At 63.1% G+C, this 56,529-nt stretch carries 50 protein-coding genes, 7 tRNA genes and 1 pseudogene (1 of these 58 only partly in view); 21 read left to right on the top strand and 37 right to left on the bottom strand.

All coding sequences use genetic code 11. The features are described 5' to 3' along the window. From panD to pcnB, 6 genes are all read right to left on the bottom strand, one after another. On the bottom strand, nt 1-3 hold the beginning of the coding sequence (gene panD, locus ABNW52_RS02270) for an aspartate 1-decarboxylase (protein WP_349583420.1). The gene continues 378 nt to the left of window position 1, outside the view; 3 of the gene's 381 nt are visible here — the first part of the coding sequence; its start codon is at nt 1-3; its stop codon lies off the left edge, out of view. A gap of 23 nt (nt 4-26) precedes the next feature. After that, nucleotides 27-860 carry a pantoate--beta-alanine ligase gene (panC, locus tag ABNW52_RS02265; RefSeq protein ID WP_349583417.1) on the bottom strand — a complete coding sequence of 278 codons (834 nt, stop codon included), beginning with the start codon at nt 858-860 and terminating at the stop codon, nt 27-29. Between the two features lie 7 nt (nt 861-867). After that, on the bottom strand, nt 868-1,659 hold the full coding sequence (gene panB / locus ABNW52_RS02260; protein WP_349583414.1) for a 3-methyl-2-oxobutanoate hydroxymethyltransferase: 792 nt from the start codon (nt 1,657-1,659) through the stop codon (nt 868-870). 66 nt (nt 1,660-1,725) lie between these two features. Next, on the bottom strand, nt 1,726-2,364 hold the full coding sequence (locus ABNW52_RS02255) for a deoxynucleoside kinase (protein WP_349583411.1): 639 nt from the start codon (nt 2,362-2,364) through the stop codon (nt 1,726-1,728). Between the two features lie 23 nt (nt 2,365-2,387). Beyond that, entirely contained in the window at nt 2,388-2,867 is a 480-nt protein-coding gene (folK, locus tag ABNW52_RS02250; RefSeq protein ID WP_349583408.1) for a 2-amino-4-hydroxy-6-hydroxymethyldihydropteridine diphosphokinase, read from the bottom strand. Next, nucleotides 2,864-4,231: a polynucleotide adenylyltransferase PcnB gene (gene pcnB, locus ABNW52_RS02245; RefSeq protein ID WP_349583405.1), complete on the bottom strand. Its 1,368-nt coding sequence runs from the start codon at nt 4,229-4,231 to the stop codon at nt 2,864-2,866. The genes folK and pcnB overlap by 4 nt, the downstream gene beginning before the upstream one ends. Before the next feature lie 375 nt (nt 4,232-4,606). Here pcnB and ABNW52_RS02240 point away from each other — a divergent pair, with 375 nt between their 5' ends. The 3 genes from ABNW52_RS02240 to murB all read left to right on the top strand — a co-directional run bounded on the left by ABNW52_RS02240 (nt 4,607) and on the right by murB (nt 7,409). Further along, nucleotides 4,607-4,900, top strand: coding sequence for a hypothetical protein (locus tag ABNW52_RS02240; RefSeq protein ID WP_349583402.1), 294 nt, complete (start codon nt 4,607-4,609; stop codon nt 4,898-4,900). 92 nt (nt 4,901-4,992) lie between these two features. Further along, a complete protein-coding gene (locus tag ABNW52_RS02235) occupies nt 4,993-6,372 on the top strand; it encodes an MATE family efflux transporter (protein WP_349583399.1) in 1,380 nt (459 codons plus the stop codon). An 8-nt stretch (nt 6,373-6,380) separates the two neighbouring features. Then, complete coding sequence (murB, locus tag ABNW52_RS02230) at nt 6,381-7,409, top strand: UDP-N-acetylmuramate dehydrogenase (protein WP_349583396.1); 1,029 nt, start codon at nt 6,381-6,383, stop codon at nt 7,407-7,409. A gap of 63 nt (nt 7,410-7,472) precedes the next feature. Here the strand turns inward: murB and ABNW52_RS02225 are convergent, their stop codons facing one another. Further along, nucleotides 7,473-7,853, bottom strand: coding sequence for an MAPEG family protein (locus ABNW52_RS02225; protein ID WP_349583393.1), 381 nt, complete (start codon nt 7,851-7,853; stop codon nt 7,473-7,475). 25 nt (nt 7,854-7,878) lie between these two features. Then, nucleotides 7,879-8,541, bottom strand: coding sequence for an energy-coupling factor ABC transporter permease (locus tag ABNW52_RS02220; RefSeq protein ID WP_349583390.1), 663 nt, complete (start codon nt 8,539-8,541; stop codon nt 7,879-7,881). Between the two features lie 135 nt (nt 8,542-8,676). Between ABNW52_RS02220 and nadC the strand changes: the two genes are divergently transcribed. Then, nucleotides 8,677-9,519, top strand: coding sequence for a carboxylating nicotinate-nucleotide diphosphorylase (gene nadC, locus ABNW52_RS02215; RefSeq protein WP_349583388.1), 843 nt, complete (start codon nt 8,677-8,679; stop codon nt 9,517-9,519). Nucleotides 9,520-9,632: 113 nt separating this feature from the next. On the opposite strand, the gene ABNW52_RS02210 is transcribed toward nadC, so the two are convergent. Beyond that, nucleotides 9,633-10,400 carry a DeoR/GlpR family DNA-binding transcription regulator gene (locus ABNW52_RS02210; protein WP_349583385.1) on the bottom strand — a complete coding sequence of 256 codons (768 nt, stop codon included), beginning with the start codon at nt 10,398-10,400 and terminating at the stop codon, nt 9,633-9,635. A gap of 294 nt (nt 10,401-10,694) precedes the next feature. Here ABNW52_RS02210 and ABNW52_RS02205 point away from each other — a divergent pair, with 294 nt between their 5' ends. Beyond that, nucleotides 10,695-11,975: an HAD family hydrolase gene (locus tag ABNW52_RS02205; protein ID WP_349583382.1), complete on the top strand. Its 1,281-nt coding sequence runs from the start codon at nt 10,695-10,697 to the stop codon at nt 11,973-11,975. Between the two features lie 85 nt (nt 11,976-12,060). Here ABNW52_RS02205 and ABNW52_RS02200 read toward each other — a convergent pair whose 3' ends face one another. From ABNW52_RS02200 to trxA, 4 genes are all read right to left on the bottom strand, one after another. Beyond that, complete coding sequence (locus ABNW52_RS02200) at nt 12,061-12,654, bottom strand: CoA pyrophosphatase (protein WP_349583380.1); 594 nt, start codon at nt 12,652-12,654, stop codon at nt 12,061-12,063. Between the two features lie 12 nt (nt 12,655-12,666). Next, a complete protein-coding gene (locus ABNW52_RS02195; RefSeq protein WP_349583377.1) occupies nt 12,667-13,311 on the bottom strand; it encodes a trimeric intracellular cation channel family protein in 645 nt (214 codons plus the stop codon). 67 nt (nt 13,312-13,378) lie between these two features. Then, nucleotides 13,379-14,635, bottom strand: a complete 1,257-nt coding sequence (gene rho, locus ABNW52_RS02190) for a transcription termination factor Rho (protein WP_349583375.1) — start codon at nt 14,633-14,635, stop codon at nt 13,379-13,381. Between the two features lie 206 nt (nt 14,636-14,841). Next, complete coding sequence (trxA, locus tag ABNW52_RS02185) at nt 14,842-15,171, bottom strand: thioredoxin TrxA (protein ID WP_349583372.1); 330 nt, start codon at nt 15,169-15,171, stop codon at nt 14,842-14,844. 176 nt (nt 15,172-15,347) lie between these two features. On the opposite strand from trxA, the gene fabI reads away from it, so the two are divergent. From fabI to ABNW52_RS02170, 3 genes are all read left to right on the top strand, one after another. Beyond that, nucleotides 15,348-16,136, top strand: a complete 789-nt coding sequence (gene fabI / locus ABNW52_RS02180; protein WP_349583369.1) for an enoyl-ACP reductase FabI — start codon at nt 15,348-15,350, stop codon at nt 16,134-16,136. Between the two features lie 1,081 nt (nt 16,137-17,217). Then, nucleotides 17,218-19,761 carry a DEAD/DEAH box helicase gene (locus ABNW52_RS02175; RefSeq protein ID WP_349583366.1) on the top strand — a complete coding sequence of 848 codons (2,544 nt, stop codon included), beginning with the start codon at nt 17,218-17,220 and terminating at the stop codon, nt 19,759-19,761. A 70-nt stretch (nt 19,762-19,831) separates the two neighbouring features. Then, a complete protein-coding gene (locus ABNW52_RS02170; protein WP_349583363.1) occupies nt 19,832-21,100 on the top strand; it encodes a hypothetical protein in 1,269 nt (422 codons plus the stop codon). Nucleotides 21,101-21,501: 401 nt separating this feature from the next. On the opposite strand, the gene ABNW52_RS02165 is transcribed toward ABNW52_RS02170, so the two are convergent. After that, entirely contained in the window at nt 21,502-22,176 is a 675-nt protein-coding gene (locus tag ABNW52_RS02165) for a thermonuclease family protein (RefSeq protein WP_349583360.1), read from the bottom strand. Further along, the gene (locus tag ABNW52_RS02160; RefSeq protein WP_349583358.1) at nt 22,173-22,997 is read right to left on the bottom strand and encodes an AraC family transcriptional regulator; all 825 of its coding nucleotides are present in this window, start codon (nt 22,995-22,997) and stop codon (nt 22,173-22,175) included. The genes ABNW52_RS02165 and ABNW52_RS02160 overlap by 4 nt, the downstream gene beginning before the upstream one ends. Nucleotides 22,998-23,105: 108 nt before the next feature. Between ABNW52_RS02160 and ABNW52_RS02155 the strand changes: the two genes are divergently transcribed. Beyond that, nucleotides 23,106-23,990, top strand: coding sequence for a DMT family transporter (locus tag ABNW52_RS02155; protein WP_349583355.1), 885 nt, complete (start codon nt 23,106-23,108; stop codon nt 23,988-23,990). A 387-nt stretch (nt 23,991-24,377) separates the two neighbouring features. Here ABNW52_RS02155 and ABNW52_RS02150 read toward each other — a convergent pair whose 3' ends face one another. The 6 genes and pseudogenes from ABNW52_RS02150 to ABNW52_RS02130 all read right to left on the bottom strand — a co-directional run. After that, nucleotides 24,378-25,313 (bottom strand): alpha/beta hydrolase, encoded by a 936-nt coding sequence (locus ABNW52_RS02150; RefSeq protein WP_349583352.1) that lies wholly within the window; start codon nt 25,311-25,313, stop codon nt 24,378-24,380. Continuing rightward, nucleotides 25,306-26,547 carry an MFS transporter gene (locus ABNW52_RS02145; protein ID WP_349583349.1) on the bottom strand — a complete coding sequence of 414 codons (1,242 nt, stop codon included), beginning with the start codon at nt 26,545-26,547 and terminating at the stop codon, nt 25,306-25,308. The genes ABNW52_RS02150 and ABNW52_RS02145 overlap by 8 nt, the downstream gene beginning before the upstream one ends. Nucleotides 26,548-26,867: 320 nt before the next feature. Beyond that, the gene (locus ABNW52_RS02140) at nt 26,868-27,656 is read right to left on the bottom strand and encodes a MetQ/NlpA family ABC transporter substrate-binding protein (protein ID WP_349583347.1); all 789 of its coding nucleotides are present in this window, start codon (nt 27,654-27,656) and stop codon (nt 26,868-26,870) included. Between the two features lie 95 nt (nt 27,657-27,751). After that, nucleotides 27,752-28,429, bottom strand: a complete 678-nt coding sequence (locus ABNW52_RS02135; RefSeq protein ID WP_349583344.1) for a methionine ABC transporter permease — start codon at nt 28,427-28,429, stop codon at nt 27,752-27,754. After that, nucleotides 28,429-28,686: an NIL domain-containing protein gene (locus ABNW52_RS18590; RefSeq protein ID WP_465270720.1), complete on the bottom strand. Its 258-nt coding sequence runs from the start codon at nt 28,684-28,686 to the stop codon at nt 28,429-28,431. Before ABNW52_RS18590 ends, ABNW52_RS02135 begins: the two co-directional genes overlap by 1 nt. A gap of 21 nt (nt 28,687-28,707) precedes the next feature. Continuing rightward, nucleotides 28,708-29,439 (bottom strand): annotated as a pseudogene (locus ABNW52_RS02130) (methionine ABC transporter ATP-binding protein); the annotation flags it as partial. Between the two features lie 237 nt (nt 29,440-29,676). Between ABNW52_RS02130 and ABNW52_RS02125 the strand changes: the two are divergent. Continuing rightward, nucleotides 29,677-30,729, top strand: a complete 1,053-nt coding sequence (locus tag ABNW52_RS02125; RefSeq protein WP_349583339.1) for an NADP(H)-dependent aldo-keto reductase — start codon at nt 29,677-29,679, stop codon at nt 30,727-30,729. Nucleotides 30,730-30,776: 47 nt separating this feature from the next. On the opposite strand, the gene ABNW52_RS02120 is transcribed toward ABNW52_RS02125, so the two are convergent. The 4 genes from ABNW52_RS02120 to ABNW52_RS02105 form a co-directional block, all read right to left on the bottom strand. Beyond that, a complete protein-coding gene (locus tag ABNW52_RS02120; RefSeq protein ID WP_349583336.1) occupies nt 30,777-31,877 on the bottom strand; it encodes an HD-GYP domain-containing protein in 1,101 nt (366 codons plus the stop codon). Next, nucleotides 31,874-34,879, bottom strand: a complete 3,006-nt coding sequence (locus ABNW52_RS02115; RefSeq protein WP_349583333.1) for a response regulator — start codon at nt 34,877-34,879, stop codon at nt 31,874-31,876. The genes ABNW52_RS02120 and ABNW52_RS02115 overlap by 4 nt, the downstream gene beginning before the upstream one ends. A 453-nt stretch (nt 34,880-35,332) precedes the next feature. Next, entirely contained in the window at nt 35,333-35,968 is a 636-nt protein-coding gene (locus ABNW52_RS02110) for a peroxiredoxin (protein WP_349583331.1), read from the bottom strand. Nucleotides 35,969-36,093: 125 nt separating this feature from the next. Beyond that, entirely contained in the window at nt 36,094-36,930 is an 837-nt protein-coding gene (locus ABNW52_RS02105) for an EAL domain-containing protein (RefSeq protein WP_349583329.1), read from the bottom strand. A gap of 344 nt (nt 36,931-37,274) precedes the next feature. Here ABNW52_RS02105 and tauA point away from each other — a divergent pair, with 344 nt between their 5' ends. The 4 genes from tauA to tauD are packed head-to-tail and all read left to right on the top strand — an operon-like array spanning nt 37,275 to nt 40,765. Next, nucleotides 37,275-38,258, top strand: coding sequence for a taurine ABC transporter substrate-binding protein (gene tauA / locus ABNW52_RS02100; protein ID WP_349583326.1), 984 nt, complete (start codon nt 37,275-37,277; stop codon nt 38,256-38,258). A 12-nt stretch (nt 38,259-38,270) separates the two neighbouring features. Next, a complete protein-coding gene (gene tauB / locus ABNW52_RS02095; protein WP_349583323.1) occupies nt 38,271-39,053 on the top strand; it encodes a taurine ABC transporter ATP-binding subunit in 783 nt (260 codons plus the stop codon). After that, complete coding sequence (gene tauC, locus ABNW52_RS02090; protein WP_349583320.1) at nt 39,050-39,889, top strand: taurine ABC transporter permease TauC; 840 nt, start codon at nt 39,050-39,052, stop codon at nt 39,887-39,889. The genes tauB and tauC overlap by 4 nt, the downstream gene beginning before the upstream one ends. Nucleotides 39,890-39,931: 42 nt before the next feature. Beyond that, entirely contained in the window at nt 39,932-40,765 is an 834-nt protein-coding gene (tauD, locus tag ABNW52_RS02085) for a taurine dioxygenase (protein ID WP_349583318.1), read from the top strand. Between the two features lie 143 nt (nt 40,766-40,908). On the opposite strand, the gene ABNW52_RS02080 is transcribed toward tauD, so the two are convergent. Beyond that, nucleotides 40,909-41,514: a TetR/AcrR family transcriptional regulator gene (locus tag ABNW52_RS02080; protein ID WP_349583315.1), complete on the bottom strand. Its 606-nt coding sequence runs from the start codon at nt 41,512-41,514 to the stop codon at nt 40,909-40,911. 111 nt (nt 41,515-41,625) lie between these two features. Here ABNW52_RS02080 and ABNW52_RS02075 point away from each other — a divergent pair, with 111 nt between their 5' ends. The 5 genes from ABNW52_RS02075 (at nt 41,626) to map (ending at nt 46,998) form a co-directional block, all read left to right on the top strand. Then, entirely contained in the window at nt 41,626-43,059 is a 1,434-nt protein-coding gene (locus tag ABNW52_RS02075) for an efflux transporter outer membrane subunit (protein WP_349583313.1), read from the top strand. Between the two features lie 73 nt (nt 43,060-43,132). Continuing rightward, nucleotides 43,133-44,275, top strand: a complete 1,143-nt coding sequence (locus ABNW52_RS02070; protein WP_349583310.1) for an HlyD family secretion protein — start codon at nt 43,133-43,135, stop codon at nt 44,273-44,275. Between the two features lie 10 nt (nt 44,276-44,285). After that, a complete protein-coding gene (locus tag ABNW52_RS02065; RefSeq protein WP_349583307.1) occupies nt 44,286-45,821 on the top strand; it encodes a DHA2 family efflux MFS transporter permease subunit in 1,536 nt (511 codons plus the stop codon). 152 nt (nt 45,822-45,973) lie between these two features. Further along, nucleotides 45,974-46,204, top strand: a complete 231-nt coding sequence (locus ABNW52_RS02060) for a ParD-like family protein (protein ID WP_349583304.1) — start codon at nt 45,974-45,976, stop codon at nt 46,202-46,204. Then, complete coding sequence (map, locus tag ABNW52_RS02055) at nt 46,201-46,998, top strand: type I methionyl aminopeptidase (RefSeq protein WP_349583301.1); 798 nt, start codon at nt 46,201-46,203, stop codon at nt 46,996-46,998. Before ABNW52_RS02060 ends, map begins: the two co-directional genes overlap by 4 nt. Nucleotides 46,999-47,223: 225 nt before the next feature. On the opposite strand, the gene ABNW52_RS02050 is transcribed toward map, so the two are convergent. The 11 genes from ABNW52_RS02050 to ABNW52_RS02000 all read right to left on the bottom strand — a co-directional run bounded on the left by ABNW52_RS02050 (nt 47,224) and on the right by ABNW52_RS02000 (nt 52,518). Next, nucleotides 47,224-47,308: transfer RNA gene (locus tag ABNW52_RS02050), tRNA-Leu, on the bottom strand. A 79-nt stretch (nt 47,309-47,387) separates the two neighbouring features. After that, nucleotides 47,388-48,671 carry an acetyl-CoA C-acetyltransferase gene (locus ABNW52_RS02045; RefSeq protein WP_349583298.1) on the bottom strand — a complete coding sequence of 428 codons (1,284 nt, stop codon included), beginning with the start codon at nt 48,669-48,671 and terminating at the stop codon, nt 47,388-47,390. A 352-nt stretch (nt 48,672-49,023) separates the two neighbouring features. Beyond that, a tRNA-Cys gene (locus ABNW52_RS02040) sits at nt 49,024-49,097 on the bottom strand. A 51-nt stretch (nt 49,098-49,148) separates the two neighbouring features. Beyond that, nucleotides 49,149-49,224, bottom strand: a tRNA-Gly gene (locus ABNW52_RS02035). Between the two features lie 25 nt (nt 49,225-49,249). Then, nucleotides 49,250-49,325: transfer RNA gene (locus ABNW52_RS02030), tRNA-Gly, on the bottom strand. Between the two features lie 25 nt (nt 49,326-49,350). After that, nucleotides 49,351-49,426: transfer RNA gene (locus tag ABNW52_RS02025), tRNA-Gly, on the bottom strand. 23 nt (nt 49,427-49,449) lie between these two features. Beyond that, nucleotides 49,450-49,525 (bottom strand) — tRNA-Gly (locus ABNW52_RS02020). A 24-nt stretch (nt 49,526-49,549) separates the two neighbouring features. Next, a tRNA-Gly gene (locus tag ABNW52_RS02015) sits at nt 49,550-49,625 on the bottom strand. Between the two features lie 94 nt (nt 49,626-49,719). Then, nucleotides 49,720-50,301 (bottom strand): CDP-diacylglycerol--glycerol-3-phosphate 3-phosphatidyltransferase, encoded by a 582-nt coding sequence (gene pgsA, locus ABNW52_RS02010; protein WP_349583295.1) that lies wholly within the window; start codon nt 50,299-50,301, stop codon nt 49,720-49,722. Nucleotides 50,302-50,317: 16 nt separating this feature from the next. Then, nucleotides 50,318-52,117 (bottom strand): excinuclease ABC subunit UvrC, encoded by a 1,800-nt coding sequence (gene uvrC, locus ABNW52_RS02005; RefSeq protein ID WP_349583292.1) that lies wholly within the window; start codon nt 52,115-52,117, stop codon nt 50,318-50,320. Next, nucleotides 52,117-52,518, bottom strand: coding sequence for a DUF4124 domain-containing protein (locus ABNW52_RS02000; protein ID WP_349583290.1), 402 nt, complete (start codon nt 52,516-52,518; stop codon nt 52,117-52,119). Before ABNW52_RS02000 ends, uvrC begins: the two co-directional genes overlap by 1 nt. A 136-nt stretch (nt 52,519-52,654) precedes the next feature. Between ABNW52_RS02000 and guaB the strand changes: the two genes are divergently transcribed. Next, complete coding sequence (gene guaB / locus ABNW52_RS01995) at nt 52,655-54,118, top strand: IMP dehydrogenase (RefSeq protein ID WP_349583287.1); 1,464 nt, start codon at nt 52,655-52,657, stop codon at nt 54,116-54,118. A gap of 255 nt (nt 54,119-54,373) precedes the next feature. Then, nucleotides 54,374-56,529, top strand: a 2,156-nt coding sequence (locus ABNW52_RS01990; RefSeq protein WP_349583284.1) for a cadherin domain-containing protein, incomplete at its 3' end; no start/stop codon positions are given.

Genomic DNA, 56,529 nt, shown 5'->3' with positions numbered 1-56,529 from the left:
CATAGTGCTATTCCTCTGGCGCTGCTTCAGCGCGTTACTTCGATATTGTCGATCAGCCGGGTCTTGCCCAGGCGGGCGGCGGCCAACACTACCAGGCGCGGTTCGCCGACATGGGCGATTTCCAGGCTATCGGCCTGGCGGATCTCCACATAGTCCACGCGCCAGCCATGCGCCGCCAGGTCATCGCAGGCAGTCTTTTCCAGCGCAGCATAGTTGCTGTCGCCGGCCTGCAGCGCCGTACGGATCGCCGCCAGGTTGCGGTACAGCCGCGGCGCTTCCGCGCGCTCGTCGGCAGTCAGGTAACCATTGCGCGACGACAGCGCCAGGCCATCATCGGCACGGCCGGTATCCACCGGCACGATGTCGATCGGCATGTTCAGGTCGGCAACCATGGCACGGATCACGTGCAGCTGCTGGTAATCCTTCTTGCCGAAGCAGGCCAGATCCGGCTGCACGATGTTGAACAACTTGGACACCACGGTGGCGACGCCACGGAAGTGGCCGGGGCGGAAGGCGCCGCACAGCTCATTCTGGATATGCGGCGGCTCGACGTTGAAGTCCTGCTTGATGCGCGGGTACAGCTCGCGCTCGTCCGGGAAGAACAGCACGTCCACCCCGGCAGCGTCCAGCTTGGCACAGTCGGCATCGAAGGTGCGCGGATAGGCATCGAAATCCTCGCCCTGGCCGAATTGCAGGCGGTTGACGAAGATGCTGACCACCACCTTGTCGGCACGCGCACGCGCCTCGGCTACCAGCGCCAGATGGCCGGCATGCAGGTTGCCCATGGTCGGCACAAAGGCGACACGGCCGGCGCTACGGCGCCAGGTGCGGAGTTCGGCAATGCTACGGATAACTTGCATGCAAACCTCAGAAACAGTGTTCGGGGGCCGGGAAGGTCTTGCCCTTCACCGCGGCAACATAGGCGTTAACGGCACCCTGGATGCTGTGCGCTTCAGCCATGAAATTCTTCACGAAGCGGGCTTTCTTGCCCGGGTACACGCCCAGCACGTCATACAGCACCAGCACCTGGCCAGAAACATCCAGCCCGCCGCCAATGCCGATGGTCGGCACCGCCACCGCCTCGGTAACCGCCTTGGCCAGTACCGCCGGCACACACTCCATCAGCACCAGGCTGGCACCGGCATCGGTCAGCGCGCGGGCGTCAGCCAGAATACGCTCGGCGTCGGATTCGCTGCGCCCCTGCACCTTGTAACCACCAAAAGCATTGACGAACTGCGGGGTCAGCCCGATGTGCGCGCACACTGGCACGCCACGCTCTACCAGGAAGCGCACGGTCTCGGCCATGAAGGCGCCGCCTTCGATCTTCACCATGTGGGCACCGGCCTGCATCAGGCGGGCGGCGTTGGCAAACGCCTGCGCCGGGTTTTCCTGGTAGCTGCCGAACGGCATGTCGGCCAGCACCAGCGCCCGTTTGGCGCCGCGTGCCACACAGCGGGTGTGGTATTCCATTTCCGGCATCGACACCGGCAGAGTCGACTCTTCCCCCTGCATCACCATGCCCAGCGAATCGCCGATCAGCAGGATGTCTACACCGGCTTCATCCAGCAGGCTGGCAAAGCTGGCGTCGTAACAGGTCAGCATGGCGATTTTCTGACCTTCCGCTGCCATCTGCTGCAGCGTATTGACGGTGACTTTCATTTTTTTGTGTGTCCTCGTTGCTTCCAGTGGCGAAACGCCGCTTGTGGCTGCGGTCGCGCACCGGGTTCAGAGCCCCTTGTTGAAGTAACTGCGCTGACCACGCATCTCGGTGATGCAGCGCAACAATAGCTCGAAATCTTCTGTGCCTTCAACCAGATCGAGGTTGTCGGTATTCACGATCAGCAGCGGTGCCGCCTCATAGCCATGGAAAAAGGCGCTGTACGCTTCGTGCATACGCTGCACATAGCCTTCCGGCATCGGCGGCAGTGCCGAGTTGGCGGCGCGTGCGGCCAACCTGTCGGCCACGGTGCTGGCCGAGGCCTGTAGGTAGATCACCAGATCCGGCACCGGGTACTCGGGCAGAAAACGCTGCACCACACGACGGTAGATGGCCAGCTCGTCGGCATCCAGCGTCTTGCAGGCAAACAGCTCGTCCTTGTCGAACAGGAAATCCGACACCAGCGGCGTGGCCAGCAAGTCACCATGCAGCATGCCGTGTGCGGCGTCGGCGCGCTGCATCAGAAACGACAGCTGCGTGGCCAGCGCATGGTAGGGCGGCTGACGGTAGAAGCGCTCCAGGAACGGATTCTGCTCCGGCGCCTCGGCCAGCAGGCGTACCGACCAGTGGTCGGCCAGGCGGCGGGCCAGTTGCGATTTACCGGCGCCGATCGGCCCTTCCACCACCACGTAACGCAAGTGCGACATCAGATGTTCTCCTGCAAGAAAGCTCAATCCAGCCGGGTGACACCGCTGGCGTCAAGGTTGGCCGCAATGTCGGCCGCCGTGCCGTGCGTGCCGATCTGCCACTCGGGCGCCATCTGCGCCAGCGGCACCATCACGAAGGCGCGCTCGTGCATGCGCGGGTGCGGCAGGGTCAGGAAATCGTCCTGCTGGCTGACACCCTCCACCAGCAACAGGTCAAGGTCCAGCACCCGCGGTGCATTGCGGAAGGTGCGCACGCGGCCAAAATCCTGTTCCAGTCGCAGCAAGGCGGCCAACAGTTCGGCGGGAGCCAGCTCACTTGCCACCTCGCACACCGCGTTGATGAAGTCCGGCTGCTCGGCAAAACCCACCGGCGCGGTGCGGTAGCAAGCCGAGCGGCGCAGCAAATGCACCCCCGGTAAAGCAGAAATGGCGGCCAGCGCCGCCTCGATCTGTGCTGCCGGGTTTTCCAGATTGCTGCCCAGCGCGATCACTGCCCGCTTCACGCGTCGCCCCCCTCGCCCGGGCGGGCCGGCTTGCGACGACGACGGCGCTTCTTGCGCTGCGCATCGCTGCCCTCGCCCGGCTCCTTGGCGGCCGCGGCGGCTTCGGCGATCAGCGCCTGGCGCTCGGCATGGTCGGCATCCTGGAATTCTGCCCACCACAGCACCATGTCCTTGGGCACTTCGCCCACTTCGGCGCGCAGGCTGTAGAAATCGAAAGCGGCACGGAAACGCGGCTGTTCCAGGAAGCGGAACGGGCGTGCGCCGCCGCGGCTTTCAAAGCGCGGCTGCAGCGACCAGATCTCGCGCATGGTGGCGGAGAAACGACGCGGGATGGCGAAATCATTGTCCTGCAGCGTTTCCACCTCGGCCATCGCCAGCATCAGCGCCGGCAGCGATTTTTCACCGCGGGCAATATGGGCCTGCCAGCGGTTATTGACCTGTGCCCACAGCAATGCGGCCAACATGAAGCCCACCGATACCGGCTTGTCGGCGCGCACGCGCTCGTCGGTATTGGCCAGCGCCAGCTTGAGGAAGGCCTCGCCGCCGTCTTCGTCCAGTACCGCGTCCAACAGCGGGAAGATGCCGCGCGACAGACCCTCGTCCCGCAGCTTCTGCAAACAGGCATAGGCATGGCCGGAGTGCAGCAGCTTGAGTAGTTCGTCAAACAGCCGCGCCGGCGGCTCGTTTTTCAGCAGCATGGCGTGCGCGGCAATCGGCTTGCGCGTGTGCTCGTCGATGTCGAAACCCAGCTTGGCCGCCAAGCGCACCGCGCGCAGCATGCGCACCGGGTCTTCCTGGTAGCGGCGCGCCGGCTGGCCGATCATCACCAGCTTGCGGGCGTGCAGGTCCTTCACGCCGTGGTGGTAATCGATGATGGTTTCATCGGTCGGGTTGTAGAACAGCGCGTTGACGGTAAAGTCGCGGCGCTGCGCATCCTCGGACTGGCTGCCGTAGGTGTTGTCCGCCATGATGCGACCACTGTCACTGGTCTTGCCCACTTCGCCGCCACGGAAGGTGGTGACCTCGATGGTCTCCGGCCCCATCATCACGTGCACGATGCGAAAGCGACGGCCAATGATGCGCGAGCGGCGGAACAGGTGGTGCACCTCTTCCGGCGTGGCGCTGGTGGCGATGTCGAAATCCTTGGGCGTGACGCCCAGCAGCAGGTCGCGCACCGCGCCACCCACCACATAGGCCGCGTGCCCGCCTTCCTGCAGGCGCGACACCACGCGCAGGGCGGCGCTACTCAGGCCGTCGCGGCGCACGCCGTGTTGTGCCAGCGACAGTACTCGTGGTTTGGTTTTGTTGGCGGCGGCACGGTTGCCCGACAAGTCGAAAACGCGACTGAACAGTTTGCGGATCATGGGAATGGTATCTGGAGGTGGTAGCTGCGCGGCGCATGCCGTGATGGACTTGAGCGCCGGATTATAGCCCGATACCGGCCTCAGTCTCCAGCATCGTGCCATAGTCATGCTTGACAGCGTGGGCGGTCTGCTCTAATTTTCTGGCTTGCGCCGATTTTTGCTGCTTGCGGGCGCCTGATAAATACCAGCTAAGAGCGCACCGCCTAACCCGCTGTTGCCCTTTACTGGTCACAGCGGGTTTTTGCATTGCAGCAGCCAGAAGCGGGCAAATAGGTTCATGCGCCGAGTTAATCGACAACTTGCAGGGCGCCATCGAAATTCTGCTAAAGCGTCGCTCGGCATTTACCGGGCGCGCACCACGCTACGGAGACTGCCATGTACGACTGCCAAGAAGACCGCTACACCGACTTCAACACCGCCCCGCAAATCGCCACCCCGGCGCTACGCGGCAAGCTCACCGCCCGGGCGCTGGGCAGCGCACACAAACCCCGCCTGACCGAACTGGCCGCCTACGCCACCGAGCGCCAGCTGGATATTTCCCTGCAGCAGGGCACGCTGAACATCGACGACCTGACGCTGACCGAAGCGCTGAACATCAACGCCCGCTTTGGCAACGAACTGATCATCAGCTGCCATCTGCGCTGCGACCCGCCCGCCCATTTCGCCTGAAGCGACACAGCATTACACGCTGCGGCCAAGCGGGGCATGCCAGTGGCAAAGCGCGCTTATAATGGCGCTCTTTTTGCCTGCCGGTATTTCCCATGCTGTTTGAATTGAACCGTAGCCCGTGGCGCAGCCTGCGCCACGAGACCCTGCTGCTGATCCAGCTGGCGCTGCCGATGATGGTGGCGCAGATCGCACAGGTGGCCACCGGCTTTGTCGATACCGTGATGGCCGGCCGTGTCAGCACCGACGATCTGGCGGCGGTGTCGCTGGGCGCCAGCGTATTCGTTACCGTGTATGTCACGCTGATCGGCGTGGCCGCGGCGCTGAATCCGATTCTGGCGCAGCAGCATGGCCAGAGCGAAACCACCGCACTAGGTGACACCGCACGCCAGGGCCTGTGGTTCGGTCTACTGCTAGGCATTTTTGGCGCACTGCTGATGCTGGCGGTGCAACCGGTGCTGCGGCTGTGGCTGGAGCTGCCCGCCAGCGTAGAAGACAAGGCCATGCTGTTCATCGATGGTGCCGCCATGGGCATGCCGGCCGCCATCCTGCACCGCGCGCTGGGCGCGTTTGCCTCCAGCCTGGGACACACCCGCCCGCTGATGATGGTGAGCGTGGCCGGACTGCTGCTGAACATTCCGCTCAACTACGCGCTGATCCACGGCCTATTCGGCCTGCCGGCGCTGGGCGGCGCCGGCTGCGGCTGGGCCACCGGCATGGTGTTCATCTTCAACGCCAGCGCGCTGTTCCTGTACATCAAGCACCATCAGGCGTTCCGCCCCTACGGCTTGTGTGGCCGCTTCGTCGCGCCGCAGTGGCGGCGCTTCCCCGCCTTCCTGAAACTGGGGCTGCCCATCGGCCTGTCGTTCTTTGTGGAGGTCAGCCTGTTTTCCTTTATCGCCTTGCTGATCGCCAAGCTGGGTACCACCGTGGTGGCCACCCATCAGACGGTGATCAACTTCTCCAGCGTGATCTACATGATCCCACAAAGCATCGGCACCGCCGCCACCATCCGCGTCGGCCAAAGCGTGGGCGCCGGCGATTACCGTCAGGCGCGACTGGTGTGCGGCGTCAGCCTGGCACTGGGGCTGGCGCTGGCCTGCCTCACCATGCTGTGGGTGCTGCTGGATCGCCACAGCATCATGCAGCTGTACACTGCCGACCCGGCGGTGATCGCACTGGGGGGCACGCTGATGCTGTTCGCCGCCTTCTACCAGCTGACCGATGCGATGCAGACTATCGCCTCCAGCGCGCTGCGCGGCTACAAGATCACCACCACCCCGATGCTGATCCACATCGTGTCGTTCTGGGGCTTTGGCCTGCTGCTGGGCGCCTGGCTGGGGCTGGGTTCGCCGCAGATGGGGGTGCATGGCTTCTGGGCGGCGCTGGTGATCAGCCTGAGCGCCGCCGGCCTGCTGCTGGTAAGCTATCTGTCGCGCGTCAGCCAGCAACGGCTGCATCGTCAAACTGCGTGAAAGACCGAATGAATCCCGTAATGCATCACAACTACCCGCTGCGTGAACTCAACACCTTTGGCATGCCCGTCAATGCGGCCAACTTCTGCGAGCTGGAAGACCTCGCCCAGCTGCCGGCGCTACTGGCCAGCGATATTTTCCAGCGCGGCCCGGTGTTGTGGCTGGGCGGCGGCAGCAACCTGCTGTTCACCCGCGACTACCCCGGCCTGGTGATCAAGGTGGCGCTGAAGGGCATCCGCCTGCTGGCCGACGACGGCGACAGCGTACTGGTGGAAGCCGCTGCCGGCGAGAACTGGCACGCGTTCGTGCAATACACCCTGGCCCAGGGCTGGAGCGGGCTGGAAAACCTCAGCCTGATTCCGGGCACCGTCGGTGCCAGCCCGATCCAGAACATCGGCGCCTATGGCGTGGAAGTAAAGGACCATCTGCTGCAGGTGGTGTGTGCCGACCTGAGCCAAAACGGCGCCGAAGTGGTAGTGGACAACGCCGACTGCCGCTTTGCCTACCGCGACAGCGTATTCAAGCAGCAACTGGCCGGGCGCATGCTGGTGACGGCGGTGCGCTTCCGCCTGCAACGCCGCTTCAGCCCACGCATCGGCTACGGCGACATCCAGCAGCAGTTGCAGGCCATGGGCGCCGGCGAGGCCCCGACCGCACAGCAGGTCAGCGCGGCGGTGATCGCCATTCGCCAGAGCAAGTTGCCGGACCCGGTCACGCTTGGCAATGCCGGCAGTTTCTTCAAGAACCCCATCGTCAGCCGCACCGAAGCCGATGCCCTGCTGGCACGCTTCCCGGCCCTGCCGCATTACCCGCAGGCGGATGGCGGCGTCAAACTGGCTGCCGGCTGGCTGATCGATCAGGCCGGGCTGAAAGGCTACCGTGACGGCGATGCCGGCGTGCACGCGCGCCAGGCGCTGGTGCTGGTCAACCACGGCAATGCCAGCGGCAGCCAGATGTGGGCGCTGGCCAGCAAGGTGCGGGACACGGTGCGCGAGCGCTACGGCGTGACGCTGGAGCCGGAACCGATCGTACTCTGATCTGCCCCGGAAACAGCAACGGCCAACCTACTACAGGTTGGCCGCATCATTTTGGGCGCCGGTTTACAGCCAGGACGCCGCCAGCAGAAACAGATACACCACGGTGCCAAAACCCAGCAGCCACATCAGCGAGCGCAGCGCGGCTTTGTCCGCCACATAGCAAAAGCCGTGCGCCACCCGCGCCAGCAGGAACACCAGCGCGGCGGCATCGATACGCTCCGGCGGCACCCGTTGCAGGGTGGCGATGATTACCGCGGCGGCAAACGGCGTCAGCGCCTCCCAGGCATTCTGCTGCGCCCACTGCGCACGCTGGCGCCAGCCGGTCAGCTTGTCCAGATACTGTCTTGGCGCATGATTGTTGTAACCACCGCCGGATTTCGCCACCCCGGCCCACAGCAGCGGCAGTACCGCCGCGGCCAATACCGCCCAGAACGCAAACTGCATGTCAGTCCCCTCTTCTTGTCTGCCGCTACTGGTTGTCCAGATAGCGGGCATCATCAAACGTGGCTACCCAGTGCGGTCGGTACACGATCAGGATCGCCAGCACCAGCCCGCTGGTGAATGCCTCGGACCAGGCCAATAAAACATAGTATGGCAAGGCGTTTTCCAGCAAATGCTCCAGCGGATAGGCACCAGCCAGCAGCAGCGCCGCCAGCCCGCAGACCGCCGCCAGCAACATGCCGGCCGCCCCGGTGAGGAACGCATTCACAAACACATACACGAACACGTTGGCCGCAAAGCGGCGCTGCGCCACCCACAGCATCAGCACGGTCAAGCCCACCGCCGGCAGCAGGCTCAGCACATAGTTGAGCCCCAGCGCCGACCATTCCAGCTGCCCGCCAGCCGCCAGCCCCAGCAGCACCACCGCCAGCGCCAGCAGAGCCAGCCACGGCCCCATCAACAGCGTGAACACTGTCGCCCCCAGCAGGTGGAAACTCAGTCCCGGCTGCAACCCGGCACGCCCCAGCCAGAAGCCCAGCAGCACCACGCAGGCGCCCAGCCAAGCATTGACGGCGCGGCGCTCCAGCACCCGCCACTGCACGCGCGTTACCGCCACGCCCAGCAGCAGCAGTGCCAGCACATTGCCAAGCCACAACGCCCATAACGGAAACTGACTGGCCACGAAATTCATGGTTCCCTCTCGCCTCAAATACACGGCCATCTGCCGCCCGCGGCATGATAACAGCGCCACCGGCCAGCCCACAGGCGCGGCGGCGCGGCAATCGCGGTAAAATGCGGCCAACCTTACGTTCAGGATGATCGATTCATGCTCACGCTTCCCGCTTTTCACCATATCTCCCGCCTGGTCAGCGCTGCGCTGGCCGAGGACATCGGCCAGCAGGACTGGACCGCGCTGCTGATCGGCGCCGACAGCCAGGGCAGCGCCCGCGTGATCGCGCGCGAAGACGCGGTGATCTGCGGTATCGCCTGGTTCGACGAAGCCTTCCGCCAGGTGGACAGCCACTGCGAAGTGCGCTGGCTGGTGGCCGAGGGGCAGCAGGTTGCGGCGAACCAGTGCCTGTGCGAGATCAGCGGCCCGGCGCGGGCGCTGCTTACCGCCGAGCGCACCGCGCTGAACATGCTGCAGACGCTGTCGGCGGTGGCAACGGAAACCCGCCGCTACGTGGATGCCATCGCCGGCACCCGCGCCCGCATTCTCGACACCCGCAAGACGCTGCCGGGCATGCGTTTGGCACAGAAGTACGCGGTAACCGTGGGCGGCGGCATGAACCAGCGCATCGGCCTGTACGACGGCGTGCTGATCAAGGAAAACCACATCATGGCCGCCGGTAGCATCAGCCAGGCCCTGGCCAATGCCCGCGCACTGGTGCCGGCCGGCGTCAGCCTGCAGGTGGAAGTGGAAAACCTGGCCGAACTGCAGGAGGCGCTGGCCGCCGGCTGCACGCTGCTGCTGCTGGACAATATGTCGCTGGATGACATGCGCGAAGCGGTACGCCTGTCCGCCGGCCGCGCCGAGCTGGAAGCCTCCGGCGGCGTGGAACTGGCCAGCGTGCGCGCCATCGCCGAAACCGGCGTCGACCGCATCTCCATCGGCAAACTCACCAAGGACGTGCGCGCGGTGGACCTGTCGATGCGCTTCGCCGGCTGACGGCACGCCCCAGCCCCAAGCAGCAGCGCTATATGACAAACACCCCGCCTGGCGGGGTGTTGTCGTTTGCGCATGACGCGACCGCCACGCGCTATCTCATCCAGCCCGATCGGCTACACCAGTATGACCTTGCCCAGCCGGGCTTCCAGCTCGGCCAGTGCCGGCAGCTCCCGGGCCTTGTGATTGGTAATCAGCACATCGATCCGCTCCGGCGGGCAAAAGCTCACCCGGCTTTCGATGCCGATCTTGCTGTAGTCGGCCAGGATGACCACCTGTCCGGCGTGTTCCACCATCGCGCGCGCCACTTCGGTTTCGCGGTGGTCGTAGTTGCACGCCCCGCGGCGCGCATCGATGCCGGTGGGTGAAATCAGCGCCAGATCGGCGCGATAGCGGCCGATTTCCGCCACCGTCCCCGGCCCGACCGTGCCCGGCGCCCGCTCCCCCATGCAGCCGCCCAGCACGATGATCTCGTTGCCCGCCCCGCCGTCGCCCGCGCCACGCAGCGTCAGCGCCACGTCGAAGGAGTTGGTGATCACGGTCAGACCGCCAAGCCGGGCCAGCTCTTCGGCCAGGATGGCGGTGGTGGTGCCGGCATCGACAAACAGCGTTTGCCCGCGCTCGAGCAGACCGGTCGCCGCGCAGGCCAGGTCGCGCTTGTACTTGACGTTGCTGTGCGCCCGTTCGGCGATGGGCGCCTCGTCCTCCACGCGGATGGCACCGCCGTGGATACGCTTCAATGCCCCCAGTTCTTCCAGCGCCGCCAGATCGCGACGCACGGTTTCGCGCGAGACATCAAGCTCCACCATCAGGCGGTCGGTGCTGACCCGCTGCAAGGTGGATAACAGTGCGCGGATACGCTGGTAACGCTCTTGCTGCCACATGCTGCTTCCTGCGATTGATTGAGTACCGATCCTGCATTGTGAAATGACCGCAGCCACTGTCAAGCGTGGCCGGCTGTTGTGGCTTTGCCAACGCCCGCCTTGTGTTTTTTTGTGTAAATTTGCAATTTTGTGTATTTCTACCTAGCATCAGCACACCACCACCCCTGCCCGGTGCTTGCCGCGCAACGTGCGCCAGCAGCTGGCGGAGGATGCAGCAACTTGCAATTGCCGGCGCCGCCGGCGATGCCAGACCGCCGTCCACCGGACGGCTATTTCATCTCAGAGAGGAATGCCATGCAGCGTCGCCAGTTTCTGAATGCCCTTGCCGCCGTCTCCGTCACCAGCCCCCTGCTGTTTGCCAGCGGCCGTGCCAATGCCCAGACCGCCACCATGCGGCCCACCACGCTTGACCCGGGCCGCTGGTCGCCGCTCAACGCCCGCCGCATCCAGGCGCTGCTCGACGACTACGGCAGCCAGAGCAAGGGCTACCGTGCCGACAAACGCCCGTACGCCGTGTTCGACTGGGACAACACCTGCATCATGAACGACTGCGAAGAAGCGCTGCTGATGTACCAGATCAACCATCTGCAGTACAAACTGACGCCGGATGAATTCGTGGAAGTGATGTGGAAGGACGTGCCCAAGGGGCCGTTTGTGAAGGACTACACCACGGTGGACGGCAAACCGGTGACCATGGAGGATCTGGCGGCCGATGTGGAAGCCGACTACCGCTGGCTGCACGCCAACTACCGGGGACTGGCCGGCAGCAAGAGCCTGGAGGAGATTCAGGCCAGCGACCAGTTCAAGGATTTCCGCGCCAAACTGTACTTCATGTATGACGCCATCTGTGACACCCACCCGCTGGAAATCGGCTACAAGTGGATCATCTATTTCTACAAGAACATGACCACCGCCGAACTGCAGGCCATGGCCGAGGCGTCGAACAACTACGACATCGGCGACGCGCTGCGCAAGGTGAAGTACGAGAGCCCGAAAACCCTGCCGGGCAAGGCCGGCGTGGTGGCGGACAGCCATTTCCACGGCATCCGCATCCACGAGGAAATCCGCGCGCTGATGCATGCCTTGCGCGCCAACGGCATCGATGTCTACGTCAGCACCGCCTCGATCGACGACGTGGTGCGCGTGTTCGCCGGCCACCCCAGCTATGGCTATGGCGTGCCGCCGGAGAACGTGATCGGGCTACGACTGGAGATGCAGGACGGCAAATACACCGCCAACTACAAGTCCGGCTGGCATTTCAACTGGGGGCCGGGCAAAACCACCGGCATACAGAACGTGCTGGTGGCGCAAAAGGGCTATGGCCCGGTACTGGTGGCCGGTGACAGTGATGGCGATGCCTGGATGCTGCGCGACTTCCGCGATACCTCGGTTGGCCTGATCGTCAACCGCCTGAAAAAAGGCGAGATCGGTGCCGACAGCCAGCAAGCGGCCGCCCAACTGGGCTCGGCCAAGGCCCGCTTCATCCTGCAGGGTCGCGACGAGCAGACCGGACTGATGCTGCCGGACGAGAAATCGCTGAAATATGGCAAGAGCGAGCGCAAGCTGCTGGCGTAAGTAGTGAGCGACAGATGGCGGCTCAGCGCCATCTGTCCATTGCCGGCGCACGGGTCGCTACAGCCCCCAGCGCCTGGCAACGCAGTCAAAGGTTGGCCGCATGATGCCGCGCCAGCCGCCGCAGCATGGCGGCCGTGGCACCCCAGATAAAGTAATCGCCGTAGCGCAGCGCGTAATAGTGCCCGGCGATGCCATCGCGCACATACGGGTGGCGTTCGTAGGCGGCCTCGTTGAGCGCCAGCGCCAGCGGCAGCGAGAACACCTCGGCCACCTCCTGCGGTGACGGCCGCGGCTGGAACGGTGCGGTCAGCAACGCCAGCACCGGCGTCACGCGGTAGCCGGTAACGGTGTCGTAATGCGGCAGCACGGTCACCACCCGCACCAGTGCCGGCGACAGCCCGACTTCTTCCTCCGCTTCGCGCAGCGCGGCAATTTCCGCGCTGCCGTCCTCCGGCTCGATGCGGCCACCGGGAAAGCTGATCTGCCCGGCATGGCTGCGCAGGTGCGGCGTGCGGCGCGTCAGTAGGATGTGCCAGGCATCGGCCTGCCAATGCACCGCCACCAGCACCGCCGCGCTCTTGCCCGGCGGCTGGCGCAGGCCCAGCCCTTCCTCATCGGCCACCTGCAGCCCGGCAAAGCCGGCCAACCAGTGCACCATACTGTCTGCATCTCGCGCCATATCCATGCCTGTTCAACCCTTCTTGCGGCCGGCGATCTTGGGCAGGGTCAGCTCGCTCCAGTGCGCCAACAAGCGCAGCGCCACGCCTCCGGCAAATACCAGCTGTACGGCGACCAGGTGGTCCCAGCCCAGTTCGGCCAACACATACAGCACCGACGCCACCAGGATGGACACCGTGCCGTAGAAATCCTTGTGCAGGATGAACGGCACATCGTTCACCATCATGTCGCGCACGATGCCGCCACCCACGGCAGTGACAAAGCCCAGCAGAATCACGCCGAAGGCATTGATGTGGTACTCCACTCCCAGTTTGGCACCGGCCAGGCTGAACGCCACCAGGCCGATGGAATCGGCGATGATGAACAGCCGCGTCAGCACCTCGTATTCGCGCTTGTGCAGCCGCGCAGCCAGCGCAAACAGCATGGCACCGGCAATGATCACCAGGCTGGTATTGCCCAGAAACACCTGCGGCATGCGGCCAACCAGTACATCGCGAATGATGCCACCACCGATCGCCGTCAGCAGCGTGACAATGATGATGCCCAGCAGGTCCAGATGCTTGCGCACCCCCGACAGGTAGCCGGAAATGGCGAACGCCACCGTGCCGATGGCGGCGTAGCCATCAAAATCCAGCAAGAAACGCCATACGGGATCCATGCCCGCCCTCCTGAAAAACAAACGCCAGACCGGATGGCCTGGCGTCTGGAACGGTAACCGTAAAGCCTCAGCGGCGCATCGAATCGAAGAACGCCAGATTGGACTTGGTTGCCCGCAGCTTGTCGAGCATGAACTCCATCGCTTCCAGGTCGTCCATCGGGTACAGCAGCTTGCGCAGCACCCAGATGCGCTGCAGCTGTTCCTGCGGAATCAGCAGCTCTTCGCGGCGAGTACTGGAGCGGTTGATGTTGATGGCCGGGAATATCCGCTTTTCCGCCATACGGCGGTCCAGGTGGATTTCCATGTTACCGGTACCCTTGAATTCTTCGTAGATCACATCGTCCATGCGCGAGCCGGTATCCACCAGCGCGGTAGCGATAATGGTCAGCGAGCCGCCTTCTTCGATGTTACGGGCGGCGCCAAAGAAGCGCTTCGGGCGCTGCAGCGCGTTGGCGTCCACACCACCGGTCAGCACTTTGCCGGAGGCCGGGATCACGGTGTTGTAGGCACGGGCCAGACGGGTAATGGAATCCAGCAGGATCACCACGTCCTTCTTGTGCTCCACCAGGCGCTTGGCCTTCTCGATCACCATTTCGGCAACCTGCACATGGCGGGTGGCCGGTTCGTCGAAGGTGGAAGACACCACTTCGCCCTTTACCGAACGCTGCATATCGGTCACTTCTTCCGGGCGTTCGTCGATCAGCAGCACAATCATCTCCACTTCGGGATGATTGGTGGTGATGGCGTGGGCGATATGCTTGAGCATCACGGTTTTGCCGGACTTGGGCGGCGCCACCAGCAGGCCGCGCTGGCCTTTGCCGATCGGTGCGATCAGGTCGATCAGGCGGCTGGTGATGTTTTCCTCGCCGCGGATGTCGCGCTCCAGGTGCAGGCGCTCGGTCGGGAACAGCGGGGTAAGGTTCTCGAACAGGATCTTGTTCTTGGCCTGCTCCGGCGGGCCACCGTTGACCTTGTCCACCTTCACCAGTGCAAAGTAGCGCTCGCCCTCCTTCGGAGTACGGATCTCGCCTTCGATGGTATCGCCGGTGTGCAGGTTGAAGCGGCGGATCTGCGACGGGCTGACATAGATGTCATCCGGGCCGGCCAGATACGACGAATCCGGACTGCGCAGGAAGCCAAAGCCGTCCGGCAGCACTTCCAGCGTGCCTTCGCCGTAGATGCTTTCGCCTTTTTTGGCCTGGTTTTTCAGAAGCGCAAAGATCAAGTCCTGCTTGCGCAAGCGGCTGGCGGCATCAATCTCGTTGGCAATGGCCATCTCGACGAGTTCGCTGACATGCGTACGCTTAAGATCAGAGAGATGCATAGTGTGTGCGGTGTCGGACGTTTGTGTCACAGTGTGCGGCGCGGGCGCCGTTCGGGAAAATACGTGAAGGGATACTGCATATGAATCGAGCGGCTTTGAGCCGCTCGTAAGGACTATCGTGAAGATAGTGGAACAGTTGGCACCTGTCAATGCCAGGTGCCTGATTGTGGCCCGACAGCGCTGCTGCCGGGCCACTACGCCACAGCTTACAGCTGGGCGTTCAGGAATTCGATCAGCTGGGTCTTGGACAGTGCCCCCACCTTGGTGGCGGCCACTTCACCGTTCTTGAACAGCATCAGGGTCGGGATACCACGGATGCCGAACTTCGGCGGGGTGGCTTCGTTCTGGTCGATGTTCAGCTTGGCAATGGTCAGGCGGCCTTGGTATTCCTTGGCCACGTCGTCCAGGATCGGGGCGATCATCTTGCACGGACCGCACCACTCAGCCCAGTAATCCACCAGTACCGGACCTTCTGCTTTCAGAACGTCTTGCTCAAAGGAATCGTCGGTTACGTGCAGAATCAGCTCGCTGCTCATGGAGTAGTCCTCTCGATGGGATGTCGATTATTTGTGATTGGCCGATGTTAACAACTCACCCCATGAGCGGCAACCCTCATCCGGGTGCGTCTATTGCCTGCCAACACAGAGAAACAAGACTGTCCGACAATTGCTGGTTATAATGCCGCGCTAAATCGGATTGAAGAGGATTCAATATGGGTTTCCTGCAAGGCAAAAAGATTCTGATCACCGGGATGATTTCCAATCGTTCCATTGCCTACGGCATTGCACAAGCCTGTCACCGCGAAGGCGCCGAACTGGCGTTCACCTATGTGGTGGACAAGCTGGAAGAGCGCGTGCGCGAAATGGCCGCCGACTTCGGCAGCAGCCAGGTGTTCCGCTGCGACGTGCAGAACGACGAAGAAATCAACCAGCTGTTCGTTGACCTGGGCAAGTCTTGGGACGGCCTGGACGGCTTGGTGCACGCTATTGCCTTCGCCCCGCGCGAATCGCTGGAAGGCGACTTCCTCGACGCCCTGTCCCGCGAAGCGTTCCAGACTGCTCACGATGTGTCGGCCTACAGCTTCCCGGCGCTGGCCAAGGCCGCGCGTCCGATGATGCAGGGTCGCAACGGCGCCCTGCTCACCCTGTCCTACCTGGGTGCCGTGCGTGCCATCCCGAACTACAACGTGATGGGCCTGGCCAAGGCCAGCCTGGAAGCCTCGGTACGCTTCATGGCTGCCAGCCTGGGCAAGGACGGCATCCGCGTGAACGGCATTTCCGCCGGCCCGATCAAGACCCTGGCTGCCGCCGGCATTTCCGGCTTTGGCAAACTGCTGAGCATTGCTGCCGGCCAGTCCTGCCTGCGCCGCAACGTAACCACCGAGGAAGTAGGCAACACCGCCGCCTTCCTGCTGTCGGACCTGTCTTCCGGCATCACCGGTGAAATCACCTACGTTGACGCCGGTTTCAGCATCAACTCGATGAACGTGCCGGACGCGTAAGCAGCCGGGCACCTGTAGGGAAGTTGCTTAGGTAAAAATTCCAAGCACATTTTCCGAAAAAACCACGTCACGCACCCAAATGGGGCGATCCTTCCAGCAAGGATCGCCCCATTTTTTATTCCTCGAGCAACAGCTCTTATCTCTCGCCGCGCTATAAAAGCGCCATACACTCTTGCCATAAATAATCTGTTCAGATTATATTCCGCACAAGCATCGCGTAACTCATTGAAAACAATAAATAAAGTATTTTTTTCTATCCAAAATCGCAGAAAAAAATACTTAAAATTTTTACTTTTGCTTTTTTTGCAACAAGAAAGGCTACGCCAAGGGGTTGCAAGCAGAAATTCGTTGGCAACAGGCCAGAACAACGTATAGCACTGGTTGCAGCAACTAAAATTTGAGGTGAAGAGTACTAGGTACTTGAGCCGTTACTTACGCCATCTGCCGTTTGAGGCGATTGGCATAATCAGCTAGGAGGAATTACAAAAGGAAAAACGGGACAAACTTCGATCGCTCTCAGCTTGCCCCGCGGTTGGCAACTTACGATGCCAGACTTGTCATCTCAAGTATCGTGAACCGTCCGCGCCAGGTCAAGCTCCCACATTAGTTTTCTGAAAATTCTCGGGCATCGAGAGGCATTCGCTCGCCTTGAAAACGCCCGAGACAGGAGCTTCACGATGAAAACCATAGGCATAAGCACGCCTTGGAAGGCCCTCACTCGTTCGTACGAAACAGGGTGCCCTTCTCGCATTTCAGTCACGATCCATGGCTGCACTTATCGCGGCTACGTCTCGACAATCAAGGCTTTAGACGGATCAGTCCCTTTCGCTTGCAGAGCTTGCACAACGAATCAATAGCGCACGGTATGTGAAAGCCGCCATCGCACGGGGCCAGCTACGGGTAGACCTCAACCTTAAAGAAAAGTGGCTGCTACCACGTGAGATCATCAGCGATCCGGCTTTCCGACAAGCCCAAATGGCCTCATATAGCAGAGAATGGCCTCCGCACCATGCTCTAGCTGATGCTCGCGCATTGCGCACCGGCTACTTGGCCTGGCAAGTGGCCAACCCGGAGGGGGATCATGCTACTGTTTCTTGATACCAGCGCGGGCAAGACGCGCATCGCTGAACTATGCATTCTGCGCTGCCTCGCCGGCGGGAAGCGCGTGGTCTTCATCACGCCGCTGCGAGCGCTGTCCGCGCAGACCGAAACAACCCTTCAGAGAACCTTTGGCCCACTCGGCAAGACGATCTCAGCACTCTATGGCAGCATCGGGGTCAGCGGCTTTGATGAGGATACGATCCGGGAAAGTGACATCGTCGTCGCTACGCCGGAGAAGCTAGACTTTGCGCTCCGCAACGACCCCTCCCTCCTCGATGACGTTGGCCTACTTGTCTTCGACGAGGGGCACATGATTGGCTTGAACGAACGGGAGATCCGCTACGAGGTTCAAATCCAGCGGCTTCTCCGACGTGCTGATGCACATGAGCGGCGCATCGTTTGTCTCTCAGCAATTCTCCCTGACGGCGACCAACTTGATGACTTCGCCGGATGGCTGCGTCGAGACCATCCTGGCGGCTTGATCAAACATGACTGGCGTCCAACCCGGTTGCGGTTTGGAGAGGTGGTCTGGGCGTCCCCTAATGCGCGCCTGAATCTGCGTGTCGGCGAAGAGCGCCCATGGGTTCAGCGCTTTCTTACGGGAGTAGCGCCGCCAACCTGGGTGCCACCCAAGCGTCGCCGAACCAGGCTCTTTCCAGACGATCAACGAGAACTCTGCCTTGCGACAGCTTGGCGGCTGGTAGACGACGGGCAGACCGTCCTCATCTTCTGTCCGGAACGGCGTAGCGTTGAACCGTTTGCGGAAGTGATTGTCGACCTCCATGAGCGCGGAGCGCTGCAATCGTTGCTGGAAGCAGACCCTGCTGTTCTCGCTACTGCTATAGCGCTTGGCGAAGAATGGCTGGGCTCGGACAGTGCAATCCTCAAGTGCCTACGTCTCGGGGTGGCGCTCCATCACGGGGCTTTGCCAACGGCCTACCGGAAAGAGATCGAAGGTCTGTTGCGTAGCAATATTCTCAAAGTCACTATCTCCTCGCCGACCTTGGCTCAAGGTTTGAACTTGTCCGCAACCGCTGTGGTCATGCACTCCCTCCACCGGGCTGGAACCAGGATCGATATCTCGGAGTTCAAGAACGTGATCGGGCGAGCTGGCCGAGCCTATGTCGACGTGGAAGGCATCGTGCTCTTCCCCATGTTCGACGAGATTCCGAGAAAGCGGGGCAACTGGGAAACGCTCATCAATGATCTCGGCGCCCGCAATATGGAGAGCGGGCTGGTGCAACTCGTCGCGGCACTGCTGTCCCGCATGGGAGCCCAAGTCGGTGGTGACCTGGATCAGCTTATCGACTATGTCGCGAACAACGCCATGGCGTGGACCTTCCCCGAAGTCGCGAACGAGAGCCCTGAAGATCGCGAGCGTGCGCTTGCGGATTGGCAGCAGCATGTTTCAACGCTCGACACGGCCGTTCTGAGTCTCATTGGCGAAAATGACATTCCGGACGATGGGGTTGCGGCGGCACTGGACGACATCCTCCAGTCCTCCCTGTGGCATCGCCGTCTTCTGCGGCAGAACGAGCAGATTCAGCAGGTTCTAAAGGCCGGCCTGATTTCACGCAGCCAGCATATCTGGAGCCAATCGACTGCAGCGCGCCGCCGAGGTTACTTCTTGGCCGGCGTAGGATTAGGAACTGGGCAGGCGCTGGACGCCATTGCAGAGGATGCGAATCTTTTACTGATTCAGGCCAATGGCAGCATTCTCAATAGTGATGCCGAGGCAGCGATAGCCGCAATTACAGCGATTGCGGAACGCGTCTTCGTCATCTATCCATTCATACCAGATCCTATGCCGGAAAATTGGCGCGACATTCTCCGCGCCTGGCTTCTCGGTGAACCTATCTTCGCCATCGCCGTCGGCCAGGAGTCGAATACGCTGCAGTTCATTGAAGGCGGCCTTGTCTACCGCCTCCCATGGGCGATGGAGGCTATTCGGGTACGTGGGGTTGCCAACGACGATACCATTGATGGACTCCTTTCTCTTGAGGACTATGAGCTTGGCTTCGCGGTGGCTGCCGTTGAAACCGGAACGTTGAATAGGTCGGCTGCGATCCTCATTCAGGCGGGGTTCAACTCTCGACTTGGCGCTATAAAGGCTGTCGCAGACAGTGGAGCGACCTTTCAAACAGCCCAAGAACTTCGGCACTGGCTCGGTTCGGATGATCTTGCGACGTGGAACACAAGACCTGATTGGCCGACACCGGAAACGAGGGCGATGTGGATGGAGTTCGCTCAAAGTTTCACACCGCGCGCAAACCGCATCTGGGCAGACCGCCGGTACTGGGCGGGGGTGACGTGGCTCGGAGTACCGCCACCGCCAGGAACCCCAGTTCAACTCCATTATTGGGCAGGTCAGCAACGCGTTCTTTCTGCGGACGGTGTGCCGCTGGGGACCATGCAAGCTGCACTTGCGCCCGGGAGAGCTGGTCTGATACGTGCCCAAGTGTCTCAAGACGCAGGGCGGATCGAGATAGTGTATTTGGGGCCCGACGACCTCGTTGGTACCTAGGTCGCATTAATGAAGAAATCCTAGAATTTTGTAACTCCACAAGTATGTGTTTTTAGCTTAGAAACGATCTATGCCCGACGATATCCCAATTGCGGATGCATTATTCTCAGCTCTTCTCAACCAAGATGAAGATGCACTTGACGCAATCGAGTTACACCGCGCAGCAGAGTGTGCACGTGTTCGTGCAGTTATCTGCACAGCCGATCCGGGCGCAATCGATTTGGACCTTGGCCTCAGTGTGTTCTCAAATGAGTATGTAACCTCGTTCTTCGAAGGCCCGCGTGCGTTCTTTATGTCCGCAGGGGCCAGCGTTCACGCGATGCTCACGGGTGGCCAGTCGAATGTCATGGCCGACTTTTCGCTGAGCTTCGACTCAAACTTTGCAGATGATATGCGTGCGGCCATTGCCGGCGAAAACATCCAGCAGGTCGAGCTTGATCGAGTAAAAGAGATTCTCCTACTTAAGGCTCGCAACCCAAAAGTTCAGTTCGATGCGCTGCCGTTTCTCATTGAGAACACACGCCTGACCCGTGATAACCCCGACAACGAGCGTCCGCTGAACACATTGATCGCCTTCCGCATGCTGGACCATCTAGATTGGAATGTCTTTCGAGATGATCCTGGCCGCTTTGTTTTCGATATTCCATACGAAAAACTGAAGTCGTTACTTCGTCCCGATGCCGAGGCCTATCTTTCGGAGTTGCGAGCAAGTGAGTATGTCATCCATCAGGAGGCCAAGAGCGCAAGGACCCAGGCGCTACTTTTGCGGTTTGCCCGACTCTGGCATGAGAACCGCAAACCGGACAAAAAACGCATCCTTTGCGAATTGCTTCATTTCAGTATCCATAAGTTGGGGGCTATTTTACTCACAGAGCTACACCTGATATGGAGCGGCATGACCTCCGACTTGGGGGCGCCATTCTTCGGTCCCATCACTGGTAGGTCGAAGACGATGCTGAAGGATATTCGCGGCATGGCCTGGGACATGACATTGCTCCGAGTCATGGAACAAATTGCCACGACCAGTCAGTTCGGTTCTTTCTTCATTCCTTACTTCGTGTCGATTGACCGCCGCTGGCGCCACTTGTTGCGACTGAACCCTGTGAGACTGATGCTGGTCGACGACGCACAGCGACGTGTACTCTTTGCGCATAACAAAGAGTTGGAATTCCAGCGCGTTTTGGGAGAGTGCATGCAAATTGAGTTGCAGTCTGAGATGGCACCAGAAAAGGTTGAAGCACGTCGTCGGTCGGCGCAGGCGATCAGATTGAACACAATGCAACAACTTGTCACCGAAGAAGAAAAAGGTTGGCTCAATGCAGCCTCTGTAAGTCGTTGATTTATAATGTTCTGCGACAAAATTTTCACAAAAAGCGCAAATTTTGGAGAATTTTTTCACGAAATTTGCAAATCTTGGGGCTCATGAAATTTGCACATATGTGAAAAAATCCTTTGAAATCAAGGGTCAAGTTTTTCACGAACTCTGCAAACCTACAGCACCGGCCAGCGTCGCCGCGGCAAAGCAGCGCCAGGCGCCGGCCGAGCAGCTCCACACAAAAAGCCCACCCACAGGTGGGCTTTTTTATTGCTGTCATGCTTGCACGCCCCTTCCTCTGCATTGCATGGCACACACCACCATTGCCGCCTGCCGACGCCGCCGCAGCGGACAAACAAGAGCCGGCCTGCCAATGCTGCGCGCCACAGCTCAACAGGCAACGATTCAGCGCATGCCAAGCCGCGCTAACGGCATAGTGCCTCGCACGGCACACCATCCCGGTTGGCATCCAGCCGCGATACACCGCAGACCTGCAGGTGGTAGCGCGCCTCGTCACAACTTTGCATCTGGCTGCAACGCTGCTTGCTGCCGCAGACCCAGTTATCGGTCGCAGCCTTGCCGCTTGGTAGCGGGCTGACCGGGGCATCCGGCAGCGGCGGCGGCATGCGGCCAGCCCTTTCGCCGCGGCGCCACGCCCACGGTGGAATCGGTTTCGCCTCCCCCCACAGCCCGGCCCGGGCGCTGCGTGCTTCGCGCTCGGCATCATAATAGGCGGCCTCTTTGGCATACTGGCGATACACCCAGGCCCAGCCATCCCGCACCTGTTGCTGATTGACGTCCTGCCCCTCCAGCAGCACCTTGGCCACCAGCCGGCCGTATTTGTCCTGCTCCTGCCGCTCCAGGGTAACGTTGCGGCCAAAAACCCGGGCGGCCAGTGCGTACTTGGCACGTTGGCCGTAAGCCTGGTCTTTCTCCGGCGCATCGATCTGCCCCAATCGCACGGTGATTTCGCGCCAGTTGGCCAGGCACTTAAGGGTATCGCCATCGGATACCGCCACCACGCGGCAGCTGATGGTGCCCGGTGCGGCCGAAGCCGGCATAGCCAGCAGGCACAGTGCCGCCGCGATCCAGTATTTCATTGCATACATCCTGTTAGTCGAGGGGGAACATCCGCCAGCAACTGGCGGCGGTAACGGTCCGGGGTGATGCCGGTCTGCTTGACGAACATGGCGATAAAGGCGGATGGCGTGGCATAGCCCAGCTCGGCCGCGATGTCGCTGACCGTCCTGCCCTGCTTCAGCCAGGCCAGCGCTTGCAGCAGCCGCAGACGGCTGCGCCATTGCACAAAGCTCATGCCCAGCAGTTGCTGGAAGCGCCGCGCCAGCGTGCGCTCGGTGCTGTGCACTCGCTGCGCCCACGCCGCCAGCGTGGTGTCGTCCCCCGCGTGCGCCCGCATCGCCAGCAGGATAGGCCGCAGCAGACGATCGTCGCTGTCCGGCAGGTAATCGTCCACACAGCCGGCCTGCTGCAGGCGTTGCAGCAGCAGCTGTGCCTGGCTGACATCCCATTCGTCCTGCAGCCCGGTGACGCCACGCTGACAGAAGTCATCCAGCAAGGCGCGAATCAGCGGCGTCTGTACAATCAGGCAGGGCTGGGCTGGCAGACTGGCCGCCTGGGCATCCGCCACATACACCGACACATAATCCAGCGCCTGCCGGATGTGCGCCGCATGCGGCACTCCCGCTGGAATCCACACCAGGTATTCCGCCGGTGCGGCCAACGTGCGCCGCGGCAGCTGCAGCTCCAGCTCCAGCAGCCCCAGGCTGATGCGGTTGAGCTGGCCCCACGGGTGGCGGTGCCAGTCGAACTCGGTATCGGCCTGATATTTTTCGTGACGAAAATACAGCGGCGCCGGCACCGGCAGGGACAAGTCCACAGCGCTGAACGGCAATTCGGTCATGGCAGGCTTTCTCTTGTCGGAAGTACAGCATCGCTTTGTCTGGTTTGCATTATATGCCACTAAACAGACAGCCTTACACTGTCGACAGTGCAATTGCTGGAGGCCATGATGGCTACCCTGTTTCCCCTGCTGGCGGTGTTGATCTGGTCGGCCAATACCGTAGCCTCCAAGGCCGCCGCTACCGTGTTCGACCCGGCCGCCATCTCGCTGTATCGCTGGCTGCTGGCCTTTCTCGTCATGACGCCATTGTTCGCCCGCCCGCTCTGGCGCGAGCGCGCACAGCTGCGCCGCCACCTACCGCAACTGGCGGTGCTGTCGTTACTGGGCATGGTGGCATCGCAGAGCTTGGCCTACTACGCCGCCCATCTCACCACTGCCACCAATATGGGCGTGATCACCGCGTTGATTCCACTATCCGGCCTGCTGCTGGGTGCGGTGTTCTTTCGACAGAGCATCAGCGCCCAGGCCGCTGCCGGTGTGGCGCTGTCACTGGGCGGCGTGTGCTATCTGATGGGGGCCGGCAACCCGCTGTTCCTGCTGCAGCAAGGCGTGAACATCGGCGATGCCATGGTGCTGCTGGGTGGCTTTGCCTATGCGCTATACAGCATTCTCTACAAACGCTGGTCGCCGCCGCTGGGGCAGTGGCTGAACCTGTACGCGCAAGTGCTGCTGGCGGTGCTGATGCTGCTGCCACTGGCCGCCACCGCCGACAGCCTGGCGATTCCGCTGGCCGGCGTGCCGGTGCTGCTGGTGGCCGGCATCGGCTCCTCCATTCTGGCGGCCTACCTGTGGATGCTCAGCATCCAGCGCATCGGCAGCGAGCGCACCGCCATCTTCATGAACCTGCTGCCGCTGTTCACCGCGCTGCTGGCCAGTGCGATGCTGGGGGAAACCATCCATGCCTATCACTGGGTCGGCGGTGGCCTGATCCTGGCCGGGGTAAGCCTGAGCCAGCGCAAACCGCTACCGGCACGTGCACCGCAAGCGGCCTGAGGCCGCAATAGCAAACGGCCTGGCCCCTGTGTAGCAGGAGCCAGGCCGTTTTCGCTGCAATCCATGATGTCCGGCGGCCAGTGCGCGCCGGTGGCTAGCCATGTGCGAGGCCACGATGCCACTCAATCGCTGACATCCACCTCGCCCGCATCGGTGATCAAGACGACCGCGCCGGCCAGCAACGTCAGCAGAAAAAACAGGATGGCGAAAGTCATCGCGCGCTCCCCTTGTTCTTGTTGGTACTGCTTTATCGAACCGGGAAATTGGAACTTGAGCTCCGCCTGTTATTGCCACCGCCCCGCGGCCGCCATGAGCGCCGCCAGACGCAAGCCCGCGGGCCGGCAAACGCGCTAGCGGCGATCAGCGTGTGACAGCGCTGGCGGCCAACTAGCGATGGAGAAATGCCGCCATGCGCTGGTAGTTGGCCGCGCACACCTCCGGCACCAGCGCCTCCAGCAGCAAGAAGGCGTGAATCTGCGCCTCCTCGCAGTGATACGTCACGGCCACGCCGACGGCAGCCAGCTTGTGCGCATAGGCCGCACCTTCGTCCAGCAGCGGGTCGAAGCCAGCGGTGATCAGCAGCGTGGGCGGATGCCTGGCCGTCAGCGCGCCATGGAGTGGCGAAGCCGCCAGCCGGTCGCCGCCCAGGCGGAAATAGTGGTCGAAATACCAGCCGATGCGCTCGGTCTCCAGTAGATAACCCTTGCCGTTGCGTGCCAGCGACGGCTGGCTGAGGCTGTAATCGACACTGGGATAGATCAGCAGCAGACGGTCGCAAGCCAGGCTGGCATCGTACTGCCCCTGCTGCGCCAGCGTGGCGGCCAGCGCCGCGCCGCCGGAATCGCCGGCCAGCGTGCGCTCGCGGCGATAGCGCACCCCGGCGGCATCCAGTGTCGGCCATAGCTGGCGCAACACCAGCGCCACATCGTCCAGCGCCGCCGGGTACGGGTTTTCCGGCGCCAGCCGGTATTCCACCGCCACCACGATGTGGCCGCTGCTTGCGGCCAAGCGGCGACAGATCGGATCGTAGCTGCTGACGCTGCCGGCCATGTGGCCACCGCCGTGGCAGAACACCAGCACTGGCCGCGCCTCGTCCGGTGCTGGGTGGTAAATGCGCACCGCCACCGGGCAATCGCCGCCGGTGACCAGCGCCTCGTTCACCCACGGTAGCGCCGGGCCGGGCGGCACCATGGCGGCGATCAGCCCGGCCAGCGCCTCGCGCACGCCGATGGGTGTTGAAACCCAGCCTTGCGCCTGCCGCTCGGCCTGTGCCGCGTTCACCTTGCCCAGCCAGCCTTGCAGTGCCGGATGCAGTTCAGCCATGTGGTTCCTCCACCAGTTTGTCGCGCTGCGCCAATGACGGGAACCAGCGCATCCACAAGCCCACCACCAGCAAGGTGCCGACGCCGCCGGCCACCACCGCCGGCACCGTGCCCAGCCAGGCGGCGGTAACACCGGATTCGAACTCGCCCAGCTGGTTGGACGCACCGATAAACAGCGAATTGACCGCATTCACCCGGCCACGCATCTCGTCCGGCGTTTCCAGCTGCACAAAGGTGCCACGAATCACCACGCTGATGATGTCCGAGGCGCCCAATACCACCAGCGCCAGCAGCGACAGTCCGAAATGACTGGACAGCCCGAAGCCGATGGTGGCCAGGCCGAACACCGCCACTGCGGCAAACATGATGCGGCCAACCTTGCGCTCCACCGGGTTGCGCAGCAGCCAGGCCGACATCGCCAGCGCCCCCACTGCCGGCGCGGCGCGCAGCAGGCCCAGTCCCCACGGGCCAGTGTGCAGGATGTCGGCGGCGAACACCGGCAGCAAGGCGGTGGCACCGCCCAGCAGCACGGCAAACAGATCCAGCGAGATGGCGCCAAAGATATCCGGCCGGCTGCGGATGAAGTGCACCCCGGCCAGTAGCGACGACAGCGTCACCCGACGGCTGTCCGGCACATGGCGCGGCACCGGCAAGCCCAACACCAGCAGCACGCCGATGCCGAACAGCAGCGCATCCAGCCCGTAGGTGAACGGCGCGCCGAAGGCGAACAGCAGCCCGCCCAGTGCCGGCGCCACGATGGTAGCCACCTCGTTGGCCGACGCCGCGGCCGCCACCGCCGACGGCAACAGCGCCGCTGGCACGATATTGGGCAGCAGCGACTGCATGGTGGGCATGTCGAAGGCGCGGCAGATGCCGATCAGCACCGACACCACAAAGATCAGCTCGCGGCTGACCGCCAGGCCGACACCGGCGCTGCCCAGCAGCAGCAACAGCGCCGCCAGCGCCTGCACCGCCATGCTGATGGCGACAATAATGTGGCGCGGGTAGCGGTCGGCCACCGTGCCGGTGACCAGCACCAGCAGGATGCGCGGCAGGAATTGCAGCAGGCCGACCAGGCCCAGATCCAGCGTGCTGCCGGTCAGGCTGTACACCTGCCAGCCAATGGCCACGCCCATGATCTGGAAGCCGCCAGTCAGCAGCAGGCGCGCCAGCCAGAAACGCCAGAACGGCCGGCAGTGGCGCAGGGAAGAAGGAGAATCGCTATGCAGGCTCATGACAACCGATATACAGGCAGGGGGGCAGCCAGCCTACTCCCCCTTGCTGCAGTGCGCCATAGTTGGCCGCAGCACAGTCTGTTCTAGCCGTAGCAAGCCGCCAGCAGTGGCCAGGGACGGGAGAGCACGCTGGTAACGAGAACGGTGCGGCCAACTAGCGGCGGCTTTGACCTGAGTCCGCTGCCTCAGCTACCGGCCTGCGGCAGCGGCAACAGGCAAAAACCCCCGCCGACATGGCGGGGGCGTGACACGTGCCAGCAGGCGCAACCGGCATCGCCGCCAGCGCGGTAGCGATCATCCAGCACCGGCGGGCAACGCGATCAGAACGCCGGTACCACCGCGCCCTGATATTTGCTCTCGATGAATTGCTTGGCGGCCGGGCTATTCAGTGCCGCCGCCAGCTTCTTGATGGCCGCGCTGTCCTTGTTGTCCGGACGGGCCACCAGCAGGTTGGCGTACGGCGAGGTGGTTTCGGTAAACAGGCCGTCTTTCTTCGGGTTCAGCTTGGCCTCCAGCGCGTAGTTGGCGTTGATCAGCGCCAGATCCACCTGGTTCAGCACCCGCGGCAGGGTGGCGGCTTCCAGTTCCTTGATCTTCAGGTGCTTGGGGTTGGCCGCAATGTCTTTTACCGTCGGGTAGATATTGCTGCGGTCCTTCAGCTTGATCACCCCGCCCTGGTCCAGCAGCAGCAGCGCACGGCCGGCGTTGGTGGGGTCATTGGGAATCGCCACCGTGGCACCGTCTTTCAGCTCGGCCACTTTCTTGACCTTGACCGAGTAGGCGGCAAACGGCTCGATGTGCACTGGCTTGCTGGCCACCACCAGATGGGTGCCGCGATCCTTGTTGAACTTGTTCAGGTAGGGAATGTGCTGGAAGAAGTTGGCATCCAGCTGCTTTTCTTCCACCTGGGTATTGGGCAGCACATAGTCGTTGAACACTTTCACTTCCAGATCCACGCCTTGCTTGGCAAGAGTCGGCTTCAGCGCCTCCAGCAGCTCGGCGTGCGGCACCGGCGAGGCGGCGATGGTGAGTTTGACGTTCTCGGCCTGGACGGCAAAGGTGAAGCCGGCCAGGGCGAAGGCAATGGCGATTTTACTCAGACGGGTCATGGTGTTTCCTTTTTGAGAGAAAGTCTTGCCCCTGCCCGGGCCGGATCGGCCAGGGCATACGGGCGTACAGATGAAAGGGATAAAACGGGAGAGGTTCAGTCCAGACGACAGCGCCGCACCAGGCGGTCACCGGCAGATTGCAGCAGCTGCACCAGCACCAGCAGCAAGGCGACGGTGACGATCATCACTTCGGTCTGGAAGCGCTGGTAGCCGTAGCGCACCGCCAGATCGCCCAGCCCGCCGCCGCCGATGACGCCGGACATGGCGGTGTAGCCCACCAGCGCCACCCCGGTCACGGTCACGGCGCCGACCAGCCCGGGCAGCGCCTCCGGCAGCAGCACCTTGACGATGATCTGCGGCAGACGCGCGCCCATGGCCTGGCTGGCTTCGATCACGCCGCGGTCCACCTCGCGCAGCACGTTTTCCACCAGCCGGCCAAAGAACGGCACCGCGCCCACCACCAGCGGCACAATGGCGCCGGCCACGCCGATGGAGGTACCCACCAGCAGCAGGGTGAGCGGAATCAGCACGATCAGCAGGATCACGAACGGCAGCGAGCGCAGCACGTTGACCAGCAGCGACAGCACCGCGTACAGCCGTGGCCGCGCCCGCAGCTGGCCCGGCGCGCTGAGGTACAGCAGTACGCCCAGCGGCAGGCCCAGCAGCACGGTAAACAGCAGCGACACCCCCAGCATGGTGAGCGTATCCAGCGTGGCGTCGAATATTTCCGCCCAGTCCACCTGCCACAGCAGGTTCCAGTCAAAATCGCCCATCACAGCACCTCGCAACGCACGCCCTCGCGGGCAAAAATGGCCGGCAGCGCCTGCACCTCGACATCACTGGCCACCACGGCGGCCAGCAGCAGACCAAACGGGGTGTGCTTGATTTCCGCCAGCGTACCGGACAGCAGGTTGATGCGCAGCCCGGCCTCGCGGCCAACCTTGTCCAGCACCGGCTGCAGCGCCGGCTCGCCGACAAAGGTCAGCTTCAGCAGCGGCGTGCCGATGCGCTCGCGCCACTGGCCCTGCAACGCCGCCTGCCCCAGCCCGGTTTCCGCCAGCAGGCTCTGGGTGGCCGCGTGCTGCGGCTGCAGAAAGACGTCGAGCACCTTGCCCGCCTCCACCACGCGGCCGTGATCCAGCACCGCCACGCTGTCGCACAGCTGACGGATCACCCGCATGTCGTGGGTAATCAGCACGATGGTCAGCCCCAGCTGGCGATTGATGTCGGCCAACAGCGCCAGAATGGCATCGGTGGTTTCCGGGTCCAGCGCCGAGGTGGCCTCGTCGCACAGCAGCACATCCGGGTGATTGGCCAGCGCGCGGGCAATGCCCACCCGCTGCTTCTGCCCGCCGGACAGCTGCGCCGGGCGCTTGTACTGGTGATCCTGCAGCCCCACCAGCGCCAGCAGTTCATCCACCCGCGCATCCATCTGCGCGGCACTCAGGCCGCCGGCCAGTTCCAGCGGAAAACGCACGTTGGCCGCAACCGTGCGCGAACGCAGCAGGTTGAAGTGCTGGAACACCATGCCGATGCGCTGGCGGCGCTGCTGCAGCTGGCGTTCGCTGTAGGCCGTCAGCGCGTCGGCGCCGATGCGCACCTCGCCGCTGTCCGGACGTTCCAGCAGGTTGAGGCAGCGGATCAGCGTGCTTTTGCCGGCCCCGGAGCGGCCGATGATGCCGTAGATTTCGCCCTGCCCGATGCGCAGGTTGACCGCGCTCAGCGCGGCCACGCGGCTGCCGGCGTGCAGGTAGTGTTTGGTCAGGTCGGTCACTTCTATCATGATGGCTTTCTGCAAACTGCTTGGTCGGCCCCGGCCCGGTTGCGGGGGAGCGAACGCCAGTCTAGGGGCAGTCTCAAAAAACCAAAAACGATATAAATTGATTTTTTTATTACTTTTCGTGATGTACCAATCGCGGCTTATCATGTTGCCTTCCGGCCATGCCGGCACCATATAGACAGCGCACACTTGCAGCGGCCCGCGCCGCTTCCACCCACTTGTTAGCCAAGGATGCAATCAATGGAATTCCGACCACTCGGCCGCAGCGGCATCGATGTCAGCCTGATCTCGCTGGGCACCATGACCTGGGGCGAACAGAACAGCGAAGCCGATGCCCACAGCCAGTTGGACCTGGCACTGGAACGCGGCATCAACCTGATCGACACCGCCGAGATGTACCCGGTACCGCCCAAGGCCGAGACCCAGGGCCGTACCGAAAGCTATATCGGCAGCTGGCTGGCCAAGGGTGGCCGGCGCGAGCGCATCGTGCTGGCCACCAAGGCGGCGGGGCCGAGCAACGATCCCAAACGCCCCGGCCATATCCGCGACGGCAAGGTGCACTTCGACCGCGCCAATCTGACCCAGGCGCTGCACGACAGCCTGCGCCGGCTGCAGACCGATCATGTCGACCTGTACCAGCTGCACTGGCCGGATCGCAGCACCAATTATTTTGGCCAGCTGGGCTACCCGTGGCAGGACGATACGCCGGGCAGCGTCGCCATCGAGGAAACCCTGCGCGTACTGCAGGACTTCGTCGCCGCCGGCAAGGTGCGCGCCATTGGTGTCTCCAACGAAACGCCGTGGGGTCTGGCGCAGTTCCTGGCGCTGGCCGAACGCTACAACCTGCCGCGCGTGGCCAGCATCCAGAACCCGTACAGCCTGCTGAACCGTAGTTACGAAGTGGGACTGGCCGAATTCAGCCACCGCGAACAGGTGGGGCTGCTGGCCTATTCGCCGCTGGCGTTTGGCGTGCTGTCCGGCAAATACCTGGACGGTGCCCAGCCACAGGGCGCGCGGCTGACGCTATTTGATCGCTTCACCCGCTACACCAACCCGCAGGCGGAAGCCGCCACCGCGCGCTATGTGGCGCTGGCACGCCAGCACGGGCTGTCGCCGGCACAGATGGCGCTGGCCTATGTCAACAGCCGGCCATTCGTGACCTGCAACATCATCGGCGCCACCACGCTGGCGCAGCTGGAAGAAAACATTGCCAGTGCCGAGTTGACGCTGGATGCCGACACTCTGGCCGGCATCGACGCCATTCACCAGGCGATTCCCAACCCGGCACCGTAAAGGCTGTGCAGCGTCCGTCGCGGCTGGCGGACGCTGCCGGTTGGCGGTTATTCGTCGGCGTAGCGCCGGGCAATGGCGCGGAATTCCTCGGCAATCGCCTCGAAGGCATCCACCATGTCCGGGTCGAAATGTTGGCCGCGCCCGTTGTGTATCATTTCTACCGCCTGCTCATGCGGAAACGGCGGCTTGTACACCCGGCGCGAGATCAGCGCGTCGTAGACATCGGCCACCGCCATCAGCCGTGCCGACACCGGGATGGCATCGCCGGACAGCCCTTCCGGGTAGCCGCTACCATCCCACTTTTCCTGGTGGTAGTTAGCGATTTCGCGTGCTAGTCGCAGAAAGCTGCTGGGCGCATCCAGCAGCCTTTCTGCCGTGCTGATGGCATCGCGCCCTAGCGTGGTGTGTGTCTTCATGATCTCGAACTCTTCCGGCGTCAGCTTGCCCGGTTTGAGCAGGATGGCATCCGGAATCCCCACCTTGCCGATGTCGTGCAGCGGCGCCGACTTGTACAGCATATCGATGGTGTCGTCGTCCAGCACGCTGCAAAACCGCGGGTGGGACTGCAGCTGCCGCGCCAGCGCCCGCACATAGTTCTGTGTGCGGCGGATATGGTTGCCGGTCTCGTGGTCGCGGGTTTCGGCTAGCGACGCCAGTGCCATGATGGTGACATCCTGGATCACCTGTACTTCCCGGGTGCGTATTTCCACCTCGCGCCGCAGGAACGCCGCCTGATCTTCCAGAAAATCTGCCGCTGCCTTCAGCTGCATATGGGTATTCACCCGGGTAAGCACGATGGGCGGGGAGATCGGCTTGACGATGTAGTCGACCGCGCCGGCATCGAAGCCGGCCTGTTCATCCTCGTGCTCCCCCATGGCGGTCAGGAAGATCACCGGTATTCTGGCGGTGCGCGCCTCGCTCTTCAGCTGCCGGCACACGGCAAAGCCGCCGATGCCCGGCATCATCACATCCAGCAGTACCAGATCGGGTAGCACCTCGCCGGCCAGCAGATGCAGCGCGCGCTCGCCGCTATTGGCCACCAGCACGCGATAGCGGTCTTTCAGCAGCCCGTACAGCAGGGTCAGGTTTTCCGGCGTGTCGTCGACGATCAACACGGTCTGTCGTTGCGGTATACGGGAATCGATCATGGCACATCCTCCTGCCAGCGGATGCCCGCCTCCGCCGCCGCCTGCTCCAGCCAGTCGCGCGCGGCGGGAAAGTCAAACTGCCGCATCGCCTTGTCGAAACCGGCATAGCTGGCGGCAGGCAACACCGTGCGCAGACTGTCGGCATGCTCCAGAAAAAACCCTAGCGCATCGCCGTCGCTGGCGGCCAGCAAGCCGGCCAGTTCGCGCAGCAGCAGCGCGGCATCGGCCGGCAGCTGCTCGCTGGCGCTTTCTTCCTGCGCCAGCGCGTCTTTCAGCAACGACACCACCCGCTGCATTTGCTGGTCGAAGTCCGCCAGCAGCTGCTGGTAGGGCTCGCGCTCGACAATGGCCCGCTGCAGGCTGGCCGCCACCGCCTGCAGGCGCAGAAAGCCCAACGTTCCGGCCAGGCCCTTGAGACTGTGCACCACCCGCACCGCCGTCTCGTAGTCGGCGGCAGCCAGCGCGATGGCGACACGCCTGGCCGCATCGCTCTCCTCGGCCACGAACTGGCGCAGCAGGTGCAGGTACAGGCTGCGGTTGCCAGCCACGCTGGCGAGACCGGCACTCTGGCTGAGCAGCGCCGCCGGCGCTGCTGCCGCGGTTAGCGCTGCCGGCACGGCTGCCGCCACCGTGCCCGGTCTCGGTTGTACCCAGCGCAGTAGTGTGTCAAACATCAGGTGCGGGTCCACCGGCTTGAGGATACGGTCGACCATACCGGCGGCCATGCAGCTCTCATATTCGGAGGCCTGTACATCTGCGGTCAGCGCAATGATGGGCAGCTCCAGCAGGCGCGGGTCGCCACGGATCAGCCGGGTGGCCTCAATGCCATCCAGCACCGGCATTTGTACGTCCATCAGCACCAGCTGGTAGTGATCGGCGGCCTGCTCCGCCAGGCGGATCACCGCATCGCGGCCATTGTCCACCACCTCTACCGTGGCGCCAGCCGCCTGCAACAGTTCCACCGTCAGTTGCTGGTTGATCTTGTTGTCCTCGGCTAGCAGGACGCGCACCCCGTCCAGGCCAGGCAAGGCCAGCAGCTGGCGCGCGGTGTCGTTCTCGCGCCGGCCGCCGAACAGCCCCAGCATCACGTCCAGCAGCGACGACTGGCTAACCGGCTTGACCAGGAAGGCCTCCACGCCGACGGCCTCCGCCTCGGCGCGCACGTCGTCACGACCAAAGGCAGTGACCATGATGATCTTGGCGCCGTTGAGCGCCCGGATACGGCGCGCGGTGTCGACGCCATTCATTACCGGCATCATCCAATCCACAAACACGATGTCGAACGGGTGATCCATGCTGGCTTGGCGATAGATGTCCAGCGCCTCGCGCCCGGAGGCGCAGGTGCTGACGGCAAAGCCCAGCCCGCGCAGCTGCTCGGACAGGATGTCGCGCGCCGAGGCGTTGTCGTCGATGACCAGTACACGCAGGCCGCGTGCCACCTCGGGCAGCGACTTGCCGCGTGCATCGACCATGCTGGACTCTCCCAGCCAGACGCTGAACAGGAAGCTGCTGCCGCTGCCGGGCGCCGATTCCACCTGGATCGTCCCGCCCATCAGTTCCACCAGCCGCCGGGCAATCGCCAGCCCCAGGCCGGTGCCGCCGTACTTGCGCGTGGTGGAGCCATCGGCCTGGCTGAACGCCTGAAACAACTGTGCCTGCTGCGCGTCATCCATGCCGATGCCGGTATCGGTCACGCTGATGCGCAGCTTTATCTTGTCACCTACCCGCTCCAGCAACTGGATGCTCACCGCCACCTGCCCCTGCTCGGTGAACTTGATGGCGTTGCCCACCAGGTTGATCAGCACCTGCCCCAGCCGCAGCGGGTCGCCCACCAGGTTCTGCGGCACGTCGTTGCCGCATTCGAACAGCAGCTCCAGCCCCTTGTCCGCCGCCTTCTGCCCCACCAGCGACGACACATTCTCCAAGACCTCGTCCAGGCGGAAACTCACCTTCTCCAGCTCGATGCGGTCGGCCTCTACCTTGGAGAAGTCCAGAATGTCGTTGATGATGCCCAGCAGCGAGGTGCCGGCATTGTGGATCTTGCCGACATAATCGCGCTGGCGCTGGCTCAGCTCGGTTTTCAGCGCCAGGTAGGACATGCCGATGATGGCGTTCATCGGCGTCCGGATTTCGTGGCTCATATTGGCCAGAAACATCGACTTGGCACGGGTGGCATCCTCGGCCTCGCGCTTGGCCTCGCGCAGCTCCGCCGCGCTCTGCGCCAGCCGGGTGTACAGCAGCCCGTTCTCCAGCAGCAGCACGATCAGCACGAAGCTGGCCGCCAGCAAGCCGTAGATGCGGCCAACGTAGAAGCCCAGGTCGAAGCGGCCGCCATTCAATACCGCAGACAAGGCGATATCGCACAGCCAGGCGAACATCACCACCGTCAGCCACAGGTCCAGCATTGTGCGCAGCCGGCGGCGCATCAGCAGCACGAACGCCAGCAGGCTAAGCCCCCACACGCTGGACACCACCCCGCGCATGACCGGCGTGTAACGGTTGCCCTGCATGATGGGGGGCAGATAAGGATGCCACTGCGTGGTCACCAGTAGCAGCGCCAGCGTGGCCAATGCGGCCAACAGGCAGCACAGCAGGATGGCATAGGCGGGGCGCCAGTGGGCCGGCAGCTCCAGCTTGCCCCGCGCCAGCATGGTGTAGGCCATCACCAGCAGTGGAAAGCCGCCATGCCAGAACATGTACAGCCAGGCCGTGGTCTGTGGCCCGGCGCCCAGCAGCCCGCCAACGGCAAACAGGCCGGGAAAGCTCAGCGCATGCACCACTGCCATGCAGGCGGTGAACAGATAGCCGGTGGCCAGCGCCAGCAGCGCCAGTGAACGCAAGATATAAAACTGGCCAAACAGCAGGATGGCGGTCACCAGGTCGTTCACCACCAACGCCGACTGGTAGGCCGGGATAAACGCCCACACCTTGGCCTGCGGCTGCTTGGCAAACGGCACCAGCAGAGTGAACAGCAATGCGGAGATGAAAATCACCGTCAACATCAGACGCTGCTGTTTATGTGAGGGCGCAGACGTGGAGAGGAAGGCGAACCCCTCGTACTGCATGGAGGCTGATCGCGGCATGATTCGGGCAACTCGCTATGGTCGTGTCAACGCGGATAATCGGCCCTTTTCTATGTAGCACAACTGACCAGATAGTCATTCGACATTTTTTGATACCGTCGCGCTTTCCAGCAGCGCAGAAAAAATGCAGCCTGCTGCCTGCCCGCCCACAGAGCGCCCGCAGCCTGCATGTTGGCCGCACATGGCCGACGCACGCAGGCCTCAGCCGGCGGATAACGGGCGCGCCGCCGCTGCCGTCACCTGTTGCGCCATTGGTCCTGCCCGCATGCTTGCCGCTTGGCCAGCCTCGCCGTGGCGGCCCCCCAAAAAAAACCGGGCCAATGGCCCGGTAAATAACCCCCAATACAGAGAGCGGAGAAGAGACAGCAGAAATCAGCCCGGCTGCGGTGTCAGGCGCAGATACGGTTTTACCGCACGGTAGCCCTGCGGGAATTTCTGGCGGATCAGCGCCTCGTCCTGCAGCGACGGTACGATCACCACTTCATCGCCCGGCTGCCAGTTGCCCGGAGTGGCCACGCTGTGGTGGTCGGTAAGCTGCAGCGAATCGATCACCCGCAGCAGCTCGTTGAAATTGCGCCCGGTGCTGGCCGGATAGGTAATGATCAGGCGGATTTTCTTGGCCGGGTCGATCACGAACACCGAGCGCACGGTGTGGGTGCTACTAGCGTTGGGGTGGATCAGGTCATACAGCTCCGACACCTTGCGGTCGGCATCGGCAATGATCGGGAAATTCACCGTGGTGTGCTGGGTCTCGTTGATGTCCTTGATCCATTCCAGGTGCGAGGCCACCGGGTCGACCGACAGCGCGATCACCTTCACATTGCGGCGGGCAAAGTCGTCTTTGAGCTTGGCGGTCAGCCCCAGTTCGGTGGTGCATACCGGGGTGAAGTCGGCCGGGTGCGAAAACAGGATGCCCCAGCTGTCGCCCAGCCAGGTATGGAAGGCAATATCGCCGTCGCTGGAGTGCTGTTCGAAATCGGGGGCGGTGTCGCCAAGACGCAGTGTCATCGTGAGCTCCTTGCTGTTGCGCTGTCGTTGATGGGCCTACTGTATGCGGCCAACCTGGCAGCGGGAAGCAAGCAAATCCGCTTTGCTTATCTGCGCCCGGCTGCATTGCTTATCAGCGTGTACGCTCAGGCTGCCGGCAGCAGCGACGACACCAGCTGACCGGCGACATAGCGCGCCTGCATCGCCTGCGACAGCGCCAGCATCTTGCCGCAGCTCACCTCGTCCACCCCCAGTTGAAAGCCTTGCGCCACCAGCCCCGGCATCAGCGCCAGCAGCTGCTGGCGTACCAGTGGGTAAATCACCGCGCGGCGGCTGTAACGCGGTGCCAGCACCACCTCGTCCGGCTCCAGCGCCCACAGGCAGGCCAGATCGTGCGCGCCTTCGCCAAAACCGCCCAGGCCGACGCGGTGCTGCTGGCTGCGATAGCGTGTCACCAGCGCCTGGCCGGTGCTGGCGGTACTGGCATCGATAAACAGCAGGAAGCGCAGCAGCGATGGCGGCATGCCCAATGCGGCCAGCAAGGCGGCGGTGAAATCGACGATGCGCTCGCTGTGGGCATTGCAGATGCGCGGGTCCAGATCGATGCGCAGCCCCTGCTGCGGGCCGTGGCGGCCAAGATGGTTAAGCAGGTGCAGCACGCGGATCAGCTTCAGCAGCGCCAGGGTTTTGGGTTCGGCGTAGTTCATGGCAAACAGCCAGTCGGCCGGGATCGACTGCCCGAACTGGCCATAGATGCGCAGCCGCGCGGCGTAATGCGAAAACGCGCACTGCTCGCCCTCGCGGCGGGCGACGGCAAAGAAATCGCTGGTCAGCCACCAGCCGTCGAACTCGGCGAACACCTCGCGCTCGTTCCATTGCAATTGCACCGGACAAGGCATGCTGGCCAGCAATTGCTGACAGTGCTCGATATGTGCCGGCAAGAACCCGGCCGGATAATGTCTGGCTTGCTTGAATCGTTTCATAGGACAGCCCGTACCTGTAACAGGCTGCTACTGTAGCCAGTTTATGCATTGATACTTATGCGTTTATCCGGCAAGCAATCCACCGCTTTTGATAACGCCCGGGCCACCACCCAGCACGCCGCACAGCCTTGCCAGGCGGGGCAGCACAGCGACAGCTGACATGGCGATGGCGACCTCGTGGCACCCGCGCTGCCGCGAGAGGTCGCCAGCGGCGCTTAGCTGTTATTCGGCTATGCATATCCATGCCGGATCCATATTCACTCCCGATTTTGTTATTTCACCGCAGCGGGCGTTTGCTTTTTAAATGGGGCCATCCACCAGACACAACCCCAAGGATAAGCACCATGACCCGACCGAAACTGGCCTCCCTGTTTGTTACCCTGGCGCTGGCCGCCACCTTTGCCCACGCCGACGACGGCGTCACCATCGCCTTCCAGACCGGCGTCGATCCGTCCAAAGTGGCGCAAGCCAATGGCGACTACGAGAAAGCCACCGGCAAGAAGATCAACTGGCGCAAGTTCGAGAGCGGCGCCGAGGTGATCGCTGCAGTCGCCTCCGGCGATGTGCCGATCGGCAATATCGGCTCCAGCCCGCTGGCCGCCGCCGCCAGTCGCGGCCTACCGATCCAGACCTTTCTGGTTACCGGCGTGATCGGTGAATCGGAAGCGCTGGTAGTACGCAACGGCAGCGGCATCAGCAAGCCGACCGATCTGGTCGGCAAGAAGATCGCGGTGCCGTACGTGTCCACCACCCACTACAGCCTGTTGGCGGCGCTCAAGCACTGGAAAGTGGATGCCGGCAAGGTGAACATCATCAACCTGCGTCCCAGTGAAATCGCCGCCGCCTGGCAGCGTGGCGACATCGACGGCGCCTATGTGTGGGAGCCGGCACTGGGCAAGGTGAAAGCCAGCGGCAAGGTGCTGACCAGCTCGGCCGAAGTCAGCAAATGGGGCGCGCCGACTTACGATCTGTGGATCGTGCGTCAGGACTTTGCGCAGAAGAATCCGGACTTCCTCAAGCAATTCGTGAAAGTCACCGGCAACGTGTTCGACCGCTACAACAAGGACCCGAAAGGCTTTGCCAGCGATGCGGCCAACGTGGACAAGATCGCCCGCCTCACCGGCAGCAAGCCGGAAGAAGTCACCGCGCTGCTGCCGGGCAACGTCTACCCGTCGCTGAAAGCGCAGAGCGCGCTGCTGCAAAAGCCGTTCGTGAAGGCGGTGAGCGATACCTCGGCGTTCCTGAAGTCGCAAGGCAAGGTGGACAGCGTGCAGGCCGACTACAGCCCGTACGTGACCAACCAGTTCATCAACGCCGCGCTGCGCTGAGCGGGAGCCGTTATGAGCCTGTTGCAGGTAGACAATCTTACCGTCCACTACCCGGGCCAGTCGTTGCCTGCCTTGCAGCAGGTGTCGCTGAGCCTGGCGCCGGATGAGCTGCTGGTGGCGCTGGGGCCGTCCGGCTGCGGCAAGAGCACGCTGCTGAACGTGCTGGCCGGTTTTATCGCCCCCAGCCACGGCACGGCGCAGTTTGCCGGCCAGCCGATAACCGGCCCCGGCGCCGAGCGCGCGGTGGTGTTCCAGCACGATGGCCTGCTGCCGTGGCTGGACGTGGCCGGCAACGTGGCCTTCGGCCTGAAGCTGCAAGGCGTACCGGCGGCCAAGCGCGCCGCCATCGTGGCCGACACCCTGCAGCAAGTCGGCCTCGCCGACGCCAGCGACAAGCGGGTGTGGCAGCTGTCCGGCGGCATGCGCCAGCGGGTGGGCATTGCCCGCGCGCTGGCCAGCCAGTCGCGCGTACTGCTGATGGACGAACCGTTCGGTGCACTGGATGCGTTTACCCGCGAGCAGATGCAGCAATTGCTGCTGCAGGTTTGGCGACAGTCGCAGCGCGGTATTTTTCTGATTACCCACGACATCGAAGAAGCGCTGTTCCTCGCCAGCAGCCTGGTGCTGATGTCGCCGGGGCCGGGACGCATCGTGCAATACCTGCGGCCAACCTTCAGCCAGCGTTTCCTCGCCGGCGAAAGCGTGCGCGCCATCAAGTCCGACCCGGAATTCATCACCCTGCGCGAACAGCTGCTGGCCAGCCTGAGCCGCGCCCAGCAACAGGAGGCCGCATGAGCCAGCCCGCCGAACACACTTTGCCGGCCGTTGATGCCATTTCGCACCATCGACGCCTGACCCGGCGGCCGCTAGCCGCCTGGCAATGGAGCAGCCTCAGCCTGGCCAGCCTGCTACTGCTGTGGTGGGCGCTGTCCGCCAGCGAGCTGGTGCCGGCGCTGTTCCTGCCCACGCCCGGCGCGGTGCTGGGCAAGCTGCACACGCTGACCAGCCAGGGCTATATGGACGCCACGCTGCAACAGCATTTGCTGGCCAGCCTGCAGCGCATGCTGCTGGCGCTGCTGGCCGCGGTGGGCATCGGCGTGCCGCTGGGCATCCTGATCGGCGTGTTTCCGCTGCTGCGCCACTGGCTGGATCCGCTGATCGAGTTCTACCGCCCGCTGCCGCCACTGGCCTATCTGCCGCTGATCGTGATCTGGTTCGGCATCGGCGAGTTCTCCAAGGTCCTGCTGATTTTCCTGGCCATTCTGGCGCCGGTGCTGATCGCCACCAGCCATGGCGTGGCCAGCGTGCACAACGTGCGCCAGCAGGCGGCGCTGTCGCTGGGCGCCAGCCGCGGCCAACTGCTGCGCTACGTGATTCTGCCGGGCGCGCTGCCGGACATCCTCACCGGCATCCGCATCGGCCTGGGCGCCGGCTGGTCCACGCTGGTAGCGGCCGAGCTGATTGCCGCCACCCGCGGCCTGGGCTTCATGGTGCAGTCGGCCGCCCAGTTCCTGGGCACCGACATCGTGGTGCTGGGCATCATCGTCATCGCGCTGGTGGCCTTTGCGCTGGAGCTGGGCCTGCGCCACCTGCAGCGCACGCTGACGCCGTGGCATGGCAAGGCGCTGTGAAACAAAACCACCCACCTGGACAACCATCGACAAGGAATTGCCATGAGTCTTAGCTTTACCCGCCTGTCCCCGGCCATCGGTGCCGTGGTAGAAGGCATCGATCTGGCGCGCCCGCTGAACGAGACTGTGCGCGACAGCCTTAGCCAGGCGTTGCAGCAGCACCAGGTGCTGTTCTTCCGTAGCCAGGACATCAGCCCGCAGCAGCAGCGCGACTTTGCCGCCTGGTTCGGCGACCTGCACATCCACCCGCTGTATCCGAAAATCGAGGAAATTCCGCAGATCATGGTGCTGGACACCGCGCAGAACGACCTGCGCGACAACGCCATTTGGCACACCGACGTCACCTTTATCGACACCCCGCCGCTGGGCTCGGTGTTGGCCGCACGCAAGCTGCCGCCGTATGGCGGCGACACGCTGTGGGCCAGCGGCACCGCCGCCTACGCGGCACTGTCGCCCTACTTCCAGCAGCTGCTGGACGGGCTCACCGCCAGCCATGACTTCACCAAATCGTTTCCGCTGGAACGTTTCGGCCACACGCCGGAGGCGTTGGCGCGCTACGAGGCCACCCGCCGCAGCACGCCGCCGGTCAGCCATCCGGTGATTCGCACCCACCCGGTAAGCGGCGAGAAAGCACTGTTCGTCAGCGACGGCTTCACCACCCGCATCAACGAGCTGCAGCCGGCGGAAAGCGACGCGCTGCTGGCGTTCCTGTTTGCCCACTTCGCCAAGCCGGAATTCAGCGTGCGCTGGCGCTGGCAGCCGGGCGACGTGGCGTTCTGGGACAACCGCGTCACCCAGCATTACGCGGTGGACGACTACCGCCCGGCGCATCGCATCATGCATCGCGCCACCATACTGGGCGACAAGCCGTTCTAGCGCCGCAGCGCTGACAGTTGGCCGGCCTGCGGGTGCGGTCAACTGCCCACAAGTGCGCATCGGCAACGGCAGCGCCGGCCTGCGGCCAACCTTGAGCGGCCACGGCACGCAAGCGCACCGGCGCGACCAAGCCGCACCCCGGCTCAGGCCACCGGGGCGTAGCCGGCCAGAAACACTTTTATCGCCTCCGCCACGCTGGCGCGGATCTGTTCGACCGGCGGCAGCTCGGTGATGCCGACAATGATTTGCTCCTGGTACTCCGCCTCCAGCAACCCGATCAGGTGCATCGCCGCCGTCCACGGTCTGGCTTGCCGCAGACGGCCGGCCGCCATCTCGCCGGCCAGGAAGTCCGCCACCATCTGCCAGCCGCGCGCCGGGCCGTTGTCGTAGAACAGCCGCCCCATGCCGGAACGACGGCCCTCGCCCAGCACAATGCCACGCAACGCGGCCAGCTCTGGACTCAGCACATTGAGCAGGAAATTCTCGCCAAAGGCCTGCAAGGCCCCCGCCAGATCGTCACTTGGCACCAGCCGCGCAAACGCCTGCTGCATGCGTTCTTCCGCCAGGAACTTCATCACCATCAGGAACAGTTCTTCCTTGGATGGAAAGTAGCTGTACAGCGTGGCCTTGGAGCCGCCGGCACGGGATGCGATCTCCGCCATCGACGTTGCCTCGAAGCCGCGCTCAATGAATACCGCCGCTGCCGCCTCGACAATCGCCTGACGTCGGCTTTCGGTTTTGACTCTCATCCCGCCTCCATATCTGAACCCATGAGTTCAATTTTCTATTGACAGCCATTATACCGCAAGTTTATAACCATACCGTTCAGTTTAGTTAAGACCCAAATCAAGGTCACCACGATGCACACATCACTTCATCAACATGCGTTACGTACCACGCTGCTGCTCGCGGCTCTGGCCAGCCTGACCGGCTGCGCCGCGCTGCCGGAGCTGGGCACCAAACCAAGCCTGCAGCCGCTATCGCAACTGGCCAGCGGGCACAGCCTGCAAGGCAGCGCCAGCGGCTGGGTCCAACAGGACTGGTGGCAAGCCTACGGCGATACCCAGCTGAATCAGCTGATGGCCGAAGCCCTGAGCAACGCGCCGGATCTGGCCAGTGCCCGCGCCCGCATCGCCCGCGCCGAAGGCTATGCCCAGCAAGCCGGCGCCAGCAGCCTGCCCACAGTGGACCTGAACGCCAGCGTCAATCGCCAGAAGCAGAGTTACAACAACGGCATCCCTAGCAGCTTCGTGCCGCAGGGCTTCAACAATGCCAGCCGCGTGGCGCTGGATTTCAGCTACGAGCTGGACTTCTGGGGCAAGAACCGCGCTGCGGTTGCGGCGGCGACTTCCGAGGTGGCCGCTGCCCGCGCCGAAGCGGCGCAAAGCCGCCTGTTGCTGACCACCTCGCTAGCGGCCAACTATGCCGAGCTGGCACGGCTGTTTGCCGAACAGGACGCCGCCAGCCAGGCGGTGGTCGTGCGCCGGCACAGCGAGCAATTGCTGCAGGCACGCCAGCAGCAGGGGCTGGAAACCGAGGGCAGCGTGCGCCAGGCGGCATCGCGCCTGGCTGGCGCCGAGGCGGATCTGCTGGCCGCAGAGGAAGCCATCGCGCTGCAGCGCAATGCACTGGCGGCGCTGCTGGGCACCGGCCCGGATCGCGGCCACGAACTGGCCCGCCCGGCCGCCAGCATTGGCCAACCGCAGGGCTTGCCGGCCAGCTTGCAGGCCGAGTTGCTGGGCCACCGCCCGGATCTGCAGGCCGCGCGGCTGCGCGCCGAGGCCGCCGCCCGGCGCATCGACGTGGCCGAGGCCGGCTTTTATCCCGATGTGAACCTCAGCGCCTATATCGGCGCCCAGTCGCTGGGGCTGGATCTGCTCACCAAGGCCGGTTCCGGCATTGCCGGCATCGGCCCCGCCATCAGCCTGCCGATCTTCCGCAGCGGCCAACTGCAGGGTGAATACCGCGTCGCGCGCGCCGACTACGACAGTGCCGTCGCCAGCTACAACCAGACTCTCAGCCAGGCGCTGCGCGAGGTGGCCGATGCCGTCACCCGCCAGCGCCTGCTGCTGCCGCAGCTAGCGCAGCGCAGCCTGGCCCTGCAGGCGGCGGAAGACGCCATGCGCGTGGCCAACGACCGCTACCGCGGCGGTCTGGCCAGCTATCTGGAGGTGCTGAATGCCGAAGACAGCGTGATTGCCGCCCGCCGCACGCTGGCCAATCTGCAAAGCCAGCGCTTCAGCCACGACATCAGCCTGATCAAGGCACTGGGCGGCGCGGAACTGCCCGCCTGAAACAGCGCCATCTGAACGAATAACGGCTGGCCAGCAGCGGATGCCGTGCCAGCCCGCAAGGAAAGAATCCATCATGAGCGAACTCACCCAAACCCTGCCCTCTCCCGCCCACCCGGCCAGCGACCTGAGCGCCCGCCGCAAGCAGCTGTTCCGCCTGCTGGGCAGCGTCGTCGCCGTGGCCGCCATCGGCTATGGCAGCTACTGGTACCTGGTGTCATCACACCATGTCAGCACCGACAACGCCTATGTGGCGGCGGAAATCGCCCAGCTCACCCCGGAAGTGGCCGGCACCGTCAGCCAGGTCAAGGTGATCGATACCCAGGCGGTGAAACGGGGCGACGTGCTGGTGGTACTCAACGACAGCGATGCGCGGCTGGCACTGGCGCAAGCCGAAGCCGAGCTATCCCGCGCGCAGCGGCGGGTAAAAGGCTACCTGGCCAGTGACGAAGGGTTGGCCGCACAGGCACAGGCCCGTGCCGCCGAGCAGACACGCAGCGCCGCGCAGCTGGTATCGGCTAAATCGGAGCTGGAACGCGCCAGACTGGATTTCGATCGCCGCCAGGCGCTGGCCAAGAATGGCTCGGTGTCCGGTGAGGAATTGAGCAATGCCCACAATGCGCTGGCGGTGGCCAGCGCCGGCTACACCGCCGCCGAAGCCGCCGCCCGCCAGAGCGAGGCCAACTACCGCGCCGCCATCGGTTCGCTGAAGGCCAACCAGGCGCTGACCGAAAACAGCGAGCCGGACAGCAACCCGGAAGTGGCGCTGGCACGCGCCAAACGCGACCAGGCGCGCCTGGATCTGGCGCGCACCGTGCTGCGCGCGCCGATCGACGGCGTGGTCGCCAAGCGCCAGGTGCAGCTGGGCCAGCGGGTACAGGCCGGCAGCAGCCTGCTGTCGCTGGTGCCGCTGCACACTGTGCATGTGGATGCCAACTTCAAGGAAGTGCAGCTGCGTGAGGTGCGCATCGGCCAGCCGGTGGAACTGAAAGCCGATCTGTACGGCAGCAAGGTGCTGTACCACGGCAAGGTGGCCGGCCTGTCCGGCGGCTCCGGTGCTGCGTTTGCCACCATTCCGGCGCAGAACGCCACCGGCAACTGGATCAAGGTGGTGCAGCGCCTGCCGGTGCGCATTGCGCTGGACCCGGCCGAGCTGCAGGCGCATCCGCTGCAAGTCGGGCTGTCGATGACGGCGACTATCGATACCGCCGCCCAGTAAGGACACCGCCATGTCATCCGTCAGCGCACCCGCACCCATTACCCCGCTCAGCGGCAACAAATTGTGGCTGGCCGCCATGTTGCTGGCTGCGGCCAACTTTGTGGCAGTACTGGACACCACCATTGCCAATGTGTCGGTACCCAATATTTCCGGCAGCCTGGGGGTGTCCTCCAGCCAGGGCACCTATGTGATTACCTCGTACGCGGTCGCCGAAGCGATTACCGTGCCGCTGACCGGCTGGCTGGCGGCACGCTTTGGCACCGTGCGGCTGTTTGCCGCCGCCATGATGCTGTTTGGCGTGTTTTCACTGCTGTGCGGCATGGCCACCTCGCTGGAAATGCTGATCCTGTTCCGCGTGCTGCAGGGGCTGGCTGGCGGTCCGCTGATGCCGATGTCGCAGACGCTGCTGCTGCAGATCTTCCCCAAGGAAAAGGCCGGCGCCGCCATCGGGCTGTGGAGCATGACCACGCTGGTGGCGCCGATCATGGGGCCGATACTGGGCGGCATCCTGTGCGATGAAGCCAGCTGGCCGTGGATCTTCTACATCAACGTGCCGATTGCGCTGGCCTGCGGCTACTTTGGCTGGCAGCTACTGCAGCGCTACCAGAGCCAGCTGCAGAAGATCAGCATCGATGCGGTGGGGCTGGCGCTGCTGGTGCTGTGGGTGGGCGCGTTTCAGCTGATGATCGACGAAGGCAAGAATCTGGACTGGTTCAATTCGCCGTTCATCGCCGGTCTGGCGGTGATCAGTGCCATCGGTTTTGCCGCCTTCATGATCTGGGAAATGACCGAGCGCAACCCGGTGGTGAACCTGCGCGTGTTCCGCCACCGTGGCTACTGGGTCAGCGTGCTGACCATCTCGCTGGCGTTCGGCTCCTTCTTTGGCGCCACGGTGCTCACGCCGCAGTGGTTGCAAAGCTATATGGGCTACACCGCCACCGACGCCGGCTACGCCACCGCCATGAGCGGTATCCTGGCGGTGCTGGTAGCGCCGCTGGCGGCACAGCTGTCGCAGCGCATGGACCCGCGGCCGCTGGTGTTTGCCGGGGTAATGTGGCTGGGCGCAGTCACGCTATACCGCAGCTTTGCCACTACCGATATGGACTTCTGGCAGGTGGCGCTGCCGCTGCTGTTGCAGGGCGTGGGCATGCCGTTCTTCTTTGTGCCGCTGACCGGGCTGGCCATGGCCAGCGTCAACAGCGACGAGATGGCCTCGGCGGCTGGCCTGATGAGCTTTATGCGCACGCTGTCCGGCGCGTTTGCCACCTCCATGGTCACCACCGCATGGGACGACAAGGCCAGCTACTACCATGCCGAGCTGGCCGGGCTGGTGGATAGCAGCGGCCAGACGCTGGCCCAGCTCAGCCAGTCCGCCGGGCTGGAGGCTGGCCGCCAGCAGCTCAACCAGCTGCTGCAGTCGCAAAGCATCATGTTGTCCACCAATGAGCTGTTCCTGCTATCCGGCCTGTCCTTCGTGGCGGCGGCCTGCGTGATCTGGCTGGCCCCCAAACCGAGCCGGGTAGCGGATACCAGCCAGGTGCATTAGCCATTCCGGCGACAGGCCGTTGCTACCCGCAACGGCTTGTTGTCGTTGCCTGCGGCCAACCTTGGCGCCCGTGCACTGCAAAAGTGGCGGGCGTTTTTTGGCTGCTCGCGGTATTATATGAAACGACTACAAAGCATATAAAGGCAACCGCGGTGGGCATCATCAAGATCTCGGAACACATGCACGAAAACCTGCGGCTGACCAGTGGTGCGCTAAGTCGCTCCATCAATGCCCAGGCCGAGCACTGGTTGCGGGTCGGCATGCTGGCCGAGCTGAACCCCAACCTGCGCTATGGCGAGATCTGCCAGTTGCTGATCCAGCTGGAGCAGCAGGCCAGCGTCAGCAACGACACCGCGATACCCAGCACGGAACAATCATTATGAAGACCCCCAAACGCATCACCCTCCGCAGCGAAGCCGAAATCGCCCTTGCCCGCCGCGCCGGCATGTTGGCCGCCGATGTGCTGCACATGATCGCCGCGCACGTGAAACCCGGCATCACCACCGATGAACTGGACAAGCTGTGCCATGACTACATCGTCAAGGTGCAGGGCGCGATTCCGGCCAACGTCGGCTACCACGGCTATCCCAAGACCGTGTGCACCTCGGTGAACCATGTCATCTGCCACGGCATTCCGTCCGACCGCAAGCTCAAACACGGCGACATCATCAATATCGACGTGGCCATCATCAAGGATGGCTGGTTCGGCGATACCAGCCGCATGTACTTCGTCGGCGAGCCGGACACCCTGGCGCGCCGGCTGGTCACCACCACCTATCAGGCCATGCTGGCCGGCATCCAGCAGGTAAAACCGGGCGCGACGCTGGGCGATGTCGGCCATGCCATCCAGCATGTCGCCGAACAGGCCGGTTTCAGCGTGGTGCGCGAATACTGCGGCCACGGCATCGGCCAGATCTATCACGACGAGCCGCAAGTGCTGCACTACGGCCGTCGTGGCGAGGGGCTGCGGCTGGAGCCGGGCATGATTTTCACCATCGAACCGATGATCAACGCCGGCAAGGCGGCGATAAAACACCTGCCGGATGGCTGGACGGTGGTCACCAAGGATCACTCGCTGTCCGCCCAGTGGGAACACATGGTCGCTGTCACCCCGAGCGGCTTCGAAGTGCTGACGCCGTGGCCGGATGGCTACGGCGACTACCCGGCCATCAGCTGACACGCCAGCCGGGTGAGCAAGCCGCGATGCTTGCCGGCCCGGGTGGCCCGGAGACAAAAACCCGCAGTGCATGGCGCGCTGCGGGTTTTTTTACTGGCCAGCAGTTCACTGGCAATGGCCACGCCAGCCATCACGCGAGAACGGCGACCCAAACGCGGCACAGTTCGGCTGCACAAAAAAGAAAAGGCGACCTTGAGAGTCGCCTAAATCTTTGCTCTGTCTGAATGGTGCCCCGGGCCGGGGTCGAACCGGCACAGCCGAAGCCGAGGGATTTTAAGTCCCTTGTGTCTACCAATTTCACCACCGGGGCATCGGACAGGGGGGCGATTCTAGCCGAAAGCCGGCGGGCGGACAATCCGGCCGCCGCCCACCCGGCCACTAGCCGCTGGCTAGCGCTGCAGAATGGCGGTGACGCCCTGGCCGCCGGCGGCACAGATCGAGATCAGCCCGCGGCCACTGCCCTTCTCCGCCAGTAACTTGGCCAGCGTGGCCAGCACACGACCACCGGTGGCGGCGAACGGGTGGCCGGCGGCGATGGAACTGCCGTTGACGTTGAGCTTGCTGCGGTCGATGCTGCCCAGTGCGCTGGGCAGGCCCAGGCGCTGACGGCAGAAATCGTCCGACTCCCAGGCGGTCAACGTGCACAGCACCACCGCGGCAAAGGCTTCGTGAATTTCGTAAAAATCAAAATCCTGCAGGCTGAGGCCATGCTTTTGCAGCATGCGCGGAATGGCGTACGCCGGCGCCATCAGCAGCCCTTCGCGCTCGTCGACAAAATCGACCGCGGCGGTCTCGCCGGCCACCAGCCAGGCCAACACCGGCAGATTGTTGGCCGCCGCCCATTCCTCGCTGGCCAGCAGCACCGCCGACGCACCGTCGGTAAGCGGCGAGGCGTTGGCCGCGGTGATGCTGCCATTAGCGCGCTCGAAAGCCGGCGCCAGTGTCGCCATTTTCTGCAGCGTGCTGTCCAGACGCAGGTTGTTGTCACGCAGCAGGCCGTGGTACGGCATCACCAGATCATCGAAAAAGCCGCGCTGGTAGGCTGCGGCCAACTTTTGGTGGCTGGCCAGTGCCAGCTCATCCTGCGCCTGGCGGCTGATGCCGTAACGCTGGGCGGTGATTTCGGCATGCTGGCCCATGGATTTGCCGGTGCGCGGCTCGGCATTGGCCGGCAGCTCCGGCAGCAGGTGCGCCGGCTTCAGTGCACGCAGCAGATGCCGCAGCTTGTCGCCGCTGCTCTTGGCGGCGTTGAGGTCCATCAGCGCCCGCTGCAGACCGCGGTGCACCGCCACCGGCGCATCCGAGGTGGTGTCGCTGCCGCAGGCAATGCCGACGTCAATCTGCCCCAGCGCAATCTTGTTGGCAACCAGGATGGCCGCTTCCAGCCCGGTGCCACAGGCCTGCTGCACGTCGTAGGCCGGGGTGGCCGGGTGCAAGCCGGACGACAGCACGCATTCGCGCACCAGGTTCCAGTCGCGGGCGTGCTTCATCACCGCGCCGCCCACCACCTCCCCCAGCACCTTGCCGTGCAGGCCATACTTGTCCACCAACCCCTTCAGGGTGTCGGTCAACATGGTCTGGTTGGAAAGCTGGGCGTAGGCGGTGCCGGAGCGGGCAAAGGGAATGCGGTTGGCTCCGACAATGGCTACTTTGCGGGGAGTTCCGTTAAGCATGGGTGTGCGCCTCGTGTGGGGTGTGCTTTATATGGTGTGCCGTTGGCACGCGACCACCGAAGTTAAACACTCGTTTTAATTTCACACAAGCGGAATGCACCACCACACCAACTACGATGCCGGCACAGTCACATCGACCATGACACCCTGCGCCAGACCGGCATGAAATATGCCAATCATCCGGTAAACGTTGGCCGCAGAGCAGTACCTGTCGGCAGGCTGGCTTTTGCCGCACCGTCAGCACCGGGAAAGTTCGGCTGAGGGTCTGGCCAGTGGCGACCAAGTTCGGCCCACGAACGTTAGCCGCGAAAAGCAAAAACCCCAGCAAGCTTTTGCTTGCTGGGGTTTTTATTGGAGGCGCGGGCCGGAGTCGAACCGACCTACACGGATTTGCAATCCGGTGCATAACCGCTTTGCTACCGCGCCGTACACTTTATTGCCCGAAGCTTACATCATTCAGACAATTTGAACAAACTGTGGAGCGGGAAACGAGGCTCGAACTCGCGACCTCAACCTTGGCAAGGTTGCGCTCTACCAACTGAGCTATTCCCGCGTCGCTAGGTACTACTGCAGTTTTGTGGAGCGGGAAACGAGGCTCGAACTCGCGACCTCAACCTTGGCAAGGTTGCGCTCTACCAACTGAGCTATTCCCGCGTCGCTAGGTACTACTGCAGTTTTGTGGAGCGGGAAACGAGGCTCGAACTCGCGACCTCAACCTTGGCAAGGTTGCGCTCTACCAACTGAGCTATTCCCGCACTGCTAAAACTGCTTGAATTTTTGGAGCGGGAAACGAGGCTCGAACTCGCGACCTCAACCTTGGCAAGGTTGCGCTCTACCAACTGAGCTATTCCCGCATCACTAAAAATTGCTTGGTTTTCTGGAGCGGGAAACGAGGCTCGAACTCGCGACCTCAACCTTGGCAAGGTTGCGCTCTACCAACTGAGCTATTCCCGCAAAACCGTTTTTCTCCGTCACTGCGCTGCCGTTGCTGCTGGCTGCGTCGCTAAGAGAAGGCGAATTATAATGATGGATTCGCGATTGTCAACGCTCAAACATCAATTTTTTTGCCCGAAAATTCCCGCGCCGCCATTTGCAGGTAATAAGCCATTGACCACAAAGTCAAAATCACGGCGATCACCATAAACAGTTTTCCGGCGATCATGGTATCGATACCCGGCACAATCGGCCCAGCGTACAGCAACAGCAGAATAGCCACCATTTGCGCCGCGGTTTTCAGCTTGCCTATGTAGGCCACCGCCACGCTGTTGCGGCGCCCCATTTCCGCCATCCATTCACGCAAAGCCGAGATGGCGATCTCGCGGCCGATGATGATCATCGCCATCCAGCCTTCCAGCCGCCCCAGTTCCACCAGCAGGATCAGCGCCGCCGCCACGATGAGCTTGTCCGCCACCGGATCGAGAAAGGCGCCGAAGGCCGAGGTCTGCCCCAGGCGGCGCGCCAGATAGCCATCCAGCCAGTCGGTGGCGGCAGCCAGGCCGAAGATGAATGCGCCCAGACTGTTGCGATGGTGCTGGATCAGCACGCTATCGGGCAGAAAGAACACGGCCACACAGACGGGAATCAGCGCCACGCGCAGCCAGGTAAGCAAAATCGGCAAGTTGAAGGGCATGTTTGGGTCTTGTTATTCAATGCAGGGCATTATGGATTTTTTCGGCCAGCGCATGGCTGATGCCGTCTACTTGCGCCAGATCATCAATACTGGCGGCCATCACCCCGCGCAAGCCACCAAACCGGGTGAGCAGGCGCTGGCGCCGTGTAGGCCCCACGCCCGGGATGTCTTCCAGCGTGGATTGCGTCCTGGCTTTGGCCCGCCGGGCGCGGTGGCCGGTAATGGCGAAGCGGTGGGCTTCGTCGCGCACGGTCTGGATCAAGTGCAGGGCGGCGTGATCGCGCGGCAATTGTAGCGTTTTTTGCAAGTGCGGCACGATCAGTGTTTCCAGCCCGGGTTTGCGCTCCTCGCCCTTGGCCACCCCGACGATGGGCACATCCACGCCGACTTCGGCCAGCACTTCCAGCGCCACCCCCACCTGCCCTTTGCCACCATCGATCAGCAACACGTCCGGCAGCTTGCCCTCGCCTGCGGCCAACTTGCTGTAACGCCGCGTCAAGGCCTCGCGCATGGCGGCGTAGTCATCGCCGGCCGCCGCGGTTTCGATATTGAAGCGGCGATATTCCGACGGCTGCATGCCGCCGCGATCGTACACCACGCAGGATGCCACCGTGGCCTCGCCCATGGTGTGGCTGATGTCGAAGCACTCCAGCCGTGCCACTTCGTCCACTTCCATCAATTCGGCCAGCGCGGCCAGACGGGCGTTCTGGCTGGCCGCGCTCAGCAGCCGCTGGCCAATGGCGATGCGGGCATTCTTCTCCGCCATTTCCAGCCACACGCGGCGCTCGCCAATCGGGTTGCCGACAAACGCCAGCCGCTTTTGCGCCTGGTCGATCAGCAACTGCTGCAATTCCGGCGCTACCGCTTCATTGTGAATGATCACCGCCGGCAGGGTCGCGCCCAGATAATGCTGCGCCAGAAACGCCTCCAAGTTGGCCGCAAGGGTGTCATCCGGGTTGCTGGGGAAGAAACTCTTGTCGCCCAGATGGCGGCCGCCGCGAATCATCACCAGGTTGACGCACACCAGGCCGCCGTCGGCGGCAATCGCCACCACATCGGCATCGAGCTGGGTGGCATTGCTGGAGACAAACTGTTTTTCCTGCACCCGGCTCAGCGCCTGGATCTGGTCGCGCAGTTCGGCGGCCTGTTCGAACTCCAGGTTTTGCGATGCGGCCAACATGCGGTCGCTCAGCTCGTCGATCAACTCGCTCTGTTTGCCCTGCAGGAAGGTCACCGCCCGGCGCACATCCTCGTGGTAGTGCTCGGGGCTGATCTCGCCGGTACACGGCCCGGAACAGCGCTTGATCTGAAACAGCAGACAGGGACGGGAGCGATTGGCGAACACACTGTCTTCACAGGTGCGCAGGCGAAACACTTTCTGCAGGATCTGGATGCTCTCGCGCACCGCGTAGCCATTGGGATACGGGCCAAAGTACTGGTTGGGTTTTTTCGGCTCGCCGCGAAAATATGCCAGCTGCGGGTAGGCGTGCCCGGACAGCATCAGGTAGGGATAGGACTTGTCGTCGCGAAACAGGATGTTGTACTTGGGCGCCAGCGCCTTGATCAGGTTGTTTTCCAGGATCAGCGCTTCGGCCTCGCTGCGCACCACCGTGGTTTCGATGCCGGCGATCTGCGCCACCATCAGCTGGATGCGCGGGCTGAGATCGCTTTTCTGGAAATACGAGCTGACGCGTTTTTTCAGATCGATGGCCTTGCCGACGTACAGCACGTTGCCGGCGGCGTCCAGCATGCGGTAGACGCCGGGCAGGCCAGGCAAGCTGGCCAGTACCGGCTTGGGGTCAAACTTTTGCGTCATTACTGCTGGCACCAGGTCTTGACGTCTTCCTGTGCCTTGCGGATGGCCTCGGCCTTGCCCGCATCCGGCGCGCGTCCCGGCACCGGTGGCTTGGACATCAGGGCCAGGTTTTCCTTGGCGGTCTTGCAGTTGGCCGCCATCATGCGGCGGTTCTGCTCCTGCGCCTTGGCTGCCAACGCCTTGGCATCCAGCGGTGCCTTACCGTCCGGCGCCGAGGCCTCCGGTGCCGGCACGATGCCCCCCGGCTGCAGGGTCAGCTTGCTGGAACGACGTCCCGGCGGCGGCGTATCGGAAAAAACGGTGCGACCGTTGGCATCCACCCAGCGGTAAACATCGGCTGCCTGCACCACACCTGCGGCCAACAAGCCCGCCAGCAGCAACCATCTGTATCCCTTACCCATCATCGATCCCCAGTAGCATTTGCACGATAGTCTGAATTGTATATGCCCGGCCGCTATCAGACGATAGCCTAGCAGGGTTTTGCAGAGCTCGACGGGTATCGGTATAATGCGTTTTTGCCGCTTAAGGAACGCCAAGATGCGCATCATCGAGAAAGCCTATACTTTCGACGACGTTCTCCTCGTCCCGGCCCATTCCGCTGTACTGCCGCGCGACGTTGCCCTCACCACCCGCCTGACCCGCAATATCAGCCTGAACCTGCCGCTGATCTCCGCTGCCATGGATACCGTGACCGAAGCCCGCCTCGCCATTGCCATGGCGCAGGAAGGTGGCATTGGCATCATCCACAAGAACATGTCTGCCGACAAGCAGGCGCTGGAGGTTTCCAAGGTCAAGCGCCATGAAAGCGGCGTGGTGAAGGACCCGATCACCATCGCACCGGACATGCTGGTGCGCGATCTGGTGCTGCTGACTCGTCAACATAAGATTTCCGGCCTGCCGGTGGTACAGGATGGCAAGGTTGTCGGCATCGTCACCAACCGTGACCTGCGCTTCGAAACCCGCCTGGACCAGCCGGTTGCCAGCATCATGACCCCGCGCGAGCGTCTGGTGACTGTCAAGGAAGGCGCCAGCATCGAAGAAGCCCGCGGCCTGATGCACACCCACCGCCTGGAACGCGTGCTGGTCATCAACGATGCCTTCGAACTGAAGGGTCTGATTACCGTTAAAGACATCATCAAGACCAGCGAACACCCGAATGCCAACAAGGATAGCCAGGGCCGCCTGCGTGTAGGCGCGGCCGTCGGCACCGGTGGCGACACCGACGAGCGCGTTACCGCGCTGGTAGCCGCCGGTGTGGACGTGATCGTGGTGGATACCGCCCACGGCCACAGCCAGGGCGTACTGGATCGCGTGAAATGGGTAAAAACCAACTTCCCGCATGTTGACGTGATTGGCGGCAACATCGCCACCGCCGACGCGGCCCGCGCGCTGGTAGCCGCCGGCGCCGACGGCGTGAAAGTCGGCATCGGCCCCGGCTCCATCTGCACCACCCGTATCGTGGCCGGTGTCGGCGTACCGCAGCTGACCGCCATCCACAACGTGTCCGAGGCACTGAAAGGCACTGGCGTGCCGATGATCGCCGATGGTGGCATCCGCTTCTCCGGCGACATCTCCAAGGCGCTGGCCGCCGGCGGCAACGCCGTGATGCTGGGCGGCATGTTTGCCGGTACCGAAGAAGCCCCGGGTGAAGTCGAGCTGTACCAGGGCCGTTCCTACAAGTCCTACCGTGGCATGGGCAGCCTGGGCGCAATGAGCCAGGGTTCTGCCGACCGCTACTTCCAGGACACCACCAGCAACGCCGACAAGTTCGTGCCGGAAGGCATCGAAGGCCGCGTACCGTACAAGGGCCCGATCGCCCAGGTCATCCACCAGCTGGTGGGCGGTTTGCGCTCCTCCATGGGCTACCTCGGCTGCCGCACCATCGACGAAATGCACGAAAAAGCCGGCTTCGTGGAGATCACCTCCGCCGGCATGCGCGAATCCCACGTGCACGACGTGCAGATCACCAAGGAAGCGCCGAACTACCACGTGGATCGCTAAGACCCGCAAGGTTGGCCGCAGCAATAAACCGGCCACCGGCACAGCAAACCCCGCACTCAGCTGCGGGGTTTTTTCATTTCCGTCGTCAAAAAATGCCGCTAGTAGCATATCGCCCGTTCTTTTGCCAGCAAAACCTGGGGTGTACCGAAGGACAATAGATTTGTACTTACTGAAAACTATGATGCAATTTATTAACAAATCGGCCTGCCAGCCCAAAACCCGCGGCGGGCCCGTCTCGTTTACAGGGAGCGCATCATGGACATCAGCGGAACCGGCAGCAACGACACCCTTACCGGCACCAACAAGGACGACGTGATCTACGCTGGCGACGGCAGCGATATCGTCAACAGCGGCAACGGCAACGACTACGTGGATGGCGGCAGCGGCAGCGACACGCTGGATGGTGGCAACGGAGATGACACCCTGGTCGGCGGCAGCGGCACGGATACCCTGCTCGGCGGTAACGGCAGCGACCTGCTGGATGGCGGCAGCGAAAGCGACAAGCTGTATGGCGATAACGGCGACGACATCCTCAGCGGCGGCAGCGGCGACGACTACCTGGACGGCGGCAACGGCAGCGACATCGTCTACGGCGGCAGCGGCGCGGACACCCTGCTGGGCAGCAATGGCACCGACAAGCTCTACGGCGGTGCCGGAGACGACAAGATCGGCATCGGCGACAGCACACGCAACAATGACAGCAATGAAAACGGCAATGACCTCATCTACGGTGACGGCTACAACGGCAACAGCGTCTACCAGAATGGCTTGCTGGTCAGGATAGAAAACGGTGCGCTGGCCGACGTACCCGGCAATGACCTCATCTACGGCGGCAACGGCGGCGACACCATCTACGGCGATAACGGCAACAACCTCACTGGCGATGGTGCCGGCGGCAACGACACCATCTACGCCGGCAGTGGCAGCGACCTCGTCTACGGCGAAGGCGGCAGCGACAAGCTGTACGGCGAAAAAGGCAACGACCAGCTGAACGGAGGCGCCGGCGACGACCTCATCAACGGCGGCCTGGGCGCCGACACCCTCACCGGCGGCAGCGGCAAGGATATTTTCGAATTTACTGCGGCCCTAACCGCCGGAGACCACGACAACAACTACCGCCACAATGGCAATGACCATGACGGCATGAGCAACTGGTCAGACTCGACTGTCGGCGCCATGGACACCATCACCGACTTCAAGGGCATCAACGACACCACCGACCCGGCCGAGCGCGACAAGATCAACCTGCAGCAACTGCTGGGCGAGGCGACGGACCTGAAATGGGGCGGCAACACCCCCACCGCCAATGGCGTGTGGTTCGTCAACGCCGCCGATGGCAACACCTATGTCTACGCCGACATCAACGGTAACCCGGGCACGCCGGAACTGGCCATCAAACTACTGGGCACCCACCACCTGCTGATCGGCGACTTCCAGGGGGTGGAAAACAACGGGCCGGTTGCCAACGCCGACAGCAATGGCAGCGATACCGTCATCGAGGCCGGCGGCGTAGACAACGGCCTGGCCGGCGACAACAGCGCCAGCGGCAATGTACTGAGCAATGACACCGATCCGGATGCCCCGTTTGACACCCTCACCGTCTCCGCCGTCAACGGCAATGCGGCCAACGTTGGCACCAGCATTAGCGGCACCTACGGCACCCTGACCTTGAATGCAGATGGCAGCTACAGCTACCTGCTCAACAACAACAGCGCTACCACCCAGGCTCTGGCACAAGGTGTTACTGCCCACGATGTCTTCAGCTACACCGTCAGCGACTCGGCCGGGGCGACATCTACCACCAGCCTGAGCATTGCCATCACCGGCAGCAACGATGCCCCCACTGCCACCACAGACACTAATGCGCTCGCGAATACCGTAATGGAAGGTGCTGCTACCGGTACGTTAGTGGGCATTACGGCTCACGCATCAGACGTGGACAATGGCAGTGTTGTTACTTACGCACTGACAGATAACGCCGGAGGCCGCTTCCAGATTGACTCCACCACCGGCGTAGTCAGTGTTGCCGATGGCACACTCCTGGACTACGAAACTGCCACCAGCCACAGCATTACCGTGCAGGCTTCCGACGGTCTCGGCGGCAGCAGCAGCCAGACCTTTACCATTAACGTCAGCAACGTGAACGACAACCCGGTAGTCGGCCCCAGCGACAGCGATGGCGCGGACAACCTGGTACTGGAGAATGCCGCAATCGGTACCTCCGTCGGCCTCACCGCCTTCGCCAGCGATGCCGATGCCGGCGGGCAAACGATCAGCTACTCGCTGACCGACAGCGCCGGCGGTCGCTTCGCCATCGATGCCAGCACCGGCCTGGTCACCGTCGCCGGCGCCATCGACCGCGAGACCGCCGATCACTACGACATCACCGTGCGCGCCACCAGCGCCGACGG

The sequence above is a fragment of the Vogesella oryzagri genome (assembly GCF_040148885.1).
Taxonomy (GTDB): domain Bacteria; phylum Pseudomonadota; class Gammaproteobacteria; order Burkholderiales; family Chromobacteriaceae; genus Vogesella; species Vogesella oryzagri.
The sequence above is the reverse complement of the archived record's forward strand: the minus strand, read 5'-3'. Positions and strand labels throughout refer to the sequence as shown.

What these genes read in the sequence shown, in the direction of transcription:
- panC (WP_349583417.1), bottom strand. Translation starts at nt 860, where the DNA reads ATGCAAGTTATCCGTAGCATTGCCGAACTCCGCACCTGGCGCCGTAGC.
- panB (WP_349583414.1), bottom strand. Translation starts at nt 1,659, where the DNA reads ATGAAAGTCACCGTCAATACGCTGCAGCAGATGGCAGCGGAAGGTCAG.
- ABNW52_RS02255 (WP_349583411.1), bottom strand. Translation starts at nt 2,364, where the DNA reads ATGTCGCACTTGCGTTACGTGGTGGTGGAAGGGCCGATCGGCGCCGGT.
- pcnB (WP_349583405.1), bottom strand. Translation starts at nt 4,231, where the DNA reads ATGATCCGCAAACTGTTCAGTCGCGTTTTCGACTTGTCGGGCAACCGT.
- ABNW52_RS02240 (WP_349583402.1), top strand. Translation starts at nt 4,607, where the DNA reads ATGTACGACTGCCAAGAAGACCGCTACACCGACTTCAACACCGCCCCG.
- ABNW52_RS02235 (WP_349583399.1), top strand. Translation starts at nt 4,993, where the DNA reads ATGCTGTTTGAATTGAACCGTAGCCCGTGGCGCAGCCTGCGCCACGAG.
- murB (WP_349583396.1), top strand. Translation starts at nt 6,381, where the DNA reads ATGAATCCCGTAATGCATCACAACTACCCGCTGCGTGAACTCAACACC.
- ABNW52_RS02225 (WP_349583393.1), bottom strand. Translation starts at nt 7,853, where the DNA reads ATGCAGTTTGCGTTCTGGGCGGTATTGGCCGCGGCGGTACTGCCGCTG.
- ABNW52_RS02220 (WP_349583390.1), bottom strand. Translation starts at nt 8,541, where the DNA reads ATGAATTTCGTGGCCAGTCAGTTTCCGTTATGGGCGTTGTGGCTTGGC.
- nadC (WP_349583388.1), top strand. Translation starts at nt 8,677, where the DNA reads ATGCTCACGCTTCCCGCTTTTCACCATATCTCCCGCCTGGTCAGCGCT.
- ABNW52_RS02210 (WP_349583385.1), bottom strand. Translation starts at nt 10,400, where the DNA reads ATGTGGCAGCAAGAGCGTTACCAGCGTATCCGCGCACTGTTATCCACC.
- ABNW52_RS02205 (WP_349583382.1), top strand. Translation starts at nt 10,695, where the DNA reads ATGCAGCGTCGCCAGTTTCTGAATGCCCTTGCCGCCGTCTCCGTCACC.
- ABNW52_RS02200 (WP_349583380.1), bottom strand. Translation starts at nt 12,654, where the DNA reads ATGGCGCGAGATGCAGACAGTATGGTGCACTGGTTGGCCGGCTTTGCC.
- ABNW52_RS02195 (WP_349583377.1), bottom strand. Translation starts at nt 13,311, where the DNA reads ATGGATCCCGTATGGCGTTTCTTGCTGGATTTTGATGGCTACGCCGCC.
- rho (WP_349583375.1), bottom strand. Translation starts at nt 14,635, where the DNA reads ATGCATCTCTCTGATCTTAAGCGTACGCATGTCAGCGAACTCGTCGAG.
- trxA (WP_349583372.1), bottom strand. Translation starts at nt 15,171, where the DNA reads ATGAGCAGCGAGCTGATTCTGCACGTAACCGACGATTCCTTTGAGCAA.
- fabI (WP_349583369.1), top strand. Translation starts at nt 15,348, where the DNA reads ATGGGTTTCCTGCAAGGCAAAAAGATTCTGATCACCGGGATGATTTCC.
- ABNW52_RS02175 (WP_349583366.1), top strand. Translation starts at nt 17,218, where the DNA reads ATGCTACTGTTTCTTGATACCAGCGCGGGCAAGACGCGCATCGCTGAA.
- ABNW52_RS02170 (WP_349583363.1), top strand. Translation starts at nt 19,832, where the DNA reads ATGCCCGACGATATCCCAATTGCGGATGCATTATTCTCAGCTCTTCTC.
- ABNW52_RS02165 (WP_349583360.1), bottom strand. Translation starts at nt 22,176, where the DNA reads ATGAAATACTGGATCGCGGCGGCACTGTGCCTGCTGGCTATGCCGGCT.
- ABNW52_RS02160 (WP_349583358.1), bottom strand. Translation starts at nt 22,997, where the DNA reads ATGACCGAATTGCCGTTCAGCGCTGTGGACTTGTCCCTGCCGGTGCCG.
- ABNW52_RS02155 (WP_349583355.1), top strand. Translation starts at nt 23,106, where the DNA reads ATGGCTACCCTGTTTCCCCTGCTGGCGGTGTTGATCTGGTCGGCCAAT.
- ABNW52_RS02150 (WP_349583352.1), bottom strand. Translation starts at nt 25,313, where the DNA reads ATGGCTGAACTGCATCCGGCACTGCAAGGCTGGCTGGGCAAGGTGAAC.
- ABNW52_RS02145 (WP_349583349.1), bottom strand. Translation starts at nt 26,547, where the DNA reads ATGAGCCTGCATAGCGATTCTCCTTCTTCCCTGCGCCACTGCCGGCCG.
- ABNW52_RS02140 (WP_349583347.1), bottom strand. Translation starts at nt 27,656, where the DNA reads ATGACCCGTCTGAGTAAAATCGCCATTGCCTTCGCCCTGGCCGGCTTC.
- ABNW52_RS02135 (WP_349583344.1), bottom strand. Translation starts at nt 28,429, where the DNA reads ATGGGCGATTTTGACTGGAACCTGCTGTGGCAGGTGGACTGGGCGGAA.
- ABNW52_RS02125 (WP_349583339.1), top strand. Translation starts at nt 29,677, where the DNA reads ATGGAATTCCGACCACTCGGCCGCAGCGGCATCGATGTCAGCCTGATC.
- ABNW52_RS02120 (WP_349583336.1), bottom strand. Translation starts at nt 31,877, where the DNA reads ATGATCGATTCCCGTATACCGCAACGACAGACCGTGTTGATCGTCGAC.
- ABNW52_RS02115 (WP_349583333.1), bottom strand. Translation starts at nt 34,879, where the DNA reads ATGTTGACGGTGATTTTCATCTCCGCATTGCTGTTCACTCTGCTGGTG.
- ABNW52_RS02110 (WP_349583331.1), bottom strand. Translation starts at nt 35,968, where the DNA reads ATGACACTGCGTCTTGGCGACACCGCCCCCGATTTCGAACAGCACTCC.
- ABNW52_RS02105 (WP_349583329.1), bottom strand. Translation starts at nt 36,930, where the DNA reads ATGAAACGATTCAAGCAAGCCAGACATTATCCGGCCGGGTTCTTGCCG.
- tauA (WP_349583326.1), top strand. Translation starts at nt 37,275, where the DNA reads ATGACCCGACCGAAACTGGCCTCCCTGTTTGTTACCCTGGCGCTGGCC.
- tauB (WP_349583323.1), top strand. Translation starts at nt 38,271, where the DNA reads ATGAGCCTGTTGCAGGTAGACAATCTTACCGTCCACTACCCGGGCCAG.
- tauC (WP_349583320.1), top strand. Translation starts at nt 39,050, where the DNA reads ATGAGCCAGCCCGCCGAACACACTTTGCCGGCCGTTGATGCCATTTCG.
- tauD (WP_349583318.1), top strand. Translation starts at nt 39,932, where the DNA reads ATGAGTCTTAGCTTTACCCGCCTGTCCCCGGCCATCGGTGCCGTGGTA.
- ABNW52_RS02080 (WP_349583315.1), bottom strand. Translation starts at nt 41,514, where the DNA reads ATGAGAGTCAAAACCGAAAGCCGACGTCAGGCGATTGTCGAGGCGGCA.
- ABNW52_RS02075 (WP_349583313.1), top strand. Translation starts at nt 41,626, where the DNA reads ATGCACACATCACTTCATCAACATGCGTTACGTACCACGCTGCTGCTC.
- ABNW52_RS02070 (WP_349583310.1), top strand. Translation starts at nt 43,133, where the DNA reads ATGAGCGAACTCACCCAAACCCTGCCCTCTCCCGCCCACCCGGCCAGC.
- ABNW52_RS02065 (WP_349583307.1), top strand. Translation starts at nt 44,286, where the DNA reads ATGTCATCCGTCAGCGCACCCGCACCCATTACCCCGCTCAGCGGCAAC.
- map (WP_349583301.1), top strand. Translation starts at nt 46,201, where the DNA reads ATGAAGACCCCCAAACGCATCACCCTCCGCAGCGAAGCCGAAATCGCC.
- ABNW52_RS02045 (WP_349583298.1), bottom strand. Translation starts at nt 48,671, where the DNA reads ATGCTTAACGGAACTCCCCGCAAAGTAGCCATTGTCGGAGCCAACCGC.
- pgsA (WP_349583295.1), bottom strand. Translation starts at nt 50,301, where the DNA reads ATGCCCTTCAACTTGCCGATTTTGCTTACCTGGCTGCGCGTGGCGCTG.
- uvrC (WP_349583292.1), bottom strand. Translation starts at nt 52,117, where the DNA reads ATGACGCAAAAGTTTGACCCCAAGCCGGTACTGGCCAGCTTGCCTGGC.
- ABNW52_RS02000 (WP_349583290.1), bottom strand. Translation starts at nt 52,518, where the DNA reads ATGGGTAAGGGATACAGATGGTTGCTGCTGGCGGGCTTGTTGGCCGCA.
- guaB (WP_349583287.1), top strand. Translation starts at nt 52,655, where the DNA reads ATGCGCATCATCGAGAAAGCCTATACTTTCGACGACGTTCTCCTCGTC.